General features: G+C 55.3%; 56 protein-coding genes and 3 tRNA genes (2 of these 59 running past the window's edge). 24 read left to right on the top strand and 35 right to left on the bottom strand.

Annotated features, from left to right (window positions below):
- Positions 1 to 20, bottom strand: the 5' portion of a protein-coding gene (locus ACOTXC_RS16140; RefSeq protein WP_023299248.1) for a YfaZ family outer membrane protein. 526 nt of this gene lie to the left of the window's left edge; only the first 20 of its 546 coding nucleotides appear in the window; the start codon lies at positions 18 to 20; its stop codon lies off the left edge, out of view.
- A 409-nt stretch (positions 21 to 429) separates the two neighbouring features.
- Here ACOTXC_RS16140 and ACOTXC_RS16135 point away from each other — a divergent pair, with 409 nt between their 5' ends.
- From ACOTXC_RS16135 to ACOTXC_RS16125, 3 genes are all read left to right on the top strand, one after another.
- On the top strand, positions 430 to 1,788 hold the full coding sequence (locus tag ACOTXC_RS16135) for an esterase-like activity of phytase family protein (RefSeq protein ID WP_421767833.1): 1,359 nt from the start codon (positions 430 to 432) through the stop codon (positions 1,786 to 1,788).
- Between the two features lie 219 nt (positions 1,789 to 2,007).
- Positions 2,008 to 3,030, top strand: coding sequence for a glycosyltransferase family 8 protein (locus tag ACOTXC_RS16130; protein ID WP_421767832.1), 1,023 nt, complete (start codon positions 2,008 to 2,010; stop codon positions 3,028 to 3,030).
- On the top strand, positions 3,017 to 4,285 hold the full coding sequence (locus ACOTXC_RS16125; RefSeq protein WP_126490038.1) for an O-antigen ligase family protein: 1,269 nt from the start codon (positions 3,017 to 3,019) through the stop codon (positions 4,283 to 4,285). Before ACOTXC_RS16130 ends, ACOTXC_RS16125 begins: the two co-directional genes overlap by 14 nt.
- Before the next feature lie 37 nt (positions 4,286 to 4,322).
- On the opposite strand, the gene yjiA is transcribed toward ACOTXC_RS16125, so the two are convergent.
- From yjiA to hpaG, 14 genes are all read right to left on the bottom strand, one after another.
- Complete coding sequence (gene yjiA, locus ACOTXC_RS16120) at positions 4,323 to 5,276, bottom strand: GTPase (RefSeq protein ID WP_126490037.1); 954 nt, start codon at positions 5,274 to 5,276, stop codon at positions 4,323 to 4,325.
- 10 nt (positions 5,277 to 5,286) lie between these two features.
- Positions 5,287 to 5,490, bottom strand: a complete 204-nt coding sequence (locus ACOTXC_RS16115; RefSeq protein ID WP_023299252.1) for a YbdD/YjiX family protein — start codon at positions 5,488 to 5,490, stop codon at positions 5,287 to 5,289.
- A gap of 96 nt (positions 5,491 to 5,586) precedes the next feature.
- Entirely contained in the window at positions 5,587 to 7,740 is a 2,154-nt protein-coding gene (btsT, locus tag ACOTXC_RS16110) for a pyruvate/proton symporter BtsT (RefSeq protein ID WP_069596215.1), read from the bottom strand.
- Between the two features lie 219 nt (positions 7,741 to 7,959).
- A complete protein-coding gene (locus tag ACOTXC_RS16105; protein ID WP_022646951.1) occupies positions 7,960 to 8,217 on the bottom strand; it encodes an HTH domain-containing protein in 258 nt (85 codons plus the stop codon).
- A gap of 120 nt (positions 8,218 to 8,337) precedes the next feature.
- Positions 8,338 to 8,847 (bottom strand): 4-hydroxyphenylacetate 3-monooxygenase reductase subunit, encoded by a 510-nt coding sequence (locus ACOTXC_RS16100; RefSeq protein WP_003856606.1) that lies wholly within the window; start codon positions 8,845 to 8,847, stop codon positions 8,338 to 8,340.
- A gap of 17 nt (positions 8,848 to 8,864) precedes the next feature.
- Entirely contained in the window at positions 8,865 to 10,427 is a 1,563-nt protein-coding gene (gene hpaB, locus ACOTXC_RS16095; RefSeq protein ID WP_193132277.1) for a 4-hydroxyphenylacetate 3-monooxygenase, oxygenase component, read from the bottom strand.
- A 195-nt stretch (positions 10,428 to 10,622) separates the two neighbouring features.
- A complete protein-coding gene (gene hpaA, locus ACOTXC_RS16090) occupies positions 10,623 to 11,513 on the bottom strand; it encodes a 4-hydroxyphenylacetate catabolism regulatory protein HpaA (RefSeq protein ID WP_421767831.1) in 891 nt (296 codons plus the stop codon).
- Positions 11,485 to 12,831: a 4-hydroxyphenylacetate permease gene (hpaX, locus tag ACOTXC_RS16085; protein ID WP_032625355.1), complete on the bottom strand. Its 1,347-nt coding sequence runs from the start codon at positions 12,829 to 12,831 to the stop codon at positions 11,485 to 11,487. The genes hpaA and hpaX overlap by 29 nt, the downstream gene beginning before the upstream one ends.
- Positions 12,832 to 12,852: 21 nt before the next feature.
- Positions 12,853 to 13,650 carry a 4-hydroxy-2-oxoheptanedioate aldolase gene (gene hpaI / locus ACOTXC_RS16080; protein WP_023299257.1) on the bottom strand — a complete coding sequence of 266 codons (798 nt, stop codon included), beginning with the start codon at positions 13,648 to 13,650 and terminating at the stop codon, positions 12,853 to 12,855.
- Positions 13,651 to 13,660: 10 nt separating this feature from the next.
- Positions 13,661 to 14,464, bottom strand: a complete 804-nt coding sequence (hpaH, locus tag ACOTXC_RS16075) for a 2-oxo-hept-4-ene-1,7-dioate hydratase (protein WP_015572593.1) — start codon at positions 14,462 to 14,464, stop codon at positions 13,661 to 13,663.
- Positions 14,465 to 14,563: 99 nt separating this feature from the next.
- Positions 14,564 to 14,944, bottom strand: a complete 381-nt coding sequence (locus ACOTXC_RS16070; protein WP_421767830.1) for a 5-carboxymethyl-2-hydroxymuconate Delta-isomerase — start codon at positions 14,942 to 14,944, stop codon at positions 14,564 to 14,566.
- 9 nt (positions 14,945 to 14,953) lie between these two features.
- Positions 14,954 to 15,805, bottom strand: a complete 852-nt coding sequence (gene hpaD, locus ACOTXC_RS16065) for a 3,4-dihydroxyphenylacetate 2,3-dioxygenase (RefSeq protein ID WP_421767829.1) — start codon at positions 15,803 to 15,805, stop codon at positions 14,954 to 14,956.
- Positions 15,806 to 15,807: 2 nt separating this feature from the next.
- Positions 15,808 to 17,274: a 5-carboxymethyl-2-hydroxymuconate semialdehyde dehydrogenase gene (gene hpaE / locus ACOTXC_RS16060; RefSeq protein WP_022646959.1), complete on the bottom strand. Its 1,467-nt coding sequence runs from the start codon at positions 17,272 to 17,274 to the stop codon at positions 15,808 to 15,810.
- Complete coding sequence (gene hpaG, locus ACOTXC_RS16055) at positions 17,271 to 18,548, bottom strand: 4-hydroxyphenylacetate degradation bifunctional isomerase/decarboxylase (protein ID WP_395036197.1); 1,278 nt, start codon at positions 18,546 to 18,548, stop codon at positions 17,271 to 17,273. The genes hpaE and hpaG overlap by 4 nt, the downstream gene beginning before the upstream one ends.
- Positions 18,549 to 18,816: 268 nt before the next feature.
- On the opposite strand from hpaG, the gene hpaR reads away from it, so the two are divergent.
- Together hpaR and tsr are read left to right on the top strand one after the other, a co-directional pair.
- A complete protein-coding gene (gene hpaR / locus ACOTXC_RS16050) occupies positions 18,817 to 19,257 on the top strand; it encodes a homoprotocatechuate degradation operon regulator HpaR (protein ID WP_006810239.1) in 441 nt (146 codons plus the stop codon).
- An 83-nt stretch (positions 19,258 to 19,340) separates the two neighbouring features.
- Positions 19,341 to 21,005 carry a methyl-accepting chemotaxis protein gene (tsr, locus tag ACOTXC_RS16045; protein ID WP_023299261.1) on the top strand — a complete coding sequence of 555 codons (1,665 nt, stop codon included), beginning with the start codon at positions 19,341 to 19,343 and terminating at the stop codon, positions 21,003 to 21,005.
- Between the two features lie 260 nt (positions 21,006 to 21,265).
- On the opposite strand, the gene ACOTXC_RS16040 is transcribed toward tsr, so the two are convergent.
- The 9 genes from ACOTXC_RS16040 to ACOTXC_RS16000 all read right to left on the bottom strand — a co-directional run bounded on the left by ACOTXC_RS16040 (position 21,266) and on the right by ACOTXC_RS16000 (position 28,560).
- Positions 21,266 to 21,775: a GNAT family N-acetyltransferase gene (locus ACOTXC_RS16040; protein WP_157508468.1), complete on the bottom strand. Its 510-nt coding sequence runs from the start codon at positions 21,773 to 21,775 to the stop codon at positions 21,266 to 21,268.
- Complete coding sequence (gene opgB / locus ACOTXC_RS16035; RefSeq protein ID WP_421767828.1) at positions 21,775 to 24,066, bottom strand: phosphatidylglycerol--membrane-oligosaccharide glycerophosphotransferase; 2,292 nt, start codon at positions 24,064 to 24,066, stop codon at positions 21,775 to 21,777. Before opgB ends, ACOTXC_RS16040 begins: the two co-directional genes overlap by 1 nt.
- Positions 24,067 to 24,338: 272 nt before the next feature.
- A complete protein-coding gene (locus ACOTXC_RS16030; RefSeq protein ID WP_421767827.1) occupies positions 24,339 to 24,821 on the bottom strand; it encodes a DUF2501 domain-containing protein in 483 nt (160 codons plus the stop codon).
- Positions 24,822 to 24,905: 84 nt separating this feature from the next.
- Positions 24,906 to 25,643 (bottom strand): DNA replication protein DnaC, encoded by a 738-nt coding sequence (dnaC, locus tag ACOTXC_RS16025; RefSeq protein WP_003856580.1) that lies wholly within the window; start codon positions 25,641 to 25,643, stop codon positions 24,906 to 24,908.
- A complete protein-coding gene (gene dnaT, locus ACOTXC_RS16020) occupies positions 25,640 to 26,185 on the bottom strand; it encodes a primosomal protein DnaT (RefSeq protein WP_023299265.1) in 546 nt (181 codons plus the stop codon). Before dnaT ends, dnaC begins: the two co-directional genes overlap by 4 nt.
- 124 nt (positions 26,186 to 26,309) lie before the next feature.
- Entirely contained in the window at positions 26,310 to 26,738 is a 429-nt protein-coding gene (locus ACOTXC_RS16015; RefSeq protein ID WP_180251080.1) for an organic hydroperoxide resistance protein, read from the bottom strand.
- A gap of 84 nt (positions 26,739 to 26,822) precedes the next feature.
- Positions 26,823 to 27,275, bottom strand: coding sequence for a MarR family winged helix-turn-helix transcriptional regulator (locus ACOTXC_RS16010; RefSeq protein ID WP_022646966.1), 453 nt, complete (start codon positions 27,273 to 27,275; stop codon positions 26,823 to 26,825).
- Positions 27,276 to 27,319: 44 nt separating this feature from the next.
- A complete protein-coding gene (locus ACOTXC_RS16005) occupies positions 27,320 to 27,793 on the bottom strand; it encodes a threonine/serine exporter (protein WP_032621429.1) in 474 nt (157 codons plus the stop codon).
- Positions 27,784 to 28,560, bottom strand: a complete 777-nt coding sequence (locus ACOTXC_RS16000) for a threonine/serine ThrE exporter family protein (protein WP_017383842.1) — start codon at positions 28,558 to 28,560, stop codon at positions 27,784 to 27,786. The genes ACOTXC_RS16005 and ACOTXC_RS16000 overlap by 10 nt, the downstream gene beginning before the upstream one ends.
- A gap of 389 nt (positions 28,561 to 28,949) precedes the next feature.
- Here ACOTXC_RS16000 and ACOTXC_RS15995 point away from each other — a divergent pair, with 389 nt between their 5' ends.
- Together ACOTXC_RS15995 and bglJ are read left to right on the top strand one after the other, a co-directional pair.
- Complete coding sequence (locus ACOTXC_RS15995; protein WP_022646969.1) at positions 28,950 to 29,687, top strand: helix-turn-helix transcriptional regulator; 738 nt, start codon at positions 28,950 to 28,952, stop codon at positions 29,685 to 29,687.
- On the top strand, positions 29,684 to 30,319 hold the full coding sequence (gene bglJ, locus ACOTXC_RS15990) for a DNA-binding transcriptional activator BglJ (protein ID WP_063849736.1): 636 nt from the start codon (positions 29,684 to 29,686) through the stop codon (positions 30,317 to 30,319). Before ACOTXC_RS15995 ends, bglJ begins: the two co-directional genes overlap by 4 nt.
- Positions 30,320 to 30,356: 37 nt before the next feature.
- Here bglJ and ACOTXC_RS15985 read toward each other — a convergent pair whose 3' ends face one another.
- Positions 30,357 to 30,815 carry a YbaK/EbsC family protein gene (locus tag ACOTXC_RS15985; RefSeq protein ID WP_022646971.1) on the bottom strand — a complete coding sequence of 153 codons (459 nt, stop codon included), beginning with the start codon at positions 30,813 to 30,815 and terminating at the stop codon, positions 30,357 to 30,359.
- Positions 30,816 to 31,143: 328 nt separating this feature from the next.
- On the opposite strand from ACOTXC_RS15985, the gene ACOTXC_RS15980 reads away from it, so the two are divergent.
- Positions 31,144 to 32,490, top strand: a complete 1,347-nt coding sequence (locus ACOTXC_RS15980) for a PTS cellobiose transporter subunit IIC (RefSeq protein ID WP_006810218.1) — start codon at positions 31,144 to 31,146, stop codon at positions 32,488 to 32,490.
- 77 nt (positions 32,491 to 32,567) lie between these two features.
- On the opposite strand, the gene fhuF is transcribed toward ACOTXC_RS15980, so the two are convergent.
- Both fhuF and ACOTXC_RS15970 read right to left on the bottom strand, forming a co-directional pair.
- On the bottom strand, positions 32,568 to 33,356 hold the full coding sequence (gene fhuF / locus ACOTXC_RS15975) for a siderophore-iron reductase FhuF (RefSeq protein WP_023299267.1): 789 nt from the start codon (positions 33,354 to 33,356) through the stop codon (positions 32,568 to 32,570).
- A gap of 95 nt (positions 33,357 to 33,451) precedes the next feature.
- Entirely contained in the window at positions 33,452 to 34,516 is a 1,065-nt protein-coding gene (locus ACOTXC_RS15970) for a GGDEF domain-containing protein (protein WP_023305406.1), read from the bottom strand.
- 216 nt (positions 34,517 to 34,732) lie between these two features.
- Between ACOTXC_RS15970 and ACOTXC_RS15965 the strand changes: the two genes are divergently transcribed.
- A complete protein-coding gene (locus ACOTXC_RS15965; RefSeq protein WP_026080652.1) occupies positions 34,733 to 35,002 on the top strand; it encodes a DUF1435 domain-containing protein in 270 nt (89 codons plus the stop codon).
- A gap of 42 nt (positions 35,003 to 35,044) precedes the next feature.
- Here ACOTXC_RS15965 and ACOTXC_RS15960 read toward each other — a convergent pair.
- The 4 genes from ACOTXC_RS15960 to rsmC form a co-directional block, all read right to left on the bottom strand.
- Positions 35,045 to 35,131, bottom strand: a tRNA-Leu gene (locus ACOTXC_RS15960).
- 32 nt (positions 35,132 to 35,163) lie between these two features.
- A tRNA-Leu gene (locus ACOTXC_RS15955) sits at positions 35,164 to 35,249 on the bottom strand.
- Positions 35,250 to 35,277: 28 nt separating this feature from the next.
- Positions 35,278 to 35,364, bottom strand: a tRNA-Leu gene (locus ACOTXC_RS15950).
- A gap of 144 nt (positions 35,365 to 35,508) precedes the next feature.
- A complete protein-coding gene (rsmC, locus tag ACOTXC_RS15945) occupies positions 35,509 to 36,537 on the bottom strand; it encodes a 16S rRNA (guanine(1207)-N(2))-methyltransferase RsmC (protein ID WP_421767826.1) in 1,029 nt (342 codons plus the stop codon).
- Between the two features lie 102 nt (positions 36,538 to 36,639).
- Here rsmC and ACOTXC_RS15940 point away from each other — a divergent pair, with 102 nt between their 5' ends.
- From ACOTXC_RS15940 to ACOTXC_RS15905, 8 genes are all read left to right on the top strand, one after another.
- Positions 36,640 to 37,053 carry a DNA polymerase III subunit psi gene (locus tag ACOTXC_RS15940; protein WP_022646978.1) on the top strand — a complete coding sequence of 138 codons (414 nt, stop codon included), beginning with the start codon at positions 36,640 to 36,642 and terminating at the stop codon, positions 37,051 to 37,053.
- Positions 37,022 to 37,465, top strand: coding sequence for a ribosomal protein S18-alanine N-acetyltransferase (rimI, locus tag ACOTXC_RS15935; protein ID WP_022646979.1), 444 nt, complete (start codon positions 37,022 to 37,024; stop codon positions 37,463 to 37,465). The genes ACOTXC_RS15940 and rimI overlap by 32 nt, the downstream gene beginning before the upstream one ends.
- A 19-nt stretch (positions 37,466 to 37,484) precedes the next feature.
- On the top strand, positions 37,485 to 38,162 hold the full coding sequence (gene yjjG, locus ACOTXC_RS15930) for a pyrimidine 5'-nucleotidase (protein WP_022646980.1): 678 nt from the start codon (positions 37,485 to 37,487) through the stop codon (positions 38,160 to 38,162).
- 92 nt (positions 38,163 to 38,254) lie between these two features.
- A complete protein-coding gene (gene prfC, locus ACOTXC_RS15925) occupies positions 38,255 to 39,844 on the top strand; it encodes a peptide chain release factor 3 (RefSeq protein WP_006810210.1) in 1,590 nt (529 codons plus the stop codon).
- A gap of 304 nt (positions 39,845 to 40,148) precedes the next feature.
- Positions 40,149 to 40,766: a molecular chaperone OsmY gene (gene osmY / locus ACOTXC_RS15920; RefSeq protein ID WP_022646982.1), complete on the top strand. Its 618-nt coding sequence runs from the start codon at positions 40,149 to 40,151 to the stop codon at positions 40,764 to 40,766.
- 125 nt (positions 40,767 to 40,891) lie between these two features.
- Complete coding sequence (locus ACOTXC_RS15915) at positions 40,892 to 41,053, top strand: DUF1328 domain-containing protein (protein WP_003856556.1); 162 nt, start codon at positions 40,892 to 40,894, stop codon at positions 41,051 to 41,053.
- A 122-nt stretch (positions 41,054 to 41,175) separates the two neighbouring features.
- Positions 41,176 to 42,228: a patatin-like phospholipase family protein gene (locus tag ACOTXC_RS15910; protein ID WP_023299272.1), complete on the top strand. Its 1,053-nt coding sequence runs from the start codon at positions 41,176 to 41,178 to the stop codon at positions 42,226 to 42,228.
- On the top strand, positions 42,225 to 43,007 hold the full coding sequence (locus tag ACOTXC_RS15905; protein WP_022646984.1) for a TatD family hydrolase: 783 nt from the start codon (positions 42,225 to 42,227) through the stop codon (positions 43,005 to 43,007). Before ACOTXC_RS15910 ends, ACOTXC_RS15905 begins: the two co-directional genes overlap by 4 nt.
- Here the strand turns inward: ACOTXC_RS15905 and ACOTXC_RS15900 are convergent.
- Together ACOTXC_RS15900 and ACOTXC_RS15895 are read right to left on the bottom strand one after the other, a co-directional pair.
- Entirely contained in the window at positions 43,002 to 43,862 is an 861-nt protein-coding gene (locus ACOTXC_RS15900) for a YjjW family glycine radical enzyme activase (RefSeq protein ID WP_063137953.1), read from the bottom strand. The genes ACOTXC_RS15905 and ACOTXC_RS15900 overlap by 6 nt on opposite strands.
- Positions 43,837 to 45,372 (bottom strand): YjjI family glycine radical enzyme, encoded by a 1,536-nt coding sequence (locus ACOTXC_RS15895; RefSeq protein WP_421767825.1) that lies wholly within the window; start codon positions 45,370 to 45,372, stop codon positions 43,837 to 43,839. The genes ACOTXC_RS15900 and ACOTXC_RS15895 overlap by 26 nt, the downstream gene beginning before the upstream one ends.
- Positions 45,373 to 45,635: 263 nt before the next feature.
- Between ACOTXC_RS15895 and deoC the strand changes: the two genes are divergently transcribed.
- The 4 genes from deoC (at position 45,636) to deoD (ending at position 49,959) form a co-directional block, all read left to right on the top strand.
- Positions 45,636 to 46,415, top strand: a complete 780-nt coding sequence (gene deoC, locus ACOTXC_RS15890; protein ID WP_038415274.1) for a deoxyribose-phosphate aldolase — start codon at positions 45,636 to 45,638, stop codon at positions 46,413 to 46,415.
- Between the two features lie 99 nt (positions 46,416 to 46,514).
- Entirely contained in the window at positions 46,515 to 47,837 is a 1,323-nt protein-coding gene (gene deoA, locus ACOTXC_RS15885) for a thymidine phosphorylase (protein ID WP_063853315.1), read from the top strand.
- A gap of 53 nt (positions 47,838 to 47,890) precedes the next feature.
- Complete coding sequence (deoB, locus tag ACOTXC_RS15880; RefSeq protein WP_003856540.1) at positions 47,891 to 49,114, top strand: phosphopentomutase; 1,224 nt, start codon at positions 47,891 to 47,893, stop codon at positions 49,112 to 49,114.
- A gap of 125 nt (positions 49,115 to 49,239) precedes the next feature.
- Positions 49,240 to 49,959, top strand: coding sequence for a purine-nucleoside phosphorylase (gene deoD, locus ACOTXC_RS15875; RefSeq protein ID WP_003856538.1), 720 nt, complete (start codon positions 49,240 to 49,242; stop codon positions 49,957 to 49,959).
- Between the two features lie 61 nt (positions 49,960 to 50,020).
- On the opposite strand, the gene lplA is transcribed toward deoD, so the two are convergent.
- Positions 50,021 to 51,037, bottom strand: coding sequence for a lipoate--protein ligase LplA (lplA, locus tag ACOTXC_RS15870; RefSeq protein WP_023305408.1), 1,017 nt, complete (start codon positions 51,035 to 51,037; stop codon positions 50,021 to 50,023).
- A 39-nt stretch (positions 51,038 to 51,076) separates the two neighbouring features.
- Entirely contained in the window at positions 51,077 to 51,721 is a 645-nt protein-coding gene (locus ACOTXC_RS15865; protein WP_015572615.1) for a YtjB family periplasmic protein, read from the bottom strand.
- Between the two features lie 117 nt (positions 51,722 to 51,838).
- Between ACOTXC_RS15865 and serB the strand changes: the two genes are divergently transcribed.
- The 3 genes from serB to nadR all read left to right on the top strand — a co-directional run.
- On the top strand, positions 51,839 to 52,807 hold the full coding sequence (serB, locus tag ACOTXC_RS15860) for a phosphoserine phosphatase (protein ID WP_003856524.1): 969 nt from the start codon (positions 51,839 to 51,841) through the stop codon (positions 52,805 to 52,807).
- A gap of 75 nt (positions 52,808 to 52,882) precedes the next feature.
- Positions 52,883 to 54,268: a DNA repair protein RadA gene (radA, locus tag ACOTXC_RS15855; protein ID WP_003856523.1), complete on the top strand. Its 1,386-nt coding sequence runs from the start codon at positions 52,883 to 52,885 to the stop codon at positions 54,266 to 54,268.
- Positions 54,269 to 54,303: 35 nt separating this feature from the next.
- Positions 54,304 to 55,301 carry the 5' portion of a multifunctional transcriptional regulator/nicotinamide-nucleotide adenylyltransferase/ribosylnicotinamide kinase NadR gene (nadR, locus tag ACOTXC_RS15850; protein ID WP_003856522.1) on the top strand. The gene runs 235 nt beyond the window's last position, so only the first 998 of its 1,233 coding nucleotides appear in the window; its start codon is at positions 54,304 to 54,306; its stop codon lies off the right edge, out of view.

Below are 55,301 nucleotides of genomic sequence, written 5' to 3'. Positions count from 1 at the left end.
AGAACGTTGAGCTTTTTCATGAGTTTTTCCTCGTCATCAAATTAATCTGAGGGCACCTTAACAAGAGCTGTTTATCTCTGCAAATGCGATGCTTGTCACGTTTTTATGCTGTTTTTGTTTGGTTTTTGAATTTTAAATGTTGTTCGAATGTTGACCCGGCAAGGAGTCAATACGTAATGCATTCGCGTTTAGGAAGGGTTCAGGATTCTCATTAAACGTACGCTGAACGGGGCGGAAAAAGTAGTTCAGGATGAATTAATTGAGTTTCTAATAATTTCCAAAAGTGTTTCAGTTGTCACAGATAAAGACACAGGTTTACATTTCTGGAGGTGGCTATACGCCCCGTCGTGCCGAACCGCTTTCACCATGTCATTTTTCTGACACGTTTCTTCATTACGTTGTTGGCTTCACTTACTGGGTGCTAACACTATGAAAAGAAAAATCATTCCTGTGCTAATTGGTTGTGCGCTCTCTTTCTCTGGCCTGGCGGCACAGCCAACCGCGGAGCGTTACGTCGTCAGTTTTCCCGAAGGCTCGCATGTCAAATACAGCGGTGCGTTTGCCAGCGCGTTTCCGAACGGGCTGCCTGTGGGGATTGGCTCTGGCCTGCTGTTTACGGGCAAGCAGGGCGATGCCTTGACGTTTACGACCGTGACCGATCGCGGTCCTAACGCGGATTCGCCAAAAATGGGGAAAAATGACGCTAAAATTTTTGTTACCCCGGATTTTGCCCCGCTGCTAATGACGATCCGTGTGCAAAACGGTAAAGCGGAGGCCGTGGACGCGCGTCCTTTGCATGACGATAAAGGCGAAATCAACGGTCTGCCGCTGCAAAGTGGCGTGATTGGTTCCACCAATGAAATCGCGCTAAGCGACACCTTAAAAGTGCTGAAAGGCGATAACCGCGGGCTGGATACGGAAGGCATCACGCCGGACGGGAAGGGCGGCTACTGGCTGTGCGATGAGTATGGCCCGTTCCTGATTAATATTGACAGTAAAGGGAAAATCCTCGCGATCCACGGCCCACAGGCGGCGGAAGGGGAGAAATCCATCGCGGGCGGTCTGCCAAATGTTATCAAATGGCGCCAGGCAAACCGGGGATTTGAAGGCCTGACCCGCATGCCGGACGGACGTATTATCGCCGCTGTCCAGAGTACGTTGGATATCGACGGGAAGAGCAAAAAGCAGGCGCTGTTTACGCGACTGGTCAGCTTCGATCCGGCGACCGGAAAAACCGCGATGTACGGCTACCCTGTCGACAGCGCGGCCTACAGCAAAAACAGCGACGCCAAAATCGGCGATATCGTGGCGCTGGATAACCACACTATCCTGCTGATTGAACAGGGCGAAGATAAAAACGACGTAATGCGTAACCTCATCTACAGGGTGGATCTGAGCAAGGCGAGCGATCTGGCCGCCTTCGACAAGCCGGGCGAATACCCGGAATTTGACGATGAGAAAACGCTGGCGCAGCGCGGCATTTCACTTGCGGAAAAAACGCAGGTGGTCGATCTGCGTGCGCTGGGCTGGCAGCAGGAAAAAGCCGAAGGGCTGGCGCTGATTGACGACAAAACGCTGGCGGTGGCGAACGATAATGACTTTGGCGTGAAGGTGGCGATGCACAACCCGGCCGAGGGCAAGAAGCTCAAGGATTATCGGGTGAACGCGGAAGGCAAGCTGACGCTGGATGACAAAGCGGTTGAAACTACCCTCAGCGTCAAGCCGCTGAAGAAGCCGGATTCCGACAGCGAGCTGTGGATTGTGACGCTGCCGGAGGCGTTGAAATAAGAGCTGATGGTTAATCAACCATTTCTGGAGTAATGCAGCACTATGCCCATACGTCTATGGGCACAGTGCTTTTTCGTATATTATTCAAAAGGTTAACCTTGCATTTTTTCAAGGCTATCATGTTTTGTATGATCGCTAAACAAATTAGAGAAAGTACTGGGGAAGGCAGCTATTATTTGTTATCTTATGTATTATAAGTATTTTTGAGCTCTATAAATAATGATGAACCCAACCATTCTTAATTTAAACGAAAATATATTGGGCGTGCAAGTAACGAATTTTAATCTCGATGTTGAAATTCAATATTCAGCAGTTGTTTATGGTATCGATGAAAATTTTCTAATGCACTGTGGCATCTCGATGTTATCAATTGTGGAAAAAACTTCGGAAGTTCCATTGCATTTATTCATTATCACAGATAAAAACAATGAACTTGAATTTTCCAGATTGTATTCTATTATCAAGAATACTCAACATGCACTCACAATTATTATTGTATCTGCTGACGCTCTGAATGTTTTTCCTAAAACTTCAATTTTCCCGGTCTCAATATATTTTCGTCTCTTGGCCCCGTATTTAATTAAAGGGTATCGTTATTTTTTATATGTTGATGCCGATATTATAGCGCTGAATAGTATTTATGAACTATTAGAAAACCATAAGCCGATAAATAATATTTGTTGTGCTGTCAGGGAGCCGGAGCATCAGACTGCTCTTTCAGAATCTATTAATATCTCTGGTTGCGATTATTTTAATTCTGGCGTTCTTTATGTCGATGCCTTCACGTGGAATGAAAATAAAGTATCGCATAAAGTTTTTGAATGTTTACTGGAGCGCGGGGCTGGCTTTAAGTATTTTGATCAAGATGCTCTTAATGTTATCCTGAACGAAAAAGTAATGTTTATAGATAGCAAGTATAATTGCCAAATAAAGGCAGGACACAAAAAGGGAGATTTCATGCGTGAGCCATCTAAGGAAACAATTTTGTTACATTATGTTGGTAGCGATAAACCATGGCAGTTATGGAATCAACAGAAAATAAGCACCCACTATCGTAAATATAAAAAAATGTCACCCTGGTGTGATGTTGAAGATGTTAGACCACGTTGTGCGAAAGAACTAAAGAAATGCTATAAAACGCTTAATAATAAGAAACAGTTTATTGAAGCTTTCTGTATGTTTGTTCGTTATCATTTGGCTCGTTTCTTGGAAAAAAGGCAAACTAAACATGTTAAGTCGTGAATACATTAAAAGGTTAAATGTTAACATTATTTTCATTCTTATTGTGTTTACAATTGGAAGCGATCTTTTTATAGAGGCTTATCCAAGAAAGCTATTTTATATTGGTTGTTATCTTTCTATTTTTGGCCTTCTTTTTTTGGAAAGCTGGAAGGGTTTTCGTCAATGGATATTGAGTAATAAAATCTCAATAGCATTTTTATTGAGCATTGTGCTTCTCGGTGCCAGTAAGCTAATTTGGTCGATGATATTTCCATCGACACATTTACAGGATATTAAAGATAATTATTATGCTGGCGGAAAGTTGCTCATCCTGTCAGGAGTAATGGCATTCTATTTGCTTAAATCCGTAAGTGTAATTTCAATCCAAAGCTGGAAATTCGCTGCTTGCACTAGCGTTGTGCTAGGTTTACTCACCGTTTGGTTTGGTTACCAGGAACAAGCGGCTGGTATAACCAGAATTAAACTACTAGCCGATGCTGCTACGACTACTGCTTATATAATGGTTGTTCAGTCAGTTCTGTGTTTTTCTCTTATTAAAAAAGCAGTTTTAAATCAACTTTATCGTACTGTATTTTACATTGCTACATTTTTCATATTCTCTTATTTATTACTGATGACAGAAACCAGAGGCGCTATAGGCACTTTTTTCATTGTCTGCTTCGTCCTGGCATGTTTTGAATTGAGAAATGTAAAGCCTCGTTATTGGTTTTTAGCATTGCTGGCAATATCCGTAATTGGTGGAGGTATAGCTTATAAGATGCAAAAGAGAATTGTTGAGGCTTATGATAACATCCAACAATTACAAAAAAATAATGCTAACACATCTTTGGGAGCACGTTTTGTTATGCTTGACGCAGGACAGCACGTAGCGAGTTTTTCACTTTTTGGTCAGGATGCAGAACAGCGTTATAATAAGGCAAGACAGTATATTGAAAAAAACTACAAAAGCGCAGAAGCAGTCAGAGCAATAAAATATCATTTCCATAACGATATCATTGAAAGCTTTAGTTTACAGGGCCTTTTAGGCGTCATTGCTATTATATTGTTTTATATCACTGGTTTTTTAGCTTCCTGCAAAAAAAAGAATAAGTTCAATGTTGGGTTGCTGCTTTATATTTCAGCGCTATTTCTTATGGGATTGACAGATGTCCTCTTTATCCAACGAAATACAGCAATGGTGATTGGTGCTTGTGCTGTAATATTACTTCTCTGCCAGAGAGATGATAATATAAAAACCGAAAATGCTAGACAGTAATTAAATCAGGGCCATTAAAAATTGGCCCTGATTTATCTTACTTTTTCAGTCCCGCAAACGCTGCCCGAATTTCCTCTTCCGGCAGCTGTATTCCAATAAACACCATCACGCTGTGCGGCGGTTCATCGCCCCACGGACGATCCCAGTCGGCGCTGTACAGGCGCTGCACGCCCTGGAAGAGCAGGCGGTTCGGCTCTCCTTCGATCCACAGCATTCCTTTATAGCGCAGCAGATTGTCGGCAAACGACAGCAGCAGGTTCTCCATCACGCGCGAGACCTCGCTGATGTCCACCGGGTAGTCCAGCTCCACCACAATCGACGCTACGTCGTTTTGCTTGTCTGCCATAAAGTGGAAGCGCGGTTTCGCGGTGACGTTCTCCTCCAGCATAAAGCCGTTGGTGTTGAACAGCTGAGACAGGTCGATATCGCCGTGCGTCACGGTATAAATGGGTGCGCGCGAGTTGATGCGCGTCAGGCGCTCACGCAGTTTTTCGCTTTCACCCGCCACGTCGGTTTTGGTCAGCAGAATGCGGTCGGCGTAGCCAATCTGAGACTGGGCGATGGTGAACTGGTTCATCTGCTCGTCGGCGTGTACCGCGTCGACCAGGGCGATGACGCCGTCCAGCAGGTAGCGCTGGCACAGAATGTCGTGGGAGAAAAAGGTCTGAATAATCGGGCCGGGGTCGGCCATGCCGGTGCACTCGATCACCAGACGGTCGAAGACGATGTCACCGCGATCGCGGCTGTCGAGCAGGTCCAGTAGGGCGTCTTCTAATTCACTGGAGCGGGTGCAGCAGATGCAGCCGTTGGTCAGGGTTTTGATCTGCGTGGCGCGGTCGCCAATCAGCTGATCGTCAACGGAGACTTCGCCAAATTCGTTTTCAATGACGGCGATTTTGAAGCCGTGCTGTTCATTCAGGATGTGGCGCAGCAGGGTGGTTTTACCGGCGCCGAGAAAACCGGTCAGCAGGGTAACGGCAATCGGGGTCATGGTTTCTCCTTTAGCAGCAGCGGACGCCGCCTTCTCCACTTCCGCCGTAGCGCGCTTCCTGACGCTCGCGGAAGAATTCAGTGTAGGTCATGTACGGCATATCCGGATGGTTGGTCTTCATATGCTCAACGTAGTTGTCATAGTCCGGAATGCCAATCAGCATTTTCGCCGCCTGACCGAGGTATTTTTTTGCTTCGCCTAAGTTACCAAACATAACGTGTCCTGATAAGAAAAAGCCCGGTGGCGCTACGCTTACCGGGCCTACAGTAACGTTGTAGGGCGGGTCAGCGCAGCGCCACCCGCCATTTTATTAATGGTGTGAAGACGTCTTCACGCCGCCTTCCGGCACCGGCACGTACGGGGTTTCTTTGTCCGTACGGCCATCGGCATTACGCACTTTCATCCAGGTTTTAATGCCGTAGAAGATAATGCTGTACACCACCACCAGGAACAGAATGCTCAGACCCGCGTTGGTGTAGTTGTTCACCACGATATGGTTCATGTTGGCAATCTGCTGCGCAGTCAGATCCGCGCCGCCTGCGGCAATCTTCTCTTTGTACTGGTTAGCCATGAAGAAGAAGCCTTCCAGCTGCGGGTTGGTGCTGAACAGTTTCAGACCCAGCGCCCAGGTAGTGCAGAGCAGCAGCCACAGCGCAGGCACCACGGTTACCCAGATGTATTTGGTGCGTTTCATCTTCACCAGAACAACGGTGCCCAGCACCAGGGCCACAGCCGCCAGCATCTGGTTAGAGATGCCGAACAGCGGCCACAGGCTCTTCACACCGCCCAGCGGGTCTACAACGCCCTGATACAGCAGGTAACCCCACAGACCTACGCAGCCCGCAGTACCCAGAACACCTGCTACCAGAGAGTCGGTTTTCTTCAGGAACGGCACGAAGTTACCCAGCAGATCCTGCAACATGAAGCGGCCTGCACGCGTACCGGCATCCAGCGCGGTGAGGATGAACAGCGCTTCAAACAGGATACCGAAGTGGTACCAGAAGCCCATGTCCGCCCACGGCAGCACTTTGTGGAACACGTGTGCGATACCCACCGCCAGCGTCGGTGCGCCACCTGCGCGGTTCAGCACGGATGGTTCGCCGATGTCTTTCGCGGTCTGCATAATCTGCTCAGGCGATATCACGAAGCCCCAGGAGCTGACGGTCGCCGCCGCGTGTGCGCTGGCGTCTTTCAGCTGCGCCATGATCAGCGCGGTATTTTCGCCGCCCATCTCATGCAGGTTTGGCATGGTGATGCCGAGACCCGCTGGTGGTGTGTTCATCGCGAAGTACAGCCCAGGCTCGATAATCGACGCCGCAACCAGCGCCATGATCGCCACGAAGGATTCCATCAGCATCGCGCCGTAACCGATGAAGCGCGCGTCGGTTTCGTTGGCCATCAGCTTCGGCGTGGTGCCAGAGGAGATCAGCGCGTGGAAGCCAGATACGGCGCCGCAGGCAATGGTGATAAACAGGAACGGGAACAGGGCACCTTTCCACAGCGGACCGGTACCGTCAATGTACTGCGTCACCGCCGGCATTTTCAGTTCAGGGTTGATGATCACAATCCCGATTGCCAGCCCGACGATCACGCCGATTTTCAGGAAGGTCGCCAGGTAGTCACGCGGAGCCAGAATCAGCCACACCGGCAGCAGCGCTGAGATGAACGCGTAACCGATCAGCGCGAAGGTGATGGTGGTGTCTTTAAAGGTCAGCGCCGGGCCCCAGTACGGGTCGTGGGCAATCACGCCGCCGAAGTAGATGGAGGCGACCAGCAGCACGATACCGATGACCGACACCTCGCCAACGCGGCCAGGGCGCAGGAAGCGCATGTAGATGCCCATGAACAGCGCAATCGGCACGGTAGAGCAGACGGTGAAGACGCCCCACGGACTTTCGGCCAGCGCTTTCACCACGATCAGGGCCAGCACTGCCAGGATGATGATCATGATCAGGAAGCAGCCGAAGAGGGCGATCGTGCCCGGCACGCGGCCCATCTCCTCTTTGATCATCTCGCCCAGCGACGAACCATTACGGCGCGAGGAGATAAACAGCACCATAAAGTCCTGCACCGCTCCCGCCAGCACTACGCCCGCGAGCAGCCAGAGCGTACCCGGCAGGTAGCCCATCTGCGCAGCCAGCACCGGACCGACCAGCGGACCCGCGCCTGCAATGGCGGCGAAGTGGTGACCAAACAGCACGTAACGGTTGGTTGGCACATAGTTCAGGCCGTCATTGTTAATGACCGCCGGGGTGGCGCGCGTCGGGTCGAGCTTCATGACCTTCTGCGCGATGTACAAGCTGTAGTAGCGATAAGCCACAAGATAGACGGAAACCGACGCGACCACGATCCACAGGGCGCTGACGTGCTCGCCCCGGCGTAATGCGACAACCGCCAGACAGAAAGCGCCGATGATCCCGAGGATGGCCCAGGGCACGTGCTTAAGTAGTTTTTTAGTATCCATAGTAAGACCTGGTTTTTTATGTAAAGAAAAAAGGGTCAGGGTTCGTTGTGAGGAGGTATTGATTAATGCTGGAGCGATCGTGCCAGATCCTCGCGCGTGTAAAGCACGGTAAATGGGTGAGTGGTTGAAAGCGATGCGTGAGCGGTCAAAAGCGAGGGTGAGTGGTTAAGGCTCACCCCCGGCGGGAGAAAATATGTGATTGAGATCACTGAGAATAATCTAGCCCTGCGGGGTTTCGTCGTTCGCATCAGGGCATTGCGTGCAGCGGCAGGGCTGATATGCGGGCAGCAGCTGATAGCGTCCTTTGCCGTCGTGTTCGATAATCGGGGAAAGGGCCTGTAGATCGCGGTACACCGTACGTTCGGTAATGCCAAATTTTTGCATCAGATCGCGGCGATTAACGCTTCCGTTGCGGTGCAGGGCAATAATGATGTCAACCAGACGTTCAGCCGAGCGGCTTCGGGGTGAAGGGGCCATAAGACTTTCCAGCGTTAAGGGGGCGGCTGACGACGTCGTCAGCCGCCCCGAAAAATTTATCTTATGGATAGTTAACGGCGCACCTTTGCGGAAACCTTAGCGTTTTTTTGTGCAACGGGATCAAACCGCGGCTTCCATCTCCATCATCACCGGGTGGAAACGGCGTTTGAAGTAGATCAGGCCGTGCCCCTCGCTGCTGAGGATGATGTTCTTAATCTCCACCAGGTAGACCAGATGGGTGCCGATGGTTTGCACCTGGGTTATCTCACCTTCCAGGCTTGCCAGGGCGCCTTTCAGCACCGGCTGCGCCAGCGGTCCTTTCTGCCAGCAGGAGAGAGCAAAGCGCTCCTCCATGGCCATGCCGGTCATCCCGGCAAAGTGGCGGGCCATGATCTCCTGCTCGTGGTTCAGCACGTTGACGCACAGTTTGCCGTTGCCCTGGAAGACCGGGTTCATGGCGCTGTTGGCGTTGATGCAGACCATGACCGAGGGCGGGGTATCCGTGACCGAACAGACGGCGGTGGCGGTAATGCCGCAGCGGCCCGCATCGCCCTCGGTGGTGACCACATTCACCGCCGCCGACAGGCTGGCCATCGCGTCGCGAAAACGCAGGCGTTCTTCAGATTGCATTGAAACCTCCCGCTGCGTTATTTCAGCAGCTTATCCAGCATGTTGATATCAGTGTTGTTGTGCAGGTGCGGTACAGTCCAGCCGTGCTGGTCGTACTCGGACATGCAGCGGTCAACCATCGCCATCATCTTGTCCATGTTGCCGGAGCTTTGCGCCTGACGCAGGCATTGCAGGCGGATCTCATCCTGGCTACCGGAGTAGTTGATTTCGTACAGCTCGTGACGTCCGCCAAACTCGCTACCGATGGCATCCCACATCAGTTTCAGAATCTTGATGCGTTCGACGTGATCCATCCCGTTGGAGCCGCGCACATACTTCGCCAGATACTGGTCGATCTGCGGGTTGTTCAGGTCCCGCGCGCTGGACGGCAGGTAGATCAGCCCGGAGGTCACGTTGCGTTCGATGATGTTCTTGATTTTCGCGTAGGCCATTGGCGCCATCACGCGGTAGGTCTGTAACGCCGCGTGGTCAGGCAAGTACGCGCCGTTTACCCACGGCGTGGCTTCGGAGCACATGGAGTCGCTCAGCGCCCAGAACATGTTGCGCCACGCCACCACTTCGCCGAGATCCGCCTGCACGCCGCGGAACTCGAGGGTGCCGGTACACTCCAGCGATTTCTTCAGCAGAGCGGTGATGAAGTCGAGCTTCACCGCCAGACGCACGCAGGCCTGAAGCGGGTACATGCGGGCGAAGCCACCTTCCATCGTCCAGCGACGGCAGCGGTCGAAATCGCGGTAGATCAGCACGTTTTCCCACGGGATCAGCACATGATCCATCACCAGAATGGCGTCGTTCTCGTCAAAGCGGCCGGAGAGCGGGTAGTCGTACGGGGAACCGGTCGCCCCTGCCACCATCTCGTAAGAGGCGCGGGAGATCAGCTTCACCCCTTCGGCATCCATCGGCGCGACGAACATTAGCGCGAAGTCCGGGTTTTCGCCCATCACCTGCGCAGAGCCAAAACCAATCATGTTGTAGTGGGTCAGCGCCGAGTTGGTGGCCACCACTTTCGCGCCGCTGACGATGATCCCGGCATCGGTCTCTTTCTCCAGCTTGATGTAAACGTCTTTCACCTCGTCCGCCGGTTTATGGCGGTCGATAGGCGGGTTGACGATGGCGTGGTTAAAGTACAGGCCGGTTTCCTGAATACGGGTGTACCAGTTGCGGGCGTTCTGCTCGAACTGACCGTAGAAGGCAGGGTTCGCCCCCAGCGCGCAGCCGAACGCGGCTTTGTAGTCTGGCGTGCGGCCCATCCAGCCGTAGCTCAGGCGCGACCACTCGGCGATGGCGTCGCGCTGCTGGCGCAGATCGTCGGCGCTTTTCGCCACGCGGAAGAATTTATGGGTGTAGCCGCCGCTGCCGGTGTCGGTGCCCCAGCAGAGGGTATCCTGCATGTCTGGCTTGTGCAGGGCATCGTACATCTGGGCGATGGACGCCGCCGCATTGCGAAATGCCGGGTGGGTAGTGACGTCCTTAACGCGCTCGCCGTAGATATAAATCTCACGGCCATCTTGCAGGCTTTTTAAATACTCTTCACCGGTTAACGGACGTTTGGCATTAGCGCGGAAATCTTCAGGCTTCATAGGGACCTCGTATCGGAAGATGGTTGTTAAATTTATGTTTTGTTTTTGTTGTTTAATTGAAGCGTGAGAGGGGCGGAACGTGAAGGGACGATTGGGACAACGGCAGGTACTTTTCGGGTGGGATGTTGTTTTGTGATCTGTGCGGCTTTTCGGCGGGTGGCGCTGCGCGTACCCGCCCTACGAACCGTGATGCGTTCAGGAAACCGGTACTTTCTGCGCCCGGTATGCGCTGGGTGAGCACCCCGTCAGTCGGTTAAAAAAACGGGCGAAATAGGCCGGATCTTTAAACCCCAGTTGCCAGGCAATATCGCTCACTGTGCTGTCGGAAAACAGCAGCAAGCGCCTGGCTTCCCGCAGCTGGCGGTCGAAGATCAGCCGTTTCGGCGAGCGGTTGGCAAAGCGGCGGCAGATATCGGTCAGGCGGGATTCGGTAAGATGCAGTTCGCTGGCGTATTCCGGCACCGTCCAGTGCTCGTGGTAATGCGCATCTGTCAGCTGGTTAAAGCGCTGAAACAGCTTCAGCTCGCCGCGCATGCCGCCTGAAGCGTGGTCGTCGAGCTTCGCGTTGCGCAGCAGCAGGGTAAATACGGCCTGCGCCAGCAGGACCAGCGTATGCTCACGGCCCGGCAGCTGTTCCGTGGATTCCCGGGCAATGAGCTGCCAGTAATGCTTCAGCGCCGCCAGCTCGTCAGGCCTGTCGGCAAGCGACAGGCAGATCCCCGGCAGGCCGAACGCCTCCCGCGTGCCGGGGTAGAGCACTTCTAACAACGGCCAGATAAGATCCTCGCGCACCGTCAGCACGTGGCCGTCGCTGTCGGATTCAGTGATAAACGCGTGCGGCACCGACGGCGGCGTCAGAACGAACAGCGGCGCCTGCACCGAGTAGCGGTGGTCGTCGAGCTGCAGCTCAATCTGCCCGGTGTCGAGAAAATGCATCTGAAAATACTGGTCGTGGCGGTGCGCCTGCATGTCGCGGCCAAAAAAGGCCGCCATGCGGGCGAACGACTGGTAGTGCACATCGTCGGTGCCCAGACTTTCGTCGTACTCCTTGCTGATATCAATGTTGGCGATAGGGCTCTGGCACATGATCGTTCCTCTTTTGAACCCGCTGCGTCATCGGAATGCGCGTCAGCACCAGCGCGCCCACTACCAGCAGACCCGCCACGAACCACAGCCCCGAGCTGAAGCTGCCGGTCGCGTCGCGCAGAATACCAATCAGCAATGGGCTGACGGCAGACCCGACGTTGCCGATGGCGTTGATCACCGCCAGCGCCACCGCGCGGGATTGCAGGCTAATCACCTGGTCCGGCGTGGTCCAGAATATCGCCATGGCGGTAAACGATCCGGTTGAGGCCATGATGATGCCAAGCAGCTGGATCAGGCTGTGATCGGTCGCCGAGGCCAGCATCCATCCCGCCGCCGCAAACAGATACGGCAGGATGGTGTGCTTTTTTCGCTCTTTCAGCCTGTCGGAGCGGCGGCTCCACCAGATCATCCCGAGGATGGTGCAAAACTGCGGGATCGCCGCCAGCAGGCCAATCACGATATTGCTACTGCCGGTGTTGAAGCTTTGCAGGATCTGCGGCGTCCAGATGTTGATTGCGCTCAGCGTATTTGTCAGGCAGAAGTAGGCCAGCGTGTAGAGCAGTACGGCGGGCGTCAGCACCTCGCGCAGCGTCGATCGCGGCGTGGCGACGTGCGCAATGGCCAGTTCCTGCTCGCGGGCGATCATCGTTTTGAGTGCCTGCTTTTCATCATCATCCAGCCAGGTGGCCTGATCCGGGGTGTCGTTAAGGTAGAACCAGGTCACCACGCCGAGCACCACCGACGGCAGCCCCTCCAACAGGAACAGCCACTGCCAGCCCTTCAGGTTCCACAGCCCGTCCATCGCCAGAATGTACCCGGAGAGGATCGAGCCGAGCATCATGGTCACCGGCATGGCGATCATAAACAACGCGTTGGCGCGGGCGCGGTGATACGCCGGGAACCACCAGGTGAGATAGACCAGGATCCCCGGCAGGAAACCGGCTTCGGCAATGCCCACCAGCATGCGCAGGACGTAGAGCGTTTCGGGGCTGGTGGCGAACATGGTGCAGGTAGAGGCGATGCCCCACACCACCATGATCCCGGCGATCCAGCGCCGCGCGCCGATTTTCGCCAGCATGATGTTGCTGGGGATCCCGCACAGCACGTAGGTGACGTAAAACAGGGTCGCGGCCAGGCCAAACATGGTCGACGTGAGGCCCAGATCTTTGCCCATCGTTAGCCCGGCAAAGCCGATGTTGATGCGATCGAGAAACGAAAAGACAAACAGGATAAAGAGAAACACGATCAAACGACGGAACAGCTTGTTGATAACGCGATGTTCTATAGCTTTCTTATCTTGCAGGGTAGAGGTCGTCATGCTGCGCTCCAGATCTTACGTTTAGTAGACGGATTTATTGTTATTAACTGACGTAACCGGTTGTTCGATAAAGCGTGCCGCCAGCGCTTCCGCGCCGCGGGCGAGCAGGGTGGTGTCGACGCCGACGGCGACAAACAGCGCGCCGAGTGCAAGGTAACGTTTCGCCAGTTGCTCGTTCGCCATCAGGATGCCGGGCGCTTTACCGGCGGCGCGTATCTGCGCGATCGCCTGCTCAATGGCGGCCTGCACCTCCGGGTGCTGCGGATTACCGGCAAAGCCCATGTCGGCGCTCAGATCCGCCGGGCCGATAAACACGCCGTCGACGCCGTCCACGTCCAGGATCTGCGGCAGGTTTTTCAGCGCTCTTAGGGTTTCGATCTGCACCAGCACGCACATGGCGTCGTTAGCCTGATGCAGATAGTCCGGGATACGGTTCCAGCGCGACGCCCGCGCCAGCGCGCTGCCGACGCCGCGAATGCCTGCGGGCGGATAGCGGGTGGCGCTGACCGCCAGCCGCGCTTCGTCGGCGTTTTGCACCATCGGCACCAGCAGGGTTTGCACCCCCACGTCCAGCAGCTGCTTGATCTGCACCGGATCGTTCCACGACGGGCGCACCACCGGCTGGCTGGGATAAGGGGCGATGGCCTGTAGCTGAGTCAGAATGGTCTGCACGCTGTTCGGCGCGTGCTCCCCGTCGATCAGCAGCCAGTCAAAACCGGCCCCGGCCAGTAGCTCAGCGCTGTAGCTGCTGGTTAGCCCCAGCCATAACCCGATTTGCGGTCGGCCCGCTTTCAGCGCCGCTTTGAATGCGTTTTGCATGATCATCTCCTTACACAAAGCGGCAGCTGATGGAGCCCATGTTGCCGTAGTCGACGTGGAAGGTGTCGCCTCTGCTGGCGGCAACCGGGCGGGTAAACGAGCCGCCGAGAATGATCTGGCCTGGCTCAAGCTGCACGTCGTATGGCGCGAGTTTGTTCGCCAGCCACGCCACGCCGTTCGCCGGATGATTAAGGACGCCTGCGGCCACGCCGGTCTCTTCGATCACGCCGTTGCGGTAGAGCAGGGCGGAGATCCAGCGCAGATCCAGCTCGTCGGGTTTAATCGGGCGGCCGCCGAGGATCACGCCCGCGTTGGCGGCGTTATCGGAGATAGTGTCGAATACCTTGCGCGGGCGCTGGGTTTCCGGGTCAACGTTGTGGCAGCGGGCGTCGATCAGCTCCAGGGCAGGGATGACGTAATCCGTGGCGTTGTAAACGTCGAAGATCGTGCAGTTCGGGCCGCGCAGCGGTTTTGCCAGCACGAAGGCCAGCTCCACTTCGATGCGCGGGACGATAAAGCGATCCACGGGAATGTCGCTGCCGTCGTGGAAGAACATATCGTCCAGCAGCGCGCCGTAGTCTGGCTCGCTGATCTGCGAGCTGGCCTGCATCGCTTTGGAGGTGAGGCCGATCTTGTGGCCTTTCAGCACGCGGCCTTCGGCAATTTTCAGGCTCACCCATTCGCGCTGGACGGCGTAGGCGTCTTCAATGGTGATCTCAGGATACTCAAGCGAGATCGCGCGGATCTGCTCCCGGGATTGTTCCGCCTGATGCAGGCGGTGGGCGATCAGGGTATGGGTGTGTTTGTCGAGCATGGCGATATCCTGTTGTTGCCGGGTGGCGCGTAGCGATCCCGGCCTACGTTCGAGCCGTTGTAGGCCCGGTAAGCGAAGCGCCACCGGGCGAGCAGACGGCTACTTAAACAACGCGTGCACGTTGTTCTGCTTGTAACTGAGCGTCGGGTGCAGCTCGTCGAGCTCGAAAGACAGCGCCAGATAGCGGGCGGCCATTAGCGCTGCAAAATGCGTTTTGATCAGCGCAAACAGCATTTCACCGACCTCTTCCCGGCTCTCCAGACTGCGCCCGGCGCCGATTTTGAGCGTCATATGCACAAAGGCGTAATCGTGCTTGCCGTCGGCCATCTGCCAGGTGTCCAGCCAGTGGGCGCGGCTGCGGATACCGCCGAGCGGGAAAATACCCGTGGCGGCGAGCGCCTCGTTCACTTTGGCAAACAGCCCCGGCAGGTCGGCCTGCTCGCGGATGTTGTCGGTACATTCAGCAATAAAGTGCGGCATGGTGGCTCCTTACGCGGGCAGCGGGAATACGGCGTTGACCTGGCCGGTGCCGGAGCTGGCGAACAGCTCGGTGAGAAACTCCACCTTACCGTCGTAGTTGTCCCAGCCGAGCACCCCCAGCAGCATCACCGTGTCGTGCATGTTGCCCTCGCCGTAGCAGTAGTCGGCGTACTCCGGCAGCATGCTGCAAAACTCTTTGAACTGCCCCTCGCGCCACAGCTTCACTACCCGCTCATCCATCTGGCGGTCAAACTCGCGGGTATAGCTGTTCATCCCTTCCTCCGCGCGCTGGTCGTCGATAAAGCGGTGCGACAGCGAGCCGCTGGCGAGCACCGCCACGGTGCCGTCGTATTTTTCGATGGCGCTGAGGATGGCCTCGCCCAGCCTGCGGCTGTCGGCGAAGTCGTGAACCGTGCAGAACGCCGAGATGGAGACCACTTTGAAGTGCTTATCCGCGTTCATGTAGCGCATCGGCACCAGCGTGCCGTACTCCAGCTTGAGGCTCGGGATGTTGTGCGCCTTGGCGCGCACGCCAAGCTTCACCGCTTCGTCGGCGATCAGCTGGCCGAGTTCCGGGTTGCCGTCGTAGTCGTAGGTCATGTCGCGAATAAAATGCGGCAGCTCGTTGCTGGTGTAGACGCCTGAAAAATGGTCCGCACAGTTGATGTGATACGCGCTGTTCACCAGCCAGTGGGTGTCGAAGACGATAATGGTATCGACGCCCAGCTCGCGGCAGCGCTTGCTGATCTCTTTATGCCCGTCGATGGCTGACTGGCGGCAGCCGTGGTTTTTGCCCGGCAGTTCAGAGAGATACATTGACGGCACGTGGGTGATTTTTGCTGCTAAGGCTAATTTTCCCATGATCAGATCCCCCACTTTGGAATCGGATGGTCGCCCATGGAGATACAGACGTTTTTCATCTCCGCGAAGACCTCGAAGCTGTACTCGCCGCCCTCACGCCCGGTGCCGGAGGCCTTCACGCCGCCAAACGGCTGGCGCAGGTCGCGCACGTTCTGGGTGTTAACGAACACCATGCCCGCTTCAATGTTGCGCGCCAGACGCAGCACTTTGCTGACGTCCTGCGTCCAGATGTACGACGCCAGGCCATACTCCACGTCGTTTGCCAGGCGCAGGCCTTCCGCTTCATCCTTAAACGGCAGCAGGCAGGCCACCGGCCCGAAGATCTCTTCCTGCGCCACGCGCATGCGGTTATCGACATCCGCCAGCACGGTCGGGCGCAGGAAATTGCCGCCTTTCAGGTGCGCAGGCAGATCGGTCGGTTTGTCCGGGCCGCCCGCCAGCAGGGTTGCCCCCTCTTCAATGCCGAGGCGGATGTAGCCGGAGACCTTCTCCCAGTGCTGCTTGCTGATCAGCGCGCCAATCTGGGTGTTCGGATCGGTCGGGTCGCCCACGCGCAGGCGGCTGGCGCGCTCGGCAAAGCGTTTGACGAACTCCGGGTAGATGCTCTGCTGGATGAAGATGCGCGAGCCGGCGGTGCAGCGTTCGCCGTTGATGGAGAAGATGGTGAACAGGGCGGCGTCCAGCGCGCGCTCAATGTCCGCGTCTTCAAAAATCAGCACCGGAGATTTGCCGCCCAGCTCCATGGAATACTTCTTCAGCCCGGCGTTTTTCATGATGTTACGCCCGGTGGCGGTGCCGCCGGTGAAGGAGACGGCGCGCACGTCATGATGACGCACCAGCGCGTCGCCCGCCGTGGCGCCATAGCCCTGCACTACGTTCAGCACGCCCGCCGGAATGCCCGCCTCCAGCGCCAGCTCGCCCAGACGGTCGGCGGTCAGCGGGGAGAGCTCGGACATCTTCAGCACCGCGGTGTTACCCAGCGCCAGGCACGGCGCGACCTTCCAGGTGGCGGTCATAAACGGCACGTTCCACGGCGACACCAGCGCGCAGACGCCCACCGGCTGCACGAGGGTGTAATTGAGCATCTTGTCATCGACCGGGTAGGTTTTGCCGTTCATCTGCTGGCACACCTCGGCGAAGAACTCGAAGTTGTGCGAGGCGCGTGGAATGAGCACGTTTTTGGTCTGGTGGATCGGCAGGCCGGTGTCGGCGGTTTCCATGGCGGCAATGTCCGGCACGTTCTGGTCAATCAGATCCCCCAGGCGACGCATCAGGCGCGCACGCTCCTTCATCGGCAGGTTGGCCCATTTCGGGAACGCCTCTTTGGCGGCGGCAACGGCCTGATGGATTTCGGCTTCGCCGCCGGAGGCCACTTCTGCCAGCACCTCGCCGGAGGCCGGGTTAGTGGTTTGGAAGTACTCACTTCCGGCGACGTTTTTCCCGTTGATCCAGTGGTTAATCTTTTTCATTTTGCAGTCTCCTCACTGACAATTCGGTTTACCAGGCGGCCTACGCCTTCCACTTCCACTACCACCTCATCGCCCGGCACCACGTCGGACAGCCCCTTCGGCGTGCCGGTGGCAATCATGTCGCCCGGTTGCAGGGTCATGAAATCGCTCAGATACGCAATCAGGAATGGGATGCTGAAAATGAGATCGGCGGTGGTGCCTTCCTGACGCAGTTCACCGTTGACGTAGGTGCGAAGACGAAGGTTGTGCGGGTCAGGGATGGCTTCTTTTGGCACTACGTTCGGGCTGATGGGGGTCAGCCCGTCGCGGCTTTTCACCCGCAGGTTCGGGCGATAGTAGTTTTCGAGATAATCGCGGATGGCGTAGTCGTTGCACACCGTGTAGCCCGCAACATAGTCCATCGCCTCGGCTTCGCTGACCTTACGCGCGGTTTTACCGATGACCACCACCAGCTCGGCTTCGTAATGCATGTATTCAATGTTGTTTGGGCGCACCGAGGTCTGGTTGTCGCCATTAAAGGTGTTCGGCGCTTTGATAAACACCAGCGGCTCGGTGGGGGGCTTGAAGTCCAGCTCGCTGGCGTGATCGGCGTAGTTCAGGCCGAGGGCGAACAGCGTGGCGTGCGGCGGCGTGCGCGAAGCGATGGCAACGTCGCGTTCCTCCACCACCGGGTTTTCCAGCGGCGGAAATCCCTCTGCCAGAATGCGTACCCGATCGCCCGGGCGAATTTCGACGCGGCTTTGCGGGGTACCGAGCAATATCGCATCGCCGGGGTTCAGGGTGGCAAATTCGCTCAGGGCGCTCAGCAGTTCGGCGGCGTTGCGGTGCAGATCGGCCGTGTTCCAGTGGTCCGCTTCGCGACCGTTGATCTCGGTGATGATGGTCAGGTTGTCCACGTTATCAACGGCGACAGGTTCGCCGAGCGGGCAAAATCCATCCCGGCATTTGGCTTTAATAGCCGGGCGGTAGAAGCTCTCTTCCGGCAGGCTGATTTCGTTGGCCAGCGCGTAGCCAGCGATGTACGCCGCCGCCTCTTCAACGCGTACTTTGCTGGCGGTTTTGCCCACCACCAGCGCCACCGTTGCGCCGCTTAACACGGTTTCTCCCTGCGGGAAGGGAATCGGCTCGCCTGCGCGAATAACGGTGTTATGTGGCTTGATAAACCACACCGCCGTTTTTGGCGGCGCGTTATAGGGGGCTTTTTCAAACGCCTCAGCCCAGGCCGCACGCTGGCTTTGGTGGTTTAGCGCTACGGCAAAAACAGTACCTTTCATTCCCATACTCCTCAAACCGGCTGTCCGGTTTTGATTTCATTAATATGTTAATGATCTGGTTTTATGCTTTTGCTGTTCGTTTCGCAATCAGAAGTGAATAATTTGTGATATGAATAACAATAAATTTACACAAATGGGTTAATTATCATTAAAATCAATGCATTAAAAAAATTACGTTGTTTCTGTTAGACTTTTTGGGTTACAACGTATTGTCTATAAAAGCATCTGTTTTAAATTGTTTACTTGTTAATGATGTAAGGGGAAGGTGATGCATGATTCATTAACCATCGCGCTGTTGCAGGCGCGTGAAGCGGCGATGGGCTATTTCCGCCCGATAGTGAAACGGCATAATCTGACCGAGCAGCAGTGGCGTATCGTCCGCGTACTGGCCGAGCATCCCTCCATGGATTTTCATGATCTGGCGTTCCGCACCTGCATTTTGCGCCCAAGCCTGACCGGCATTCTGACGCGGATGGAGCGCGACGGTCTGGTGCTGCGCTTAAAGCCGGTGAATGACCAGCGCAAGCTGTACGTATCGCTGACGAAAGAAGGCAACGCGCTGTACCAGCGTGCTCAGGCTCAGGTGGAAGAGGCGTACCAGCAGATTGAGGCGGAATATACCCCGGAGAAGATGAAGCAGCTCACGGCGCTGCTGGAAGAGTTTATTGAACTCGGAAACCGACATATTGCCGCGCGGGACGAAGAGTAAAAACCCTAAAATCCAGGATGATTTTCGTAAAGTTTTCCCTTTCCAGGCCGAAAATTCTGTATCTGTCTGAGGAAAGAGAAAACATGTTAAATCGTATCAAGATTGTCACCAGCTTACTGCTAGTTTTAGCGATATTTGGCCTTTTACAACTCACATCCGGTGGTCTTTTCTTCAATGCCCTGAAGCATGACAAAGAGAATTTCACCATCCTGCAAACCATTCGCCAGCAACAATCCACCCTGAACGGTAGCTGGGTGGCGCTGCTGCAAACCCGTAACACCCTGAACCGCGCGGGTATCCGCTATATGATGGATCAGAACAATATCGGCAGCGGCTCAACCGTCGCCGAGCTGATGCAGATTGCCTCTGCGTCTCTGAAACAGGCGGAAAAAAACTGGGCGGATTACGAAGCACTTCCGCGTGACCCGCGTCAGAGCGACGCTGCGGCACTGGAAATCAAACGTAATTACGATATCTACCACGGCGCGCTGGCCGAGCTGATCCAGCTGCTGGGGGCGGGCAAGATCAACGAGTTCTTCGACCAGCCGACCCAGAGCTATCAGGATGGCTTTGAGAAGCAGTACGTCAGCTATCTGCAACAAAACGACGCGCTCTATCAGACCGCGGTTGAAGACAGCAACAGCTCTTACCGCCAGGCTATCTGGGTGCTGATTAGCGTGCTGGCTGCGGTGCTGGTGGTGATTGTTGCCGTCTGGCTGGGTATTCGTCAGGCACTGATTTCCCCGCTGAACAGTCTGATTGACAGCATTCGTCATATCGCCAGCGGCGACCTGGTGAAGCGCATCGACGTGGAAGGCTCCAACGAGATGGGTGAACTGGCTGACTCCCTACGCCATATGCAGGGCGAGCTGGTGCGCACCGTGGGTGACGTGCGTAACGGCGCAAACGCCATTTACAGCGGTGCGAGCGAAATCTCGATGGGCAATAACGATCTCTCATCCCGTACCGAGCAGCAGGCTGCCTCTCTGGAAGAGACCGCCGCCAGTATGGAACAGCTGACCGCCACCGTGAAGCAGAACGCCGAGAATGCCCGTCAGGCGAGCAACCTGGCCCTGAGCGCGTCTGAAACCGCGCAGAAAGGCGGGAAAGTGGTGGATAACGTGGTGCAGACCATGCGCGACATCGCCGGCAGTTCGCAGAAAATCGCCGATATTATCAGCGTGATCGACGGGATTGCTTTCCAGACTAATATTCTGGCGCTGAACGCGGCGGTAGAAGCGGCACGTGCGGGCGAGCAGGGCCGCGGCTTTGCGGTGGTTGCAGGTGAAGTACGAAACCTGGCGCAGCGCAGCGCCCAGGCGGCTCGCGAGATCAAGAGCCTGATTGAAGACTCCGTGGGGCGCGTGGAGTTGGGTTCAACGCTGGTAGAAAGCGCCGGTGAAACCATGGGTGAGATCGTGAATGCGGTAACGCGCGTGACGGACATCATGGGCGAAATCGCGTCTGCGTCTGATGAGCAGAGCCGCGGTATCGACCAGGTGGGGCTGGCGGTGGCTGAGATGGATCGCGTGACCCAGCAGAACGCCTCGCTGGTGGAAGAGTCTGCGGCGGCCGCGGCGGCACTGGAAGAGCAGGCGAGCCGTCTGACGCAGGCCGTTGCGGTGTTCCGTATTCAGCAGGAACAGATGAAGGCGCGCGAGTTCGCCTCCGCGAAAAGCGTTGCCGCACCGGTAGTGGCGCGTAAACCGGCGACCGCAGATGCGGGCGATAACTGGGAAACGTTCTGACGTTGTGCGTTTCGCCGGGTGGCGGCTACGCCTTACCCGGCCTACGGGATGTGCGTTTTGCCGGGTGGCGGCTGCGCCTTACCCGGGCTACGGATTGTGGGTTTTGCCGGGTGGCGGCTACGCCTTACCCGGCCTACGGGATGTGCGTTTTGCCGGGTGGCGGCTGCGCCTTACCCGGCCTACGGATTGTGGGTTTTGCCGGGTGGCGGCTGCGGAATTGGGTTTTGTAGGCCCGGTAAGCGCAGCGCCACCGGGCGATTTTACAGAGGCAGGCGCATGGCGCAGCGGGAACCATACGCTAAACCGTGTGCCGTCTCTTCTTCACGTTTCTGGCGCATTTCCGGCGTCAGCGTCGTCATCATTTCAAACCCTAATCGCCTGTAGAAGGGCGCGTTCCACGGGACATCACGAAACGTCGTTAACGTCAGCGAGGTTAGCCCCAGCGTGCGGGCATGCTCTGCGACACGGTTAATCAACCGGCGTCCGAGACCTCGTCCCTGCCAGTCCAGATGAACCGAAAGTTCCACAATAAACAGCGAAGATGGCTGGGCTTCGGCGAGAATAAAGCCCACGGGCCTGTCGTCAGCCAGCGCCAGCCAGCTTAATCCGCGTCCGGCGTAACCGAGGTGATCTTCAACGGAAATAACCTCGCTGTCTGCCAGCCAGGCCAGCTCAGGAACGTCGCGAAATCGCTGCCCCGCCGCGCGTTCAATGGCGGGCAGGGCAGCGACGTCGTCGATGCGCGTCGGGCGAAGGGTGAACGCCGTCATCAGCCAGCGCTGCTCACAATTTTAATCTCCACCATGCCGATTCCCAGCTTGCGCGGAGCGTGACCGAGAATATTCCCTTCGTTAGTGGACTGCGGCTCGGGCGGCACAATGACCAGCGTATTGCTGCGCGTGGGGTTATCGAAATGCAGCGTGCTGGTGGTGACATCATTGCTCAGCGTCAGCATCTGTTCTTTATCGCCGACGCGCACCGGCACAGGACGGTTTGCGTTGGGACCAAATGCCCTGGCGGTGATCACCAGATCGAATTTCTCCGGCAGCGGATGGGTATACTCAATTTTCACCTCATCACCTAACTGCGCGTTAGACCAGCGCCCCCAGGATTCGGGACGTGAAATACCGCTGAACTGCTTCACCTCTTCAGGCGCGCCGGCAACGTTAAAGATAAAGCTGTCAGCTTTATAACGGATGTCGTTGTCGACGATTTTCAGCAGGTCAACGTTGCGCTGATAGCGTGCGGTATCAATGACCGTATCTTTAAACGCGGTTTTCCCCTGCCACTGCGGTTTATCAACGTGTTGCACGGTCTGCTCGCCGCCGAGTTGCCCCTGTGAGACGCACCAGTCGGTGGACAGTGACAGCTCTTGTGACCAGAGCTGGCCCATTTTGTAGCATTTATCGACCCAGACGAAATTATCACGCGGGGCGAATTCCGCCAGCTGGAAGCGCAGTGGCGCGGAGTATTCGCTTTCCGGCAGCGGCTCGACGCGGTTATCCGACACGCGCAGCAGCAGTGGCAGGCGGAAATGGCTGCCGGAGAACGCGATCATTTTTTTATCCTGATCGATGGTGAAATCTTTTATCTCTTTCGGGAAGTTCCACAGACGAATGATATCCGGCTTCCAGGCGAGGATTTTTTCCTTCATGTTGAGGAAGATTTCCGACAGGGACTGGCCCGACAGCGTACTGCGGCCCAGTCCAATGAAGTTATCGCCACCCAGAATATCCAGCACGGTAGCGCCGTTATCCATCGAGTTACGTTTAGCGGCAATGATCTCCTGCTGCGGTTTATCGCCGCGCAGCACAAAGAACAGGTTGCTGCGATCCAGCTTATTCAGTTCATCCCAGGCGCTGTTTTTCATCGCCAGATGGTCAGATGAAACGACGATGACCGTATTTTTGAAATACGGCGACGCTTTGATTTTCTCGATTAACGCCGCGATATGCTCCTGGCTACAGGTCACGGCGCTGAACGACTTGTTGTTTTTACCGTCAATGTCGTAGCCCTGACGTTTACAGGTGCGTGAGACAAAACCATCCGGATGATGCGTGTCGACGGTCAACGCAAACAGCGAGAAGCGTTTACCGGCGCGGGAAAGCTCCTCGAATTTCTTCCAGGTTTCATCCAGAACGGTATCGTCGTAAAAGCCCCAGTCGTTGCGGTAGGCCGGATCGGCCACCGTGGTTTTCAGCTCTTCGGAACCATACAAGTGTTCGAAACCGTGGGATTTCAGGAACACATCTTTCCCGGCAAAGCGCAGGTTAGCGCCCTGCATAAAGTAGTTTTCATAGCCCGAGTTTTTCAGGATATCGCCGAGGCAAATGTTCTGCGGGAAGAAGCTCGACATCGAGGCGGAGGCGTTGCCTTCAAACGGAGCGAACAGCGGAATGCCGCACTGGGAGGCCACCATCCCGGCGATGGTGTAATCCGTGCCAGGGAGCTGCATGGTGTGGCTGAAGTCGAGGCCCTGGTTTTTCAGCGCGCCAAGCTCTGGCGTCAGGTTCGGGAAAGCATCGTTGTCAAACCAGGTGCGTTCCAGACTTTCGCCGTAGATATAGACCAGGTTGAGTTTAGGGTTGTCGATTTTCTTCGAGGGTTCTTTGTAATAGGCCGCAAAGTCCGGATCGCCATCGCGCGACTGGGATTTTACCAGCTCGGTAATTTGATGGAAGGCCGGGCTGGCATCCACGGAGGCCAGCGCCAGGCACAGCGCCAGCAGGCTGTAGCCATGATGATGCGGACGGTGACGGCGACGGCGCAGAACCCAGGCCAGCGCGGCGAAGATGCCCACCAGGGCGACCACCAGCCCCAGACCCGGAAGGATATACTTACCTACACCAGCGCCGGTCAGGCTGTTGGTCAACGTGTAGAGCACCGCGTCGTTAATACCGTCGCCGGTAAAATAATCGCTGGCATATAACGTAATGTTTAAAACAATAAAAATGCCGAGCACCACCAGGGTGGCCACAAACCACCAGGTGTGACGACCGGCTTTCCAGGCATAAACGCCGATGGAAGCCAGGAAAAGGACAAGGGACATTAACTCTGACAACAGCAGATCCTCATCATGCCGGACGCTTAGCCGGCTAATTGCTTATTTTTTGGGTAATACAATGTAATTGCGATGTCGCTTAGCTGCAATTTTAGTGTCACGAAAGTGTGCTGTTGTTAGGATTTGGTTTATAAAATCGGATTTTTGAATACAGTCGCATCGTGGTATATGGAGGCTGAGGTGGTGGCAGGGGATAAAAAAACGCACTTCACGCCGCGGTGTAAGACTAACGTAATAAACCCGGCGTGTTGTGGCAGAAAAAAGGGGGACAATCAGGAGAGGAAATTAACGCCTTGTTTCAGCACCAGATCGCATGCTTTCGTTTTCACCTGTTTCGCCAGAGATGAATTTCCAAGGGTGCTGAGGTTCAGCTGCTGGCCATTTTGCGCGTTCAGCAGGCCCTGAATACCGTCCATATAGTTGGTGTCCGCTTTCTGCTCCTGGGTGTCCAGACCCAGTTTACCCAGCACCTGGTTTTTAATGTTTTCGGTATCGGTGACGGAAGCCAGTTTCTGCTTCGCGCAGTATTCCAGAATGCCCGCCGCATTGTTCATCGTGCCGGCGCTCAGGCTTTGGGAGCTGTTACTCAGCAGGCCGGTGAGGGACGAGGCTGACAGCCCGCCCTGGGAAGTGCCGCTCTCTTTGGTTAACTCATTTGCTGCGCTGGAGAGCGACTCCTGCCATGATGCGGCCTGCGCTGCGCCAGTCACCAGCAGGGCGCCAGTAAGGATGCTGATAAGAAACTGTTTTTTCATAATGATTTACTCAACAAGGTCCGTTTTGGGCCAGAAGTGGGTTCAGTATATACCTCTGCTCTTCCGGCGCTCCCTGGAAATATCTTAATACTCTTTGCCGGTGACGCGGCTGCGATAGCTGTCCCAGTCGAAGATTACGTACAGGCTGTTACCCAGCTTCATGCGATCCATCACCCGCTCGCCAAGAAGTCGGGTCATCTCGTCGATATTGTGGTTCGTCAGCATACCGGTTGGGCGTTTTGACGACGAACGGCGATCGACAATCTGGTTGATGATCACTTTTTCGTAGCGGGACTCCGTCTGGACACCGATCTCGTCGATGACCAGCAAATCCACGTTACTTAAATCATTTAGCAACTGTTCTTCGCTGGTTTCGCGATTACTGAAGGTGTCTTTCATGGCGGACATAATATCGGCCACGGTGATAATCAGCACTGACTTCCCGCGCAGCAGCAGCTCGTTGCAGATAGCGGCGGCGAGGTGATTTTTCCCGGTGCCGGGTTTTCCGCTAAAGATGAAGCTGGCGATGTTGCCGTCAAATTCATCCACGTACTGGCGCGCCTGGTTAAGGGCGTTCATCTGCCCCTGAGACTCGACCTTATAATTCTCGAAGGAGCAGTTCTGGTGCAGAGGGCGAATGCCCGAGCGGTTAAAGGTGCGCTGCATTTTCATCGCGCGGTTTTCGCGGGCGAGGGCTGCCGCGCGAATTTTACCCTGCTCTTTTTGCCATGCCAGCAGCTCTTCACCGGTGGTGAAGGCGGGCTTCACGTTGGCAGGCATCATCTTCTGCAAACGTTTCATCAGGTCGCCGACGTTTTTCATTTCGCACCTCGGAATCCATCAGGGATTTTTTTGTCCGGTTCTGAAAAAGCATTGATATCACGTTTTGGCTGGCCGTTGTTGCTGGCGCGGTTGATTTGCAGACTGCGCGCGAATTTTTGCTGCCACTGAACATGGTGGAAGACTTTTCCTTCAGCTTGCCAGTATGCGGTAAAGGCTGCCAGCTCTTCCGGTGTTGCGGGCTGCGAGAGGGCTATTCCCCATAAGGCCGCCTGCCGCTGAAAATCGGCGTCCGGCTGCCAACCGGCGTACATGGGAAATTTCCCCATTGGAACGGCCACCGGGGCGCTGGCGGGTTCGTCAAAAAACTGATTATCCAGCATGACATCGCTCGCCGGGCGCGACAGCTTCTCTTCAATTTCCAGAAGCTGCGCCAGACGTTCCGGCGTGACCGCATAAAACGCCGGGGCGTTGTCGGCAAATACCGCGAGCGTGCCGCCTTCAGCGTGCGTCAACACACCGCGAGGATCGCGCATAAAGGCATCAATGCCAGCAATGCTGGTGGTCAGAATTCTGGAGGACATAACACTTTCTCAACTGATTACTACGGGCGTGATTGAGGGTTATGGTAGCACAGAGAGAGGGGAGGAAAGGAGAGGATTTCCCCGGTGGCGTTACGCTTACCGGGGCTAAAATCACAGGGGCTGGTTACGCGATGATGTTCAGCGTCACGTCGATATTGCCGCGCGTCGCGTTAGAGTACGGACAGACGATGTGGGCCGCATCCACCAGTTTTTTGGCTTCCGCTGCGTCCATCCCTTCAACGTGGATGTTAAGCTTCGCTTCGATACCAAAACCGGTTGGCAGCGGGCCAATCCCTACTTCGCCTTCAATAAAGGCGTCTTTTGGCAGAGCGAATTTATCGCGTGCCGCAACGAACTTCATTGCGCCCAGGAAGCAGGCGGAGTAGCCCGCAGCGAACAGCTGTTCAGGGTTGGTTATTTCACCCCCCATGCCGCCCATCTCTTTTGGCACACCCAGTTTGACATTCAGAACGCCATCGGAAGACGTGGCGCGGCCATCACGGCCTCCGGTTGCTTTGGCTTTGGCAGTGTAGACAACTTTTTCTAAAGACATGGCAGGTTCCTCATCTTACGTTTATATGCGCTATTAAATAGCGCGCGATGTTTTAAGTTAAAATTAGACGCGTAAAGTACAGCCTTACGCGCGATGCAGCTGTTGGCGCAAACTTTCGAGCTGTTGCTTGAGCGCCAGCATGGTGTCGGTATCACACTGCGCTGCACAGCCCACGGCGTGGGGGATCGTCACGGCCTGCTGTTGCAGCGCCCGACCCGCGTCGCTCAGGGTGACGGCGACCTGACGCTCATCCTGACGGGAACGCTGGCGGAGGATCAATCCTGCGCTTTCCAGGCGTTTCAGCAGGGGAGTCAGCGTGGCGGAATCCAGGAACAGCCGCTCGCCAATGTCTGACACCGTAATATCATCCTGTTCCCAGAGCACCAGCATCACCAGGTATTGCGGGTAGGTCAGATTAAGCGGCGCCAGCAGTTGCCGGTACAGCTTGTTAAGCGCCAGATTTGCCGAATAGAGGGCAAAACAGAGCTGGTTATCCAGCAGAAGCGCGTTGGTGGTGTCGTTCGTTTTTGCGTCCATGAAATGAATATAGATAGTGCGCGATACAATTGCAAGCGATTTTATTATACGCGTGGACGTTTGCGGTAAAGCCATAAGCCGGGGATCGACAGGCCGATGGAGAGCGCACCCACGATCGACGAGGCTTTAAGGAAGTTGCTCAGGAGCAGGATCATCTGGGGTTCGCTGTAGCCAAAATGGCTGATTTTGACGGCGGAGATCATCGCCGTATAGGCTGAAATGCCCGGGAACATAGGAATCACTGCCGCCACGGTGAATACCTTCGGGTGCGCCAGATACCAGCGGGACCACTGAATACCGATGCTGCCAACCAGCATGGAGGCGATAAACGTCGACCATTCAATATTAAAGCCCGCTGTCATCATGATCATACGAGAGCCGTGGCCAATGGCACCCAGCAGCGCACACCAGGGTAATGCACGCTGTGGGACGTTAAACACCATCGCAAAACCAACGGCGGGAAGGGCAGACAAGAGCATGTCCTGTGCCAGTGCGAGCATAAAATCCATCACGCCCATCCGCGTAACCCCCAGAGTGTCATGGCCATTACCACCCCGATACAGGTCGCCAGCGTCAGCAGGCTGGCTATCGCCCAGCGCGCCAGACCGGTGTTGATATGGCCTTTGAACATATCAGCGACGGCATTAATTAAGGGAAAACCTGGCACCAGCAGCAATACGCTGGCGGCCATCGCAACAGTAGGCGTGCTGGCGAAGTAGGGCTGGCGCAAAAGCAGGCCGGATACGGTTGTCGCCACAAATGCCGTGATGCAGAAGTTAATTTGCGGATGTAGCTGTCTGTGCGTCAACAGCTGGCGGACATACATTGCGATGCTGCTGGCAAAGAAGGTCACGACAGCGCCGTCCCAGCCGCCCGCGTTGAGCTTGCAGAAGCAGGCGCAGGACAGTCCCACCATCAGCACAACCAGCCAGCGCGGATACCGGAGGGGTTTGATTTGATTGAAACGTTTTTCTATCTCCCGGAGATCGAGCAGCTTGTGTTCAGCAAGGATCACGATGTGCTGCACTTCCGTCACGACGTGCATGTTAATGCCGCGGTCATGATTTTTACGGGTGGAGGTCAGGCACTGTCCGTCTTTAATGGTGGTCAGCACAATGGCATTTGACGAGATGGAACTCTCAACGCTGTCCATCCCCAGCGCCAGCCCAAGGCGTGTGGAGAGCTCTTCGACGAGGGCGCTTTCTGCGCCGTGCTGTAAGAGAAAAAGCCCGCACTGAATACATAGCCGCGTGGTGGCACGTTGCGTAGACCGATCTGCCTGCATGAAACGCCCTGAAGAGAAGAGAGATTGCTTACTTTTAACACAAAGTGCAGGGCCCTTTGCGCTGGGCCAGATCAACATTTGTGCGATCAGTGGCGCGATGGGGGCGGAGGAAAGACAGCATTGTTATTTATTTAATGAATATGAAATTAGGATTTATAAAAACAATATATTAAGTATTTCTAATTTCATATTTTCGATCTTTTCACGCAATTTGAATTAAATTTAAATGGTCTTTATGCGATATTAGGCCTGTATTGGGCGTTTCTTAACCCATGTGATATTTGTTCTATTTTGCGAGTATTAACCCGTTTGTACTTCGGAATGCAAACGTGTTTAACCTTGCAGGGTTAGTTCGTTCTTAAATAAAGAATTCATGACAGGGAGGGTCTATGTTGCCATTGAATGGTAAACACGGAGTGGTGATCAGCAGAGTACCGGTTATGCAAAATGGGTTAGGTGGCGTCATGTCGCGTCATTTTCCCGATTTTGAGATAACGTACTGCCGTTCGATGCAGGAGTTGACGTTATTACAATTGCGTCGCGCTGGGGTCGTTATTGCCGATATTTCGGGTGAGTATCGTAATCCACGCGGCACGCTTGAGCAATATTATGGGTTAATGAATCAGTACCGGGATATTCACTGGATATTCCTCGTTTCGCGCCCCCTTTATCCACTTGCAGTAGAGCTTCTTATGCGTCCGGAAAGCACGCTGCTTTCGGATATGGAACCCATTGAAGGCGTAATTAACGCTATTCGCGCGGGGAGTGAACGTGCCGAGCGAATAAGCCAGACGTTATTGATACCGGAAAATCCTGATATTGAAGAGGAGAGTGAGCAAATGATTGCGCTTACCCACTCTGAACGCAAGGTGTTGCGTTTGTTAGGTAAAGGTTGGGGAATCAACCAAATAGCCACGCTACTTAATAAAAGTAATAAAACGATCAGTGCACAGAAAAACAGTGCAATGCGTCGCTTATCACTTCGCAGTAATGCCGATATGTACGCGTGGATAAGCAGTACCCAGGGAATGCGAGAACTCAGTTTAATGTCGGCTTATGGAGAGTTTGAGGAATGGAAAAGACCACTGCAACAAAACATATCGCCGTCATCGAAAGCTGCTCAATGAGCGCTATGGGGCTGAAGCATCTTTTTGCGATGCCCGCCCTAAGCCATTACCAGGTGCACCTGTTTGCCAGATTTGACAGCTTCAAAGCGGCGCTCTCGGAAATCTCATTCTTTGCCGTAATTTATTCATTGTCCGATGAGCGTGAGGAGCGGCGAAACTGTCTGGCCTGTTTGCGGGATCTCACCTTCACCCACAGCGACGTCAAGCGTATTGTGCTGGCCTCTGATGAAATGGAGGCGAGACTGGTCAGCCATCTTTCGCCTTCTCGCTTACATGGAATTATCAGTAAATCGGTTCCGCTGAAGCAGTTAATGGAGGGGCTTGAGACATTACTCAGCGAAACGCATCACGTGAACGACAACGTGTACAATCACTGGTGTGTGAGCCAGCATCGTATGCTAAGCCCAACTGAAAGGGCGATTCTGCGATATATGTCATCGGGTTTTTCGATCCCTGAAATTGCGGCACAGCTTGAACGCAATATCAAAACCATCCGTGCGCATAAGTTTAACGCAATGGTAAAGCTGGGCGTCAATTCTGATGTGGGATTACTGGATGCGGCAGATATCCTGGCGCATCTCCCGGTCAGGGAAATACGCCGTTCCGCTCTCACCGTTCCTTCTTTCTCGTAGTGTTAAGTGATGCGCCAGAATTTTTCTGGCGCAACGTTCAAATACAGACATCAACCCATTTTGCTGCGGTCAGTTCCGCCATTCTGTCGGGCGATATACGCACCGCACTGTGGATGGCGCCCGCTGCGGGTAACACTTCGGCGTACTGTTTTAAAGTGATGTCACAGTAAACAGAGAGCGGATTTTCCAGTCCAAAAGGGCAGACGCCGCCAACAGGATGACCCGTCAGGGTTACTACCTCATCGCAGCTGAGCATGCGGGCTTTTGCGCCGAATGTCTCTTTGAGCTTTTTGTTATCCAGACGCGCATCGCCTTTTGCAACCACCAGAATCACATCATTTTTAATTTTCAGTGACAGCGTTTTGGCAATTTGGCCGGGTTCAACGTTGTGCGCGGCAGCAGCAAGGGCAACAGTCGCTGTGCTTTGGTTAAGCTCGATGATTTCTATATCCGGAGCGTGTTCGGCGAAAAACTGCTGTACAGACTGCAAACTCATTGATTCCTCCTGACAAATATCTTCCGTAATCTGTCATAAGAATTTAGTCGCTGTAAATATCCCTTAAGTAACAAATATCCGTCAGGGGCGATTTCTGGATCGCCTTCACATTCACAGAAACCGGTTACAGTAACCGGTTGCAGAGCGTGATGCAGAGATTAATACTGAGTGTGTAACTTCCCCTGTATCTAATAATAAGAGCTAATTATGAAACCATTCCGTTTGAGCAGTACCGCAGGTACACGATCCGGCAAGGTTGTGACGCTGATGTATGGAACAACGTGTGACGTGAGAACGTCCGAAACGAACGTCTGACAGGAGATCTGCTATGTCTGCCAACCATGCTGCATTTAATCTGATTTTCCGCTTCGTTGAAAATTATGTCAGCCCTATTGCCGGGCGCATCTCTTCCCAGCGTCACGTTATGGCGATTCGTGACGGGTTCATCTCGGCAATGCCGTTTATGATTGTCGGGTCGTTTTTATTAGTGTTCGCTTACCCACCTTTTTCGCCAGATACCACCTGGGGCTTTGCCCGCGCCTGGCTGGATATGGCGAAGCAGTTTGAAGGTCAAATTCTGACGCCGTTTGATATGACGATGGGGGTGATGTCCCTCTATATCTGTGCGGCTATCGCCTACAACCTGGGCAAACATTACGTTAAAACCCATCAGCTGGATCCGTTCATGTGCGCGATGCTGTCGCTGATGGCGTTCCTGCTGGTCGCCGCGCCTAAAACCAAAGGCGCCTTACCGGTTGATAGCCTTGGAGGGACCGGGATTTTCACCGCGATCCTGGTGGCGATTTACTGCGTTGAGATGATGCGTTTCCTGAAAGCACACAATATCGGGATCCGTCTGCCAGACCAGGTTCCGCCGATGATCAAAAACTCGTTTGACCTGCTGATCCCGGTGCTGGTGGTGGTGCTGACACTCTATCCGCTGAGTCTGTTGATCCAGTCGCAGTTCGGTATGCTGATCCCACAGGCCATCATGTCGATATTCAAACCGCTGGTCTCTGCGGCGGACTCGCTGCCAGCGATCCTGCTGGCGGTGCTGATTGGCCACCTGCTGTGGTTTGCCGGGATCCACGGTGCAGCGATTGTCTCGGGTATGCTGCAAATGTTCTGGCTGACGAACCTGGGGGCGAACCAGACCGCGCTGGCGGCGAGCCTGCCTTTACCACACATCTTTATGGAAGCCTTCTGGACGTTCTTTATTGTGATCGGTGGGTCAGGAGCGACGATGGGGCTGGTGTTCTGTTACCTGCGTAGCCGCTCCGCGCACCTGCGCTCCATTGGACGTCTGAGCGTGGTGCCAAGCATTTTCAATATCAATGAACCGGTGATTTTTGGTACGCCGATTGTGATGAACCCGGTGTTCTTTATTCCTTTCCTGCTGGCGCCGATGGTCAATGCCGTGCTGGCATGGGCAGCGATGAAGTTTGATCTGATTGGCCGCGTGATTTCCGTTGTGCCGTGGACGGCACCGGCTCCGGTTGGTGCCGCCTGGGCGCTGGGCTGGGATTTCCGTGCAGCCATTCTGGTGCTGGTTTTGGCCTGCGTTTCCGCCATTATCTATTTCCCGTTCTTCAAGGTGTACGAGAAACAGTTGCTTCAGCAGGAAGCGGAAGAAGCACAGCGTAATGGGGAAGAGGAAAATCAGCAGGTCGCTTAGGTAAAAGCAAAACGGCAACGCAGGTTGCCGTTTTTAGTGTTTGTTCCCTCTCTCTGCGGGTTTCAGGCAGGGCCAGACTACTTAAGCGTGCAATCGCCGCACTGCTGGACATCCGGCAGACGGTAGCGCTGACAGCAGGTACGACGCACCAGAAGTCCCTCACGCGGAACCACGGTGCGGTAAAGAGGGTTATCCCGCCCATCCGACAGCTGTCTGGCAAAGAAACAGCTCTGACGCAGCGCATCCACTTTCTCTTCGCCGAGCAACGGCTTCATCTCCGTTAAATACCAGTGGATAAGATACCCGGTATTACTCCAGATCAGTTTGCCGTTGATCTCCCCCGTCGCTTCCAGCGCATCAATGACCGGAACCAGCGCTCTTGTAATCAGTCGTTCCATTCGCGCCTGCGCTGACAGGTGACTCGCGCTCGGATCTTCGTGTACATCAATCCAGAAACAGGCGGCGCGTCCGGTCTCATGGAATTCGACGTGGAAATGTTCCGACGAGAGATCGAGCATCGTTTCCTGGGTCAACAGGGCCAGCATGACAGGCGGCACCATTAGCCCGATATACCATTGTGCCCAGAGGGAAAGCAGCGGTTTATTTTCCCGCGCCAGCGTCGGTTGGTTGCGATAAATATGGTCGGAATAGGTTGCCAGCAGTGACCGCAGCTCGGCAGGTCGTTGCCACTGAGTCAGCGTCAGAGCATGATGCGGCGGTGCTTCATCCAGTTTGATGAAATCCAGCAGATGGGCGCGTGTTACGGCGATTTTTTCCCGAATGGCATCCGCAAGCGTCGTTTCTCCGGCGGAGAGTGGAGCTCGCCAGAGTAGTGGCTCAACGATGTGTGCGGTACGAGTCGCCATAGTGTGGATTACAAATCTAAATGATAATGATTGCCAATCCTAACTATAGATAAAACCGAGCGCAAGCGTTTTATCCTGGCGCTGTGAAGGCGGTTTCAGGCGATATGAAGCTCGTCGCTCAGCAGAATGCTGTTGCGTCCCATATGCTTGGCTTCATAGAGGGCTTTATCGGCTTTCGCCAGTGCGCCATCAACGTCTTCACCTTCGAACATGGCTATGCCAATGCTGATGGTCACGTTAGTGGCGACGCTTTCGTTAAACATGTGGGGGATTTTGAGATCGTAAACCTTCTGACGTATGCGTTCAGCTGTCTGGCGCGCTTGCTCCAGTGGGATGTTACTTAACAGCACCATAAATTCTTCCCCGCCAAACCGGGCGACAACATCGCGTGAGCGCACGGCGTCGCGGATCGCAGCCGAGACCCTGATCAAGGCCTGATCGCCCATCATATGGCCGTAATGATCGTTGTAGGCTTTGAAATGGTCGATATCCATCAGCAGCACAAAGTGCTCGCCAGCGTCAGGCCTGGGGAGGTTCTCAAGCCGGCTTTGCAGCCCGCGACGGTTATATAGGCCGGTGAGCGGGTCCATCATGCTGAGATCGGTCAGGGTTTCACGCTCTTCGAGCAGTTCGGAAAGCAGCTCCTGGGCGAAACGGTCATTACGCCGCTGAAGAACATGATGGATACCAATGGCGACCACCGGCAGCGCGAAAAAATAGGCCATTCTCAACCAGTTTTCGGACGGGCTAAGCCACAGGCAGGATATAAAAGCGGGAAATGAATGTAACGTAAAGGCTTTAATATTACTGGCGAAAGCCAGAGACCCTATAAAAAGCACTGTTAATAGCGCCATCATTAAATAGGTTGCGTGATCGTGCGTTATTAACAGAAATTTTGAGACGATCTGCCATGCCCATAAAAACCCAAAAATAGCTGAAACAGCAGGGATATTTATTTTTCGCGTGCTATTTTTCCAGTGCCAGATAAGTAAGCCAGTGCTGGCAGTCAATACGGCAAACAGGGGGACTGATAACACACGAACGGAATAGAGAGGGTTTGTTACCGAGAACAATGCTGATGCAGCGTTCAGAAATAAAAATAAACGTAAAGAAAGCTGATATTTCTTGTTGACTAAGGACAGCCAGGATTGTGATGTCATATGCGTGCGTTTTTATTAAAACTCAATTAAAACAATGAGCAAGATGTTGTTATGCAATATTGGTCGCTACAAAATTGAATTTTTATTATCAGAAAAACGTTATCGGAAGTTAACAGGTGGGCAATTTATCACCTTACACATTCTCTGTCATTATGGGAAAGCAATTGCTGGCGCAATTTCTTACGTCGCATGCTGACAAGTGATAATTACTATCATATGATACTGGTTATCATTATCAGTGCGAGAGGTGAAACCATGTTGAGCAAAGCGCTGGGAAGTGGGTGGGGAATATTGCTGCCTGGTTCCATTATCGGTGGGCTGATGTTTGCCGATCTTCCCATTGATGTCTGGAAAGCAATGATTGTTTCGGGCTTGCTGGTGACATCCGCGATGATCTGGCACAAACAGTTACGGCATTACGTGCTGTTGCCATCATGCGTTGCGCTAATCAGTGGACTGCTGGTGATTCTGATGAGTTTGAAATAAAAGGGAAAAACAAGAGGTACTGCTGAAGGGATGTAAGATAATTGGTGCGAGGGGGGGGACTTGAACCCCCACGTCCGTAAGGACACTAACACCTGAAGCTAGCGCGTCTACCAATTCCGCCACCTTCGCACAGTCATCTTACTGGTTTGATATCGCCTCGTTGGTGCGAGGGGGGGGACTCGAACCCCCACATCCTAAGGACACTAACACCTGAAGCTAGCGCGTCTACCAATTCCGCCACCTTCGCCCAGTGCGAGCAATATCAACGTGATTTATGGTGCGAGGGGGGGGACTTGAACCCCCACGTCCGTAAGGACACTAACACCTGAAGCTAGCGCGTCTACCAATTCCGCCACCTTCGCATACCATCGACACTGTAAAAGTATCGTAACCACGGAGGCGCATTCTAGATGTTTTCAGCTTTACGTCAACAGAAAATTGCGCACGTTGTTTTGATTGCTGCAAAAATGGGCGATGGCAGCGTCAGCCATCGCCGGGCAGGGGAATTACTTTTTCGCCTGGCGCGTCATCACGGTGCGATACACCTTAAAGCGGCCTGTCTGGGCGATCACTTCGTGGAAGCCGAAGGTTTCATCCAGCACTTTCGGATACGCCAGGAAGGCATTCGCCACAATACGTAGCTCACCGCCGCTGTTAAGGTGACGGGTTGCGCCACGGATCAGCGTTTGCGCCGCTTCAAGGCTGGTCTCCATCCCGTCGTGGAACGGCGGGTTAGAGATGATCATGTCAAAGCGACCGGTCACGTCGGAGAAAACGTTGCTGGCAATCACTTCGCCTTCATTGCCATTCGCAGCAAGCGTGGCGCGGCTGGCTTCTACCGCCGGGGCGCTCACGTCACACAGGGTTAAACGCACTTTTGGTGAGTGGCTGGCGAGAACCGTTGACAGCACGCCCGCGCCACAGCCGACGTCCAGCACCTTGCCCTTGGTGTGCGGCGTCAGGGTGGAAAGCAGCAGCTTGCTGCCCGTATCGAGCGCGTCACGGCTAAACACACCCGGCAGGGTTTTAATGGTCAGTCCGTCAAGCTGGTACTCGTCCCAGAAGGTGTTGGCATCAAAAGTGGTCTGTTTTTCCAGACGGCCATGATACAGGCCGCAGCGTCGGGCGCTGTCGATTTTCGTCAACGGCGCGTAGCCTTCGAGCATCTGCTCTGCGCTTCGCACCCCGCTGCGGTTCTCACCGACGACAAAAATATCGCAGCCGACCGGCAGCAGAGAAAGCAGGTTCATCAGCTGGAACTGGGCTTCCGGTTTGTTCTTCGGCCAGTAGTAAATGAGCGTATCGCAGTCAGCAATATCGCTCTGCTCCGCCACCAGGCTAAAGCGTGCGCGCTCGCCCATCTGGCGGCTCAGCACCTGCCAGTGGTGGTAGTATTGGGTGTGGGCACGGCTTTCAGCACAGTCGAAACGTGCGGGCAGGTCATCCTGCATATCTCCGGCAAACAGAATACGGCTTTCTTCGAAATCATCACTGTGACGCAGCAAGACTTCACTTGCCGGGGTAAATGCAGACATGAATTGTTCCTCAATAAACTCAGGCGGGGATTATAGTAGGTAGATGGCGCAGTTTCGACACATTTGCTATATTTGCGCGCCTGAGAGACAGGAGTTTTCGCTATGACATCCCGACGAGACTGGCAGTTGCAGCAGCTGGGCATCACCCAGTGGGCTTTGCGTCGCCCGACGGCGTTGCGGGGCGAAATAGCCATCTCCATCCCTGCGCATGTCCGCCTGGTGATGGTGGCAGAAGCGCCGCCTGCCCTGAACGAACCCCTGATTGAGGATGTCCTTCGCACCCTGAAGGTGACAAACGATCAGGTATTACAGCTGGCGCCCGAAAGCGTCGCGATGCTTCCCCCTGACAGCCGCTGTAACAGCTGGCGAATCGGGGCGGTGGATGAGCTACCTCTTGAAGGAAGCCAGATCAGCTCGCCAGCGCTGGACGAACTGAAAGCCAACCCAAAAGCGCGTAGCGCGCTATGGCAACAAATTTGCGAATATGAACACGATTTCTTCCCTCACGACGGCTGACCTGGCCACCGCGTTCGCGATTGAAACACGCGCCCATGCCTTTCCGTGGAGCGAAAAGACGTTTGCCAGCAATCAGGGCGAACGCTATTTAAATCTCCGCCTGGACGTTGACGGTGCGATGGCCGCGTTCGCCATCACGCAGGTCGTTCTGGACGAGGCGACGCTGTTTAATATCGCGGTCGATCCCGCTTACCAGCGCCGCGGGCTGGGCAGGGATCTGCTTGAGCACCTCATTCGTGAGCTGGAAACCCGTGACGTTTTCACCCTGTGGCTGGAGGTGCGCGCGTCCAATGTCGCCGCCATCGCGCTCTATGAAAGCTTAGGCTTCAACGAGGCGACTATCCGCCGTAACTACTACCCCACCGCAGAGGGACGTGAAGACGCCATTATCATGGCTCTGCCGATTGGATAACGAAAATAAGGTTGTAACGATGAAATGGGACTGGATTTTCTTTGATGCCGACGAAACGCTGTTTACGTTTGACTCGTTCGGCGGCCTACAGCGGATGTTTCTCGACTATAGCGTGACGTTCACCGCGGAAGATTTTCAGGACTATCAGGCGGTGAACAAGCCGCTGTGGGTGGATTACCAGAACGGAGCCATCACCGCGTTACAGCTTCAGCATCAGCGTTTTGACGTCTGGGCTGAACGGTTAAACATCAGTCCTGGGGTGCTGAACGAGGCCTTCCTGAATGCAATGGCAGATATCTGCGCGCCGTTGCCCGGCGCCGTTTCTCTGCTGGATTCGCTGAAAGGGAAGGTGAAGCTTGGGATCATCACCAACGGCTTTACCGCGCTTCAGCAGATCCGCCTTGAACGCACCGGCCTGCGCGATCATTTCGACGCGCTGGTGATCTCTGAAGAGGTAGGCGTGCCGAAGCCGGATCCGCGTATTTTCGATTATGCGCTGGCACAAGCGGGCAATCCTGACCGCGATCGCGTGCTGATGGTGGGGGATACGGCAGAATCTGATATTCTGGGAGGTATGAGATCGGGCCTGTCGACCGTCTGGCTGAATGCGCATGGCCGCACGCTGCCGGAAGGCATCGAGCCGACCTGGACCGTTACGTCATTGAACGAACTGGAGCAGCTCCTGTGTAAACAATGATTGCCTGCCCCCTGTTGATGGGTAAAATAGCCGCATTTTTCGTATTCCATGATGCGCGGCCTGCTGCCGCGCTTACCTAAGAAGAATTGATTATGACGTTGTCTCCTTATCTGCAAGAGGTGGCCAAACGCCGCACTTTTGCCATTATCTCGCACCCGGATGCCGGTAAAACGACCATCACCGAGAAGGTGCTGCTGTTCGGACAGGCGATCCAGACCGCGGGTACCGTTAAAGGCCGTGGCTCCAGCCAGCATGCTAAATCCGACTGGATGGAGATGGAAAAGCAGCGTGGTATTTCGATTACCACCTCCGTGATGCAGTTCCCGTATCATGACTGCCTGGTGAACCTGCTGGACACCCCGGGGCACGAAGACTTCTCCGAAGATACCTACCGTACCCTGACGGCGGTGGACTGCTGCCTGATGGTGATCGACGCCGCGAAAGGTGTTGAAGATCGTACCCGCAAGCTGATGGAAGTCACTCGTCTGCGCGATACGCCGATCCTCACCTTTATGAACAAACTCGACCGTGACATCCGTGATCCGATGGAGCTGATGGATGAAGTGGAAAACGAGCTGAAAATCGCCTGCGCGCCAATCACCTGGCCGATTGGCTGCGGCAAGCTGTTCAAAGGGGTTTATCACCTCTATAAAGACGAAACCTACCTGTATCAGACCGGTAAGGGCCACACTATTCAGGAAGTCCGCATCGTGAAAGGGCTGGACAACCCGGAGCTGGACGCCGCTGTCGGTGAAGAGCTGGCCGCGCAACTGCGCGATGAGCTTGAGCTGGTCAAAGGCGCCTCTCACGAGTTCGACAGAGAACTGTTCCTGAGCGGTGAAATTACCCCGGTCTTCTTCGGTACTGCACTCGGCAACTTCGGCGTTGACCATATGCTCGACGGTCTGGTTGAGTGGGCCCCGCAGCCGATGCCGCGTAAAACCGACACCCGCGAAGTAGAAGCGAAGGAAGAGAAGTTCTCCGGCTTCGTCTTTAAAATTCAGGCCAACATGGACCCGAAACACCGCGACCGCGTCGCCTTTATGCGCGTGGTTTCCGGTAAGTACGAAAAGGGCATGAAGCTGCGTCAGGTGCGTATTGGTAAAGACGTAGTGATCTCCGACGCGCTGACCTTCATGGCGGGCGACCGTTCGCACGTGGAAGAAGCCTATCCGGGTGACATCATTGGTTTACACAACCACGGTACCATTCAGATCGGCGATACCTTCACGCAGGGCGAGATGATGAAGTTCACCGGTATCCCGAACTTCGCGCCGGAACTGTTCCGTCGCATTCGCCTGCGCGATCCGCTTAAGCAGAAGCAGCTGCTGAAAGGCCTGGTCCAGCTTTCGGAAGAGGGGGCTGTACAGGTGTTCCGCCCTATCGCCAACAACGATCTGATCGTGGGCGCGGTGGGTGTGCTCCAGTTTGACGTGGTAGTTGCCCGTCTTAAGAGCGAGTACAACGTGGAAGCGATTTACGAATCGGTGAACGTGGCGACCGCGCGCTGGGTTGAATGTTCAGACGTGAAGAAATTCGAAGAGTTTAAGCGTAAGAACGAAGTTCAGCTGGCGCTGGACGGTGGCGATAATCTGACCTATATCGCCCCGACTATGGTTAACCTGAACCTGACGCAGGAACGTTATCCCGACGTTCAGTTCCGCAAAACGCGCGAGCATTAATTCCCTCACAGAGCACGGCAGCCGCCGTGCTCTTCTTTAATTCCAGTGTTATTAAACCCTTGCGGAATGTTCTTAATTCAACGTAATTTTTCGCTATTCGTTCGTTTTTTCCCCAATTCTGAATGCACCCCTCTGATTGTGATCTATATTTAACTCAGTGTTTAGCACCGGGCGTGGATGAATTAACTGTTCAATGCATGTCCACTGGTTCTCCATTTCGCCCGTGTGTTAATTCGCAATATATAAAACCAAGATTTAGGGAAGTATGTCGCCCAAATAACGGGCAAAACACAGGAATAAATCGATGAATATGACAAGACTGAAGATTTCTAAAACTCTGCTGGCTGTAACGTTGGGTAGTGTCCTGGTAAGCGGTTCTGCTCTGGCGGAATCCAGCACCATGGATAAAGCGCAAAATACCGCTAATACCGCAGGGGAAAAAATCGATAGCTCTATGAATAAAGTCGGTAATTTCATGGATGACAGCTCTATCACAGCAAAAGTGAAAGCCGCACTGGTGGATCATGAATCCATTAAGAGCACCGATATTTCTGTTAAAACCGACAACAAGGTTGTCACTCTGAGCGGTTTCGTTGAAAGCCAGACTCAGGCTGAAGAGGCCGTTAAAGTAGCGAAAGGCGTTGAGGGCGTAAGCTCTGTAAGCGACAAACTGCACGTACGTGACAGCAAAGAATCGTCGGTGAAGGGCTATGCCGGAGATGCAGCAACTACCAGCGAAATCAAAGCTAAACTGTTAGCTGACGACATCGTGCCATCCCGTATGGTGAAAGTTGAAACCACCGATGGTGTGGTCCAGCTGTCCGGTACGGTTGAGAACCAGGCACAAAGCGATCGTGCCGAGTCAATTGCGAAAGCTATTGATGGTGTGAAAAGCGTCAAAAACGATCTGAAAACGAAGTAAAGCAGTACCACTCGCCCGTCTGGCTGAAAACCGCGGGCGAAATAAAAACGACTCTGGAAAAGCCGGTGAGTGACCTGAGCGCTCACGTTTAGCGGCCGACATTAACTATGGTAAAGGAGAGGCTTATGTTTCGTTGGGGCATTATATTTCTGGTTATCGCGTTAATTGCCGCCGCATTGGGCTTTGGTGGACTGGCGGGTACCGCGGCATGGGCAGCGAAAATTGTTTTCGTCGTCGGTATTATTCTGTTCCTGGTCAGCCTGTTTACGGGTCGACGTCGCCCGTAGCAAACGCAATAGTTATTAAACAAACTCAAGCCAGTCCTCGTGACTGGCTTTTTCTCGTTTGAGAACCATCGGGAATGTGCGTTACTGTGTCTCATCAAAATAATGAAAACAGGAAGGCAGAGGTGGGGCAACGAATTCCCGTGACGCTCGGCAATATTGCGCCGCTGACGTTAAAACCGTTTCATGCAGGCCAGCTTGCGCTGGTTTGTGAAGGAGGCGGGCAGCGCGGTATTTTTACCGCCGGCGTGCTCGACGAATTTATGCGCGCGCAATTCAACCCGTTCGATCTCTACTTCGGTACCTCTGCCGGGGCGCAGAACCTCTCCGCCTATGTCTGCAACCAGCCCGGCTATGCGCGCAAAGTGATTATGCGCTACACCACCTCCAAAGAATTCTTCAATCCGGTACGCTTCGTGCGCGGCGGGAACCTGATCGATCTCGACTGGTTACTGGATGCCACCTCCAGCCAGATGCCGCTGGCCATGGATACCGCGTCACGACTGTTCGATACCGGCAAAGCGTTCTGGATGTGCGCCAGCCGTGGCGATGACTATTCACCGGGTTACTTTTCGCCGCAGAAAGAGAACTGGCTGGATATCATTCGCGCTTCCAGCGCGATCCCGGGTTTCTACCGTACCGGCGCGCTGCTGGAGGGGATAAACTATCTTGACGGCGGTATCAGCGACGCGGTGCCGGTACAGGAGGCCGCACGGCGCGGGGCGAAAACCATTGTGGTGATCCGCACGGTGCCTTCACAGATGTATTACACCCCACAGTGGTTTAAGCGGATGGAACGCTGGCTGGGCGACAGCAGCCTGCAACCGCTGGTGAATATCGCGAAGCAGCATGAAACCACCTACGGCGCGATGCAGCGTTTTATTGAAAAACCACCGGGCAAGCTGCGCATCTTTGAAATTTACCCGCCGAAGCCGCTGCTGAGCATGGCGCTGGGCAGTCGGCTGCCTGCGTTGCGTATGGATTACAAAACGGGGCGGCTATGCGGGCGATACTTCCTGGCGACCGTCGGGAAAATGCTGGCCGAGCAACCGCCTCTTCATCGGCATAAAAGCATCATATTGCCACCCGCTAGTGTGGCCAATGACGCGGTGGCGATGCCGCTGGTGGACGCGCCGCAGGCCAACGACGGCATACTCGATAACGAGGACCTGGCGTGACGCACTCTTTTATCGATACCCATTGCCACTTTGATTTCCCGCCGTTTAGCGGGGAGGAAACATCAAGTATTGCGCGTGCGGCTGAGGCCGGTGTGAGAGCCATTATTGTGCCCGCTATTGAAGCGGCGAGATTCGAGAAAGTCCTGGCGCTTGCCCAGGGTCACGATGCGCTGTATGCCGCGCTGGGTCTGCATCCGATCGTGATTGAGCACCATCTTGATGACCATCTCGACAGGCTGGATGCCACGCTGCAAAACGCGGATACGAAGCTGGTTGCCATCGGTGAGATCGGCCTCGATCTCTATCGTGAAGATCCGCAGTTTGAGCGCCAGCAGACGATCCTGGATGCGCAGCTCCGGCTGGCAAAGCGCCACGATCTGCCGGTGATCCTCCACTCCAGGCGCACCCATGACAAACTGGCGATGCACCTGAAGCGCATCGACGTGCCGCGCAGGGGCGTGGTCCATGGTTTCGCTGGAAGCCTTCAGCAGGCGCAGCGTTTTATCGAGCTGGGCTATAAAATTGGCGTCGGCGGCACCATCACCTATCCGCGAGCCAGCAAAACCCGGGATGTGATGGCGCAACTCCCCCTGTCTTCGCTTCTGCTGGAAACGGATGCCCCTGACATGCCGCTGAATGGTTTTCAGGGCCAGCCCAACCGCCCGGAGCAGGCGGCGCGCGTTTTTGATGTGCTGTGTGAGCTGCGTCAGGAGCCTGAAGATGTGATTGCCAGCGCGCTGCTGGAAAATACCCGCGCGGTCTTCGGCATCACGCTATAGATAAAGGGCCGGGCGGATCACCGTGATCTGCTGTCGTTCCAGGGCCTGCGCCAGCGGCTCGATGTCCTCCGGCGTGGCGCTCCGCCATCGCGCCGCCTCCCCGTAAACCCCATGGGCATGAAACGCGTTGATCCGCACCGGAACGTTCCCCAACGCGTGGATAAAAGCGGTCAGCGATGACAGATGTTGCAGATAATCACACCGATCGGGGATCACCAGCAGGCGCAGCTCCGTCAGGCGATGACGATCGGCCAGCCAGCGGATGCTCTGCTTGATCAGCGTGTTTTCGCGCCCGGTCAGAAAACGGTGATGTTCATTGCCCCAGGCTTTCAGATCCACCATCGCGCCGTCAAACACCGGTAACAGCTTTTGCCAGCCGGTTTCGCTTAACAGGCCGTTGCTGTCCACCAGGCACGTCAGATGGCGCAGGGACGGATCGGCTTTGATCGCGGTGAACAGCGCAACCACAAACGGCAGCTGCGTGGTGGCCTCACCCCCGCTGACGGTCACGCCCTCAATAAACGGCGCGGACGTGCGGATCCGTGAGAGGATCTCCTCGACGCTGTATCGCTGCGCCATCGGCGTCGCCTGCTGCTGACACAGGTGCAGGCAGGTATCGCACTGCTGACAATGATTCTCCTGCCACCAGACGCGCCCGGCCTGAATCGTCAGCGCATCATGAGGACAGTGGGGAACACAGTCGCCGCAGTCGTTGCAGCGCCCGATGGTCCACGGGTTGTGGCAGGTTTTGCAGCGCAGGTTACAGCCCTGGAGGAACAGCGCCAGGCGGCTGCCCGGCCCGTCCACGCAGGAGAAGGGAATAACCTGACTAACTAAAGCGCATCTGCTGTTCATGGCTTATCACGCGTGGCTGACGTTCCAGAATACGGGTATTGCGCGCGGCCTCCTCGCCGAGCCAGGTGGTGTTGGTGCGCGAGCCGGCCTCCCGATATTTCTCCAGGTCGGAGAGCCGCACCATATACCCGGTGACGCGCACCAGGTCGTTTCCGGCCACATTCGCGGTGAACTCACGCATACCGGCGTTGAACGCTCCCAGGCACAGCTGCACCACCGCCTGAGGATAGCGTTTAACCGTCTCATCCAGGGTGAGAATATCGCTGATCCCCGAATGATAGTGTTTATGGTGCGGGGCTACGGCCAGCAGGTGGCTGATGGGATCTGGCTCGTCACCGTACGGCAGACGCGCCCCCGGCGTGGTGCCTGAATCAGAACTGATCCCTGACTGCGCGTGCAGCATCGCGCGGTGCTGCCAGCCGTGTTTCACCGGCGTGTTTTCAACGAACGCCGCCAGCTGTTCACTGATGCGGTAACCCAGCGCATTGGCCTGCTCGTTTTTACCGTACCGTCCCGTAATGCCTGCTTTCTCGCACAGCACGTTTACCGCTTCGGCCAGACCGTACATGCCAAACATCGGTACAAAACGATCGGCATCAATCAGCCCCTCTTTCACCAGGAAGCTATTCTCAAAGAAGCCGGATTGTTCATATAAAAAATCGCAGCGCGCATTAATGATCGCGATTTGTTGCTGGCAGTAGTGGGGAAGGGTACGGGTGAAAAAGTCTTCCGGTGAGCGGCTGTGCTCCGCAATCGCTTTCAGGTTAAGGCGCACCAGCGTGCTGCCGCCGCCCGCCAGCGGCAGGGAGTTGTAACAGCTCACCACGCCATAGCGACCTTTTGTGAAAATTTTATCATTTACCGGGCCATTGGAAATATGCGGCTTACTACACTCACAAATGTTTTTCGCCACGCTCAGCAGCAGATCGTCAGGGGTGACGTCCGGGTCGTAAATAAAGGTCAGGTTCGGCGCGACCTGCTTCAGCTCTGCGTCCGCTCGCAAAATGGCACGCGTGACGGGCGTATCCGCCGGGCCGATATTGGCATGCATAAAGGCATCGGGCAGGGTTCTGTCCAGGTAACGCCAGAAACGTTTTATTCGGCTATCGATTTCATCCTGTGTTAGAATTTTAACATATGGGTTGAGTATCTCATCGAGCTGACCCAGATAGACTGGCATCGATGTGACGGACGGAACATGGTGATAAAGGATAGTGAGCAGTGAGAGGGCATCATCCAGATCTTTCGCCCCTTCCAGCTCCAGCCATTCTGAGCCGTTAGCCAGAAATTTAGCGTAGTCCGGCAGCACGTAGCGCGGTTTGTAAGGCGCATGACCTTCGAACATGTCGCAGATGTATCCCTCGTCCAGCGCGGCGCGGGCCGCCTCTGGCAGAGCGGGATAGAGCAGATTGTTCTCCGCTTCCAGCGCCAGAAAATGACGTTTTTGTTCCGGGGTTAACACCGGGCTGGTCACAATGTGCAGGCAACGTTGTTGCAGGGCGTCGGGCATGTTCAACTTCCTTGAGGGTTCTGCGGATGGTGAACGAATTGTAAGAAGCCAGCCTGCCGGGGCTTTTGATCCGACAGGGGGTATCGCTGCTTTTGTCGGCGGTTGACTCATGAAAGTTTGAAGAAGATCTCATTACAGTAATGCAAATTTGCACACAGTTTTCATTAACTGTGATGAATGTCGAAGTGTGGATGCGGGTGAATGTTAGAATACTCACAGACCCGCAAGGTAAAATTTATACGGCACTGCCGTTGGAGAATGTTATGACCGATTTAACTGCAAGCAGCCTGCGCGCGTTGAAACTGATGGACCTGACCACCCTGAATGATGACGACACCAATGAAAAAGTCATCGCCCTGTGCCATCAGGCAAAAACGCCAGTGGGTAATACCGCCGCCGTCTGTATCTACCCGCGTTTTATCCCGATTGCCCGCAAAACGCTGAAAGAACAGGGCACGCCGGACGTGCGCATTGCGACCGTGACTAACTTCCCGCACGGTAATGACGACATCGAGATCGCGCTGGCGGAAACCCGCGCGGCGATTGCGTACGGCGCAGACGAAGTTGACGTGGTATTCCCGTACCGCGCGCTGATCGCCGGCAACGAGCAGGTCGGTTTTGACCTGGTGAAAGCCTGTAAAGACGCATGTGCGGCGGCAAACGTGCTGCTTAAAGTGATCATCGAAACCGGCGAGCTGAAAGAAGAGTCGCTGATTCGTAAAGCGTCTGAAATCGCTATCAAAGCGGGCGCGGATTTCATTAAAACCTCTACCGGTAAAGTGCCGGTCAACGCGACTCCGGAAAGCGCGCGCATCATGATGGAAGTTATCCGTGATATGGGCGTGTCCAAAACCGTTGGCTTCAAACCGGCAGGCGGCGTGCGTACCGCAGAAGACGCGCAGCAGTTCCTGGCGATTGCCGACGAGCTGTTCGGCGCCGACTGGGCGGACTCCCGCCACTACCGCTTCGGCGCGTCCAGCCTGCTGGCCAGCCTGCTGAAAGCGCTGGGTCACGGTGACGGTAAGAGCGCAAGCAGCTACTAAGTTTGAATTGCCGGGTGGCCTACGCTAACCCGGCCTACAGGATCGTAGGGCGGGTCAACATACCCGCCGCCATTCACCCGATTCCGCATGGAGGTTACCGTGTTTCTCGCACAAGAAATTATTCGTAAAAAACGTGATGGTCATGCATTAAGCGACGAAGAGATCCGCTTCTTTATCAACGGCATTCGTGATAACACCATCTCTGAAGGGCAGATTGCGGCTCTGGCGATGACCATTTTCTTCCACGATATGTCGATGCCTGAGCGCGTGTCCCTGACCATGGCGATGCGAGATTCAGGAACCGTTCTGGACTGGAAAAGCCTCAACCTCAACGGCCCGATTGTGGACAAACACTCCACCGGCGGCGTGGGCGACGTGACCTCCCTGATGCTTGGCCCGATGGTGGCAGCCTGCGGCGGTTACATCCCGATGATTTCCGGGCGCGGCCTGGGTCATACCGGCGGTACGCTCGACAAACTGGAAGCCATTCCGGGCTTCGATATCTTTCCGGATGACAACCGCTTCCGCGACATTATTAAAGACGTTGGCGTGGCGATTATCGGCCAGACCAGCTCTCTTGCGCCAGCAGACAAGCGTTTCTACGCGACGCGTGACATTACCGCGACCGTAGACTCCATCCCGTTGATCACCGCCTCTATCCTCGCCAAAAAGCTGGCGGAAGGGCTGGACGCGCTGGTGATGGATGTGAAAGTGGGCAGCGGCGCGTTTATGCCGACCTATGAACTCTCTGAGGCGCTGGCTGAAGCGATCGTTGGCGTTTCCAACGGCGCGGGCGTGCGCACCACCGCACTGCTGACGGACATGAACCAGGTGCTGGCGTCCAGCGCCGGTAACGCCGTTGAAGTCCGCGAGGCCGTGCAGTTCCTCACAGGCGAATACCGTAACCCGCGCCTGTTCGATGTCACCATGGCGCTGTGCGTTGAGATGTTAATCTCCGGCAAGCTGGCCAAAGACGACGCTGACGCGCGCGCGAAGCTTCAGGCGGTGCTGGACAACGGCAAAGCGGCGGAGATCTTTGGTCGGATGGTGGCGGCGCAGAAAGGCCCGACCGACTTCGTGGAAAACTACGCGAAATACCTGCCCACCGCGATGCTCAGCAAAGCGGTCTATGCGGACAGTGAAGGCTTTGTCTCGGCTATGGATACCCGCGCGCTCGGCATGGCGGTCGTGTCTATGGGCGGCGGTCGTCGTCAGGCATCGGACACCATTGATTACAGCGTCGGCTTTACCGATATGGCCCGTCTGGGCGACAGCGTTGACGGCAAACGTCCGCTGGCGGTGATCCACGCGAAAGACGAAGCCAGCTGGCAGGACGCGGCGAAAGCGGTGAAGGCGGCAATAACTCTTGACGATAAAGCACCGGAAACCACACCGACGGTCTATCGTCGTATCACTGAATAGCGGTATACTGATCTGATCGCATTTTTATGAAGCACTAAGTACGGAGAACAATTATGAAACGTGCATTTATTATGGTGCTGGACTCATTCGGCATCGGCGCAACCGAAGATGCAGAACGTTTTGGTGACGTGGGTTCCGATACCCTGGGTCACATCGCGGAAGCCTGTGCAAAAGGCGAAGCGGACAACGGTCGTAAAGGCCCTCTGAACCTGCCAAACCTGACCCGCCTCGGGCTGGTAAAAGCGCATGAAGGTTCTACCGGTAAAATCGCAGCCGGTATGGACGGAAACGCGGAAGTGGTGGGCGCCTACGCGTGGGCGCACGAGCTCTCTTCCGGTAAAGATACGCCGTCCGGTCACTGGGAAATCGCTGGCGTGCCGGTGCTGTTTGACTGGGGTTACTTCTCCGATCACGAGAACAGCTTCCCGCAGGAGCTGCTTGATAAGCTGGTGAAGCGCGCCAACCTGCCGGGCTACCTCGGCAACTGCCACTCTTCCGGTACCGTGATTCTGGATCAGCTCGGCGAAGAGCACATGAAAACCGGCAAACCGATTTTCTATACCTCTGCTGACTCTGTGTTCCAGATCGCCTGCCACGAAGAGACGTTTGGCCTGGATAAACTGTACGAGCTGTGCGAGATCGCCCGTGAAGAGCTGACCGAGGGCGGCTACAACATTGGCCGTGTTATCGCGCGTCCGTTTATCGGCGACAAAGCGGGTAACTTCCAGCGTACCGGCAACCGTCACGATCTGGCCGTGGAGCCACCGGCGCCGACCGTGCTGCAAAAACTCGTCGACGAGAAAGACGGCCATGTCGTTTCCGTAGGTAAAATCGCGGACATCTACGCTAACTGCGGCATCACCAAAAAGGTCAAAGCGACCGGTCTGGATGCGCTGTTCGACGCCACCATCAAAGAGATGAAAGAAGCGGGCGACAAGACCATTGTCTTCACCAACTTCGTGGACTTCGACTCCTCCTGGGGTCACCGTCGCGACGTCGCCGGGTATGCTGCGGGTCTGGAGCTGTTTGACCGCCGTCTGCCAGAGCTGATGGAGCTGGTGGGGGAAGATGACATTCTGATCCTGACCGCTGACCATGGCTGTGACCCGACCTGGACCGGTACCGACCACACCCGTGAGCACATTCCGGTGCTGGTGTACGGCCCGAAAGTCAAACCGGGCTCGCTGGGTCATCGTGAAACCTTCGCGGACATCGGCCAGACGATTGCGAAATACTTTGGTACGTCTGACATGGAATATGGCAAGGCTATGTTCTAAACGGATTGGGTGAGGCCTGATGCCCTCACCCCGACCCTCTCCCACAGGGAGAGGGAGAACAGAATGTAGGCCGGGTAAGGCGCAGCCGCCACCCGGCAAAAACAACAATGTAAAAGGAACTGAAGATGGCAACTCCTCACATTAATGCAGAAATGGGTGATTTCGCTGACGTCGTATTGATGCCGGGCGACCCGCTGCGCGCGAAACACATTGCAGAAACCTTCCTCGAAGACGTGCGTGAAGTGAACAACGTGCGTGGCATGCTGGGCTTCACCGGTACCTATAAAGGCCGCAAAATCTCCGTGATGGGTCACGGCATGGGTATCCCATCCTGCTCCATCTACACCAAAGAGCTGATCACCGATTTCGGCGTGAAGAAAATCATCCGTGTCGGCTCCTGCGGCGCGGTGCGCATGGACGTTAAGCTGCGTGACGTGGTGATCGGCATGGGCGCGTGCACCGACTCTAAAGTCAACCGCATTCGCTTTAAAGATCATGACTTTGCGGCCATCGCTGATTTTGACATGGTGCGTAACGCGGTTGACGCAGCAAAAGCGCTGGGCGTTGACGCGCGCGTGGGCAACCTGTTCTCTGCCGATCTGTTCTACTCGCCAGAAGGCGACATGTTCGACGTGATGGAAAAATACGGCATTCTGGGCGTGGAAATGGAAGCGGCCGGTATCTACGGCGTGGCGGCTGAATTCGGTGCGAAAGCGCTGACCATCTGCACCGTGTCTGACCATATCCGTACTCACGAGCAGACCACCGCTGCCGAGCGTCAGACCACCTTCAACGACATGATCAAAATCGCGCTGGAATCCGTTCTGCTGGGCGATAAAGAGTAATTCTGTCTCTTCCCTCCCTCTCCCTGTGGGAGAGGGTTGGGGTGAGGGCACCAGTTTGCACTTAGCGCACGGCCTGAGCAATCCACGCCGATACATCCCGCAGCTCTTTTTCCTGCTCCGGAAAATCCCCAATTAATGCATCACACTCCTGCTGCAACATATCCGCCCGATACAGACAGCCCTGTAAACGTGCGGCCAGCGCCTCCAGCGGTGCAGGATTGAGACTATCCGTAAAGACCTGCGTGCGGGTAATATGGCCCTTCTCCACGTCAAAGTGCAGCTCAACGCCGCCCCATGTAAATCGCTCATCCAGCAGGTGTGAAAACGCCGGTGCCTGACCGAAGTTCCACTCCCAGCTGCTCTGGCGCGCAAAGGTTTCCGCGAAGTTGGGCAGGTCCGGTGTTTTGTCAGGGGAGATCACTTCAGCTTCTACCCGCTCACCGTAATGTTCGAAGAAGGCTTCACGGATCGCGTCGCAAATCTGCTCATGAGTAATCCCCGGCAGCAGATCCACCAGATTCGCCACGCGACCGCGCACGGAGGTAATGCCTTTCGCCTGGAGCTTTTTCTTGTCCGGGTTCAGATAGTTTGCCAGACGGCTCAGATCGGCATTCAGCAATAATGTGCCGTGGTGGAATCCGCGATCCATCGTTTCGCGGTAGGCTGAGCCTGACACTTTCCGGTCGCCTTCAGGTGTTTTCACCACCAGATCGTTACGACCCGAGGCTTCAGCCGTCACGCCGAGCGAATTGAGCGCGTTGAGCACAATGGAGGTCGAGATGGTTTTGTCGTATTCCGGCTTGCCCGCCATAAAGGTAAAGCAGGTGTTGCCGAGATCGTGGAACACCGCACCGCCGCCGCTGCTGCGGCGCGCCAGGCGGACGTTGTCCTCTTCCATACGGCGGGTGTTACACTCTTTCCACGGATTTTGCGCGCGGCCAATAACGACCGTATCAGCGTTGCGCCAGAGAAACAGGACGCGCTGGGTGGCGGGCATCTGGCGGAAGATGCACTCTTCCACCGCGAGATTAAACCAGGGATCGTAAGAGTCAGAGATAAGCAGGCGTAACGTCGACATGGCAGAGTTCCTTTTCCGAATCATCCGCCTACTTTATCACTATTCTTTCTTCTCGCTCTCTTCCTCTTCGGGAACTGACTTGCTGGCGGTTAACAGGAACGGCGACTGCTGCCAGCGGGTGCGCTTGCCTTGCAGCAGCGTGCGCGCCAGTACCACGCCAATCGCCAGCGAGAGCAGCAGCATCAGGCGCAAAATATTGGTGGTGTTATCCACCTGTTTGGCTTCGGTTGGCAGGGTGTGGGTGTCGAGTGTCAGACGTAAATAGCCGAGTGGGCCATTCTTGCCCTGAATGGGTTCAACGATTTGTTGATTGAAATAACCGCCAGCTTTTTTGCCGTCCAGCGCCAGCCTGTCGCGCACGTCGACATGCTCACCCGCGCGGGCAATCAGGTCGCCCTGTTCATCGTACACACCCGCATCCAGAATGCGGCTGTTTTCCGTAAGCTGGCGCAATACCTGGGCTATCCGCTTGTCATCCGGCGTTTCGGTGCGCATAGACGGCGCAACATTGAGCGTCACCTGGCGCGCCAGCGTACGGGCCAGTTCTTCAAACTGCGGGTTACGCTGTCGTTGGTGATTCTGGCTAAACCAGGATGCCCCCTGCATAAGCGCCACTAATAGTGCGAGACAGATCAGGACAATCACGGCGCGATGAAGCCGGAATTTCAGTTTTGCGCGAGCCATATTCCACCTGCTTAAAATTTACGGCTTAATGTTGCCAGAAGTGATGGTTACAGGGTAGCCTCATGCGTTATTTTCCCTCTGGAACCTTCCGGCGCGAACGAAATTACAGGAGCTTCAATGCCGAACATTACCTGGTGCGACCTGCCAACGGATGTCTCTTTATGGCCAGGATTGCCGCTCTCTTTAAGTGGCGATGAGGTGATGCCTCTCGATTACCACGCTGGCCGTAGCGGCTGGCTGCTGTACGGACGCGGCCTGGATAAGCAACGCCTCACCCAGTATCAAACTAAACTGGGCGCAGCGATGGTCATCGTTGCGGCCTGGTGCGTGGAAGATTATCAGGTTATTCGCCTGGCGGGTTCCCTGACGCAGCGCGCCACGCGTCTGGCGCACGACGCCGGGCTGGACGTAGCCCCGCTCGGCAAGATCCCGCATCTGAAAACGCCGGGCCTGCTGGTGATGGACATGGACTCCACCGCCATTCAGATCGAGTGTATTGACGAGATTGCTAAACTGGCGGGCAGCGGCGAGCTGGTGGCGGAAGTCACCGAGCGCGCGATGCGCGGCGAGCTGGATTTCACCGCCAGCCTGAGACAGCGCGTGGCGACCCTGAAGGGGGCCGATGCTAACATTTTGCGTCAGGTGCGCGATGAACTGCCCCTGATGCCAGGGCTGACGCAGCTGGTGCTCAAGCTGGAGACGCTCGGCTGGAAAGTGGCGATTGCCTCCGGTGGGTTCACCTTCTTTGCCGATTACCTGCGTGACAAGCTGCGTCTGACCACCGTGGTGGCAAACGAGCTGGAGATCATGGACGGCAAACTCACCGGACAAGTGATTGGCGACATCGTGGATGCGCAGTACAAAGCCAATACGCTGACGCGTCTGGCGGAGAAATACGCCATTCCGGTCGAACAGACCGTCGCCATCGGCGATGGCGCGAACGATCTGCCGATGATCAAAGTTGCCGGACTGGGTATTGCCTACCACGCCAAGCCGAAAGTGAATGAAAAGACGGAAGTCACTATCCGTCATGCTGACCTGATGGGCGTGTTCTGCATTCTCTCCGGCAGCATTAATCAAAAATAGCGGCCTGCTTTTGTAGGCCGGGTAAGCGTCAGCGCTATCCGGCGCGCAGACCGCACAGAAATAACGAGGTAAACCGTGGCGAAAGCTCCAAAACGCGCATTTGTCTGTAATGAATGTGGTGCGGATTATCCGCGCTGGCAGGGGCAATGCAGCGCCTGTCATGCCTGGAACACCATCACCGAAGTGCGTGGTGTGGCGGCTTCGCCGAGCGTGGCCCGCAATGAACGCCTGAGCGGCTATGCGGGCAATGCAGGCGTGTCGAAGGTACAAAAACTTTCGGATATCAGCCTTGAGGCGCTGCCGCGCTTCTCAACCGGATTCAAAGAATTTGACCGCGTGCTCGGCGGTGGCGTAGTGCCGGGCAGCGCTATTCTCATCGGCGGTAACCCGGGCGCGGGTAAATCCACCCTGCTGCTGCAAACGCTCTGCAAGCTCGCCGAACAGATGAAAACCCTGTACGTCACGGGCGAAGAGTCACTCCAGCAGGTGGCGATGCGCGCGCACCGCCTCGGTCTGCCGACCGGCAATCTGAATATGCTCTCGGAAACCAGCATCGAGCAGATCTGCATGATTGCCGAAGAAGAGCAGCCGAAGCTCATGGTGATCGACTCCATCCAGGTGATGCACATGGCGGACATTCAGTCGTCACCGGGGAGCGTGGCGCAGGTGCGTGAAACGGCTGCGTACTTAACGCGCTTTGCCAAAACGCGCGGCGTAGCGATAGTGATGGTGGGCCACGTCACCAAAGACGGCTCGCTGGCCGGCCCGAAAGTGCTTGAGCACTGTATCGACTGCTCGGTGATGCTCGACGGCGATGCGGATTCCCGTTTTCGTACCCTGCGCAGCCATAAAAACCGCTTCGGCGCGGTGAATGAACTGGGCGTGTTTGCCATGACCGAGCAGGGGCTGCGCGAAGTCAGCAACCCGTCGGCCATCTTCCTGAGCCGTGGCGACGAAATTACGTCCGGTAGTTCGGTGATGGTGCTGTGGGAGGGGACGCGTCCGCTGCTGGTTGAAATTCAGGCGCTGGTGGATCACTCGATGATGGGTAATCCGCGGCGCGTGGCGGTCGGTCTGGAACAGAACCGCCTGGCGATCCTGCTGGCGGTGTTGCACCGTCACGGCGGCCTGCAAATGGCGGATCAGGACGTGTTCGTCAACGTGGTTGGTGGGGTGAAGGTTACGGAAACCAGCGCGGATCTGGCGCTGTTGCTGGCGATGGTCTCCAGCCTGCGTGACAGACCGTTGCCGCAGGATCTGGTGGTATTTGGCGAAGTAGGGCTGGCGGGCGAAATTCGCCCGGTGCCGAGCGGTCAGGAGCGTATCTCCGAAGCGGCAAAACATGGCTTCCGCCGCGCAATTGTTCCGGCCGCCAACGTGCCGAAAAAAATTCCGGAAGGGATGCAGGTTTTTGGCGTTAAAAAACTCGCAGATGCGTTAAATGTCTTTGACGACTTATAATTACGTATTCGATTTTGCAGGAGGCACCGTAATTTATGTCATCATTTGACTACATCAAGACCGCTATCCGCCAGAAGGGCTGCACGTTACAGCAGGTAGCGGACGCCAGCGGCATGACCAAGGGCTACCTGAGCCAACTGCTGAACGCCAAAATCAAAAGCCCCAGCGCGCAGAAGCTGGAAGCGCTGCACCGTTTTCTGGGGCTTGAATTTCCGCGGATGCAAAAGAACATTGGCGTGGTGTTCGGTAAGTTCTACCCGCTGCATACCGGGCATATCTATCTGATCCAGCGCGCCTGTAGCCAGGTCGACGAGCTGCATATCATCATGGGTTATGATGAAACCCGCGATCGCCAGCTGTTTGAAGACAGCGCCATGTCGCAGCAGCCCACCGTGCCGGACCGCCTGCGCTGGCTGCTTCAGACCTTTAAGTATCAGAAAAATATTCGTATTCATGCCTTTAACGAAGAGGGCATGGAGCCGTACCCGCACGGCTGGGACGTGTGGAGCAACGGCATCAAAGCGTTTATGGAAGAGAAGGGCATTGCGCCTAACTGGATCTACACCTCTGAAGAGTCCGACGCGCCACAGTTCCGCGAGCATCTGGGTATCGAAACCGTGCTGATCGATCCTAAACGCACCTTTATGAACATCAGCGGGGCGCAGATCCGCGAGAACCCGTTCCGCTACTGGGACTACATTCCGACCGAGGTGAAGCCGTTCTTCGTGCGTACGGTGGCGATCCTCGGCGGCGAGTCGAGCGGGAAATCGACGCTGGTGAATAAGCTGGCGAATATCTTCAATACCACCAGTGCGTGGGAGTATGGCCGCGATTACGTCTTCTCACACCTCGGTGGTGACGAGATGGCATTACAGTATTCCGACTACGATAAAATCGCGCTCGGTCATGCCCAGTACATTGATTTTGCGGTGAAATACGCCAATAAAGTCGCCTTTATTGATACCGATTTCGTCACCACGCAGGCGTTCTGTAAAAAGTACGAAGGACGCGAGCACCCGTTTGTGCAGGCGCT

The sequence above is a fragment of the Enterobacter cloacae complex sp. IR5428 genome (genome assembly GCF_049238585.1).
Lineage (GTDB): Bacteria > Pseudomonadota > Gammaproteobacteria > Enterobacterales > Enterobacteriaceae > Enterobacter > Enterobacter intestinihominis.
This window is presented reverse-complemented; position numbering and strand designations above follow the sequence as displayed.

What these genes read in the sequence shown, in the direction of transcription:
- ACOTXC_RS16135 (WP_421767833.1), top strand. Translation starts at nt 430, where the DNA reads ATGAAAAGAAAAATCATTCCTGTGCTAATTGGTTGTGCGCTCTCTTTC.
- ACOTXC_RS16130 (WP_421767832.1), top strand. Translation starts at nt 2,008, where the DNA reads ATGATGAACCCAACCATTCTTAATTTAAACGAAAATATATTGGGCGTG.
- ACOTXC_RS16125 (WP_126490038.1), top strand. Translation starts at nt 3,017, where the DNA reads ATGTTAAGTCGTGAATACATTAAAAGGTTAAATGTTAACATTATTTTC.
- yjiA (WP_126490037.1), bottom strand. Translation starts at nt 5,276, where the DNA reads ATGACCCCGATTGCCGTTACCCTGCTGACCGGTTTTCTCGGCGCCGGT.
- ACOTXC_RS16115 (WP_023299252.1), bottom strand. Translation starts at nt 5,490, where the DNA reads ATGTTTGGTAACTTAGGCGAAGCAAAAAAATACCTCGGTCAGGCGGCG.
- btsT (WP_069596215.1), bottom strand. Translation starts at nt 7,740, where the DNA reads ATGGATACTAAAAAACTACTTAAGCACGTGCCCTGGGCCATCCTCGGG.
- ACOTXC_RS16105 (WP_022646951.1), bottom strand. Translation starts at nt 8,217, where the DNA reads ATGGCCCCTTCACCCCGAAGCCGCTCGGCTGAACGTCTGGTTGACATC.
- ACOTXC_RS16100 (WP_003856606.1), bottom strand. Translation starts at nt 8,847, where the DNA reads ATGCAATCTGAAGAACGCCTGCGTTTTCGCGACGCGATGGCCAGCCTG.
- hpaB (WP_193132277.1), bottom strand. Translation starts at nt 10,427, where the DNA reads ATGAAGCCTGAAGATTTCCGCGCTAATGCCAAACGTCCGTTAACCGGT.
- hpaA (WP_421767831.1), bottom strand. Translation starts at nt 11,513, where the DNA reads ATGTGCCAGAGCCCTATCGCCAACATTGATATCAGCAAGGAGTACGAC.
- hpaX (WP_032625355.1), bottom strand. Translation starts at nt 12,831, where the DNA reads ATGACGACCTCTACCCTGCAAGATAAGAAAGCTATAGAACATCGCGTT.
- hpaI (WP_023299257.1), bottom strand. Translation starts at nt 13,650, where the DNA reads ATGCAAAACGCATTCAAAGCGGCGCTGAAAGCGGGCCGACCGCAAATC.
- hpaH (WP_015572593.1), bottom strand. Translation starts at nt 14,464, where the DNA reads ATGCTCGACAAACACACCCATACCCTGATCGCCCACCGCCTGCATCAG.
- ACOTXC_RS16070 (WP_421767830.1), bottom strand. Translation starts at nt 14,944, where the DNA reads ATGCCGCACTTTATTGCTGAATGTACCGACAACATCCGCGAGCAGGCC.
- hpaD (WP_421767829.1), bottom strand. Translation starts at nt 15,805, where the DNA reads ATGGGAAAATTAGCCTTAGCAGCAAAAATCACCCACGTGCCGTCAATG.
- hpaE (WP_022646959.1), bottom strand. Translation starts at nt 17,274, where the DNA reads ATGAAAAAGATTAACCACTGGATCAACGGGAAAAACGTCGCCGGAAGT.
- hpaG (WP_395036197.1), bottom strand. Translation starts at nt 18,548, where the DNA reads ATGAAAGGTACTGTTTTTGCCGTAGCGCTAAACCACCAAAGCCAGCGT.
- hpaR (WP_006810239.1), top strand. Translation starts at nt 18,817, where the DNA reads ATGCATGATTCATTAACCATCGCGCTGTTGCAGGCGCGTGAAGCGGCG.
- tsr (WP_023299261.1), top strand. Translation starts at nt 19,341, where the DNA reads ATGTTAAATCGTATCAAGATTGTCACCAGCTTACTGCTAGTTTTAGCG.
- ACOTXC_RS16040 (WP_157508468.1), bottom strand. Translation starts at nt 21,775, where the DNA reads ATGACGGCGTTCACCCTTCGCCCGACGCGCATCGACGACGTCGCTGCC.
- ACOTXC_RS16030 (WP_421767827.1), bottom strand. Translation starts at nt 24,821, where the DNA reads ATGAAAAAACAGTTTCTTATCAGCATCCTTACTGGCGCCCTGCTGGTG.
- dnaC (WP_003856580.1), bottom strand. Translation starts at nt 25,643, where the DNA reads ATGAAAAACGTCGGCGACCTGATGAAACGTTTGCAGAAGATGATGCCT.
- dnaT (WP_023299265.1), bottom strand. Translation starts at nt 26,185, where the DNA reads ATGTCCTCCAGAATTCTGACCACCAGCATTGCTGGCATTGATGCCTTT.
- ACOTXC_RS16015 (WP_180251080.1), bottom strand. Translation starts at nt 26,738, where the DNA reads ATGTCTTTAGAAAAAGTTGTCTACACTGCCAAAGCCAAAGCAACCGGA.
- ACOTXC_RS16010 (WP_022646966.1), bottom strand. Translation starts at nt 27,275, where the DNA reads ATGGACGCAAAAACGAACGACACCACCAACGCGCTTCTGCTGGATAAC.
- ACOTXC_RS16005 (WP_032621429.1), bottom strand. Translation starts at nt 27,793, where the DNA reads ATGGGCGTGATGGATTTTATGCTCGCACTGGCACAGGACATGCTCTTG.
- ACOTXC_RS16000 (WP_017383842.1), bottom strand. Translation starts at nt 28,560, where the DNA reads ATGCAGGCAGATCGGTCTACGCAACGTGCCACCACGCGGCTATGTATT.
- ACOTXC_RS15995 (WP_022646969.1), top strand. Translation starts at nt 28,950, where the DNA reads ATGTTGCCATTGAATGGTAAACACGGAGTGGTGATCAGCAGAGTACCG.
- bglJ (WP_063849736.1), top strand. Translation starts at nt 29,684, where the DNA reads ATGAGCGCTATGGGGCTGAAGCATCTTTTTGCGATGCCCGCCCTAAGC.
- ACOTXC_RS15985 (WP_022646971.1), bottom strand. Translation starts at nt 30,815, where the DNA reads ATGAGTTTGCAGTCTGTACAGCAGTTTTTCGCCGAACACGCTCCGGAT.
- ACOTXC_RS15980 (WP_006810218.1), top strand. Translation starts at nt 31,144, where the DNA reads ATGTCTGCCAACCATGCTGCATTTAATCTGATTTTCCGCTTCGTTGAA.
- fhuF (WP_023299267.1), bottom strand. Translation starts at nt 33,356, where the DNA reads ATGGCGACTCGTACCGCACACATCGTTGAGCCACTACTCTGGCGAGCT.
- ACOTXC_RS15970 (WP_023305406.1), bottom strand. Translation starts at nt 34,516, where the DNA reads ATGACATCACAATCCTGGCTGTCCTTAGTCAACAAGAAATATCAGCTT.
- ACOTXC_RS15965 (WP_026080652.1), top strand. Translation starts at nt 34,733, where the DNA reads ATGATACTGGTTATCATTATCAGTGCGAGAGGTGAAACCATGTTGAGC.
- rsmC (WP_421767826.1), bottom strand. Translation starts at nt 36,537, where the DNA reads ATGTCTGCATTTACCCCGGCAAGTGAAGTCTTGCTGCGTCACAGTGAT.
- ACOTXC_RS15940 (WP_022646978.1), top strand. Translation starts at nt 36,640, where the DNA reads ATGACATCCCGACGAGACTGGCAGTTGCAGCAGCTGGGCATCACCCAG.
- rimI (WP_022646979.1), top strand. Translation starts at nt 37,022, where the DNA reads ATGAACACGATTTCTTCCCTCACGACGGCTGACCTGGCCACCGCGTTC.
- yjjG (WP_022646980.1), top strand. Translation starts at nt 37,485, where the DNA reads ATGAAATGGGACTGGATTTTCTTTGATGCCGACGAAACGCTGTTTACG.
- prfC (WP_006810210.1), top strand. Translation starts at nt 38,255, where the DNA reads ATGACGTTGTCTCCTTATCTGCAAGAGGTGGCCAAACGCCGCACTTTT.
- osmY (WP_022646982.1), top strand. Translation starts at nt 40,149, where the DNA reads ATGAATATGACAAGACTGAAGATTTCTAAAACTCTGCTGGCTGTAACG.
- ACOTXC_RS15915 (WP_003856556.1), top strand. Translation starts at nt 40,892, where the DNA reads ATGTTTCGTTGGGGCATTATATTTCTGGTTATCGCGTTAATTGCCGCC.
- ACOTXC_RS15900 (WP_063137953.1), bottom strand. Translation starts at nt 43,862, where the DNA reads ATGAACAGCAGATGCGCTTTAGTTAGTCAGGTTATTCCCTTCTCCTGC.
- ACOTXC_RS15895 (WP_421767825.1), bottom strand. Translation starts at nt 45,372, where the DNA reads ATGCCCGACGCCCTGCAACAACGTTGCCTGCACATTGTGACCAGCCCG.
- deoC (WP_038415274.1), top strand. Translation starts at nt 45,636, where the DNA reads ATGACCGATTTAACTGCAAGCAGCCTGCGCGCGTTGAAACTGATGGAC.
- deoB (WP_003856540.1), top strand. Translation starts at nt 47,891, where the DNA reads ATGAAACGTGCATTTATTATGGTGCTGGACTCATTCGGCATCGGCGCA.
- deoD (WP_003856538.1), top strand. Translation starts at nt 49,240, where the DNA reads ATGGCAACTCCTCACATTAATGCAGAAATGGGTGATTTCGCTGACGTC.
- lplA (WP_023305408.1), bottom strand. Translation starts at nt 51,037, where the DNA reads ATGTCGACGTTACGCCTGCTTATCTCTGACTCTTACGATCCCTGGTTT.
- ACOTXC_RS15865 (WP_015572615.1), bottom strand. Translation starts at nt 51,721, where the DNA reads ATGGCTCGCGCAAAACTGAAATTCCGGCTTCATCGCGCCGTGATTGTC.
- serB (WP_003856524.1), top strand. Translation starts at nt 51,839, where the DNA reads ATGCCGAACATTACCTGGTGCGACCTGCCAACGGATGTCTCTTTATGG.